General features: G+C 64.8%; 55 protein-coding genes, 1 tRNA gene, 1 pseudogene and 1 riboswitch (2 of these 58 cut by a window edge). Of the genes and pseudogenes, 13 read left to right on the top strand and 44 right to left on the bottom strand.

Annotated elements, in window-relative coordinates; all coding sequences use genetic code 11:
- The 13 genes from NLI84_RS05360 to NLI84_RS05300 form a co-directional block, all read right to left on the bottom strand.
- Positions 1–563, bottom strand: partial view of a chemotaxis protein CheB gene (locus tag NLI84_RS05360; protein ID WP_255988701.1) — the 5' portion only. It extends 28 nt beyond the left edge of the window; 563 of the gene's 591 nt are visible here — the first part of the coding sequence; its start codon is at positions 561–563; its stop codon lies beyond the left edge, outside the window.
- A complete protein-coding gene (locus NLI84_RS05355) occupies positions 560–1399 on the bottom strand; it encodes a CheR family methyltransferase (RefSeq protein ID WP_255988700.1) in 840 nt (279 codons plus the stop codon). The genes NLI84_RS05360 and NLI84_RS05355 overlap by 4 nt, the downstream gene beginning before the upstream one ends.
- A complete protein-coding gene (locus NLI84_RS05350) occupies positions 1396–4851 on the bottom strand; it encodes a response regulator (protein WP_255988698.1) in 3456 nt (1151 codons plus the stop codon). The genes NLI84_RS05355 and NLI84_RS05350 overlap by 4 nt, the downstream gene beginning before the upstream one ends.
- On the bottom strand, positions 4848–5219 hold the full coding sequence (locus NLI84_RS05345; RefSeq protein WP_255988697.1) for a response regulator: 372 nt from the start codon (positions 5217–5219) through the stop codon (positions 4848–4850). The genes NLI84_RS05350 and NLI84_RS05345 overlap by 4 nt, the downstream gene beginning before the upstream one ends.
- 104 nt (positions 5220–5323) lie before the next feature.
- Positions 5324–5683 (bottom strand): response regulator, encoded by a 360-nt coding sequence (locus NLI84_RS05340; RefSeq protein ID WP_255988695.1) that lies wholly within the window; start codon positions 5681–5683, stop codon positions 5324–5326.
- A gap of 135 nt (positions 5684–5818) precedes the next feature.
- Positions 5819–7018, bottom strand: coding sequence for a radical SAM family heme chaperone HemW (gene hemW, locus NLI84_RS05335; RefSeq protein WP_255988693.1), 1200 nt, complete (start codon positions 7016–7018; stop codon positions 5819–5821).
- A gap of 30 nt (positions 7019–7048) precedes the next feature.
- Positions 7049–7276: a hypothetical protein gene (locus NLI84_RS05330; protein WP_255988692.1), complete on the bottom strand. Its 228-nt coding sequence runs from the start codon at positions 7274–7276 to the stop codon at positions 7049–7051.
- Positions 7273–7869, bottom strand: coding sequence for an RdgB/HAM1 family non-canonical purine NTP pyrophosphatase (rdgB, locus tag NLI84_RS05325; RefSeq protein WP_255988691.1), 597 nt, complete (start codon positions 7867–7869; stop codon positions 7273–7275). The genes NLI84_RS05330 and rdgB overlap by 4 nt, the downstream gene beginning before the upstream one ends.
- Positions 7869–8507: a retropepsin-like aspartic protease family protein gene (locus NLI84_RS05320; RefSeq protein ID WP_255988689.1), complete on the bottom strand. Its 639-nt coding sequence runs from the start codon at positions 8505–8507 to the stop codon at positions 7869–7871. Before NLI84_RS05320 ends, rdgB begins: the two co-directional genes overlap by 1 nt.
- Positions 8504–9502, bottom strand: coding sequence for a tRNA dihydrouridine(20/20a) synthase DusA (dusA, locus tag NLI84_RS05315; protein ID WP_255988687.1), 999 nt, complete (start codon positions 9500–9502; stop codon positions 8504–8506). Before dusA ends, NLI84_RS05320 begins: the two co-directional genes overlap by 4 nt.
- Positions 9503–9525: 23 nt before the next feature.
- Positions 9526–10242, bottom strand: coding sequence for a ribonuclease PH (gene rph / locus NLI84_RS05310; protein ID WP_255988686.1), 717 nt, complete (start codon positions 10240–10242; stop codon positions 9526–9528).
- Positions 10243–10298: 56 nt separating this feature from the next.
- Complete coding sequence (locus NLI84_RS05305; RefSeq protein WP_255988685.1) at positions 10299–11207, bottom strand: PP2C family protein-serine/threonine phosphatase; 909 nt, start codon at positions 11205–11207, stop codon at positions 10299–10301.
- A complete protein-coding gene (locus NLI84_RS05300) occupies positions 11204–12172 on the bottom strand; it encodes a serine/threonine protein kinase (RefSeq protein WP_255988683.1) in 969 nt (322 codons plus the stop codon). The genes NLI84_RS05305 and NLI84_RS05300 overlap by 4 nt, the downstream gene beginning before the upstream one ends.
- A 117-nt stretch (positions 12173–12289) precedes the next feature.
- Between NLI84_RS05300 and NLI84_RS05295 the strand changes: the two genes are divergently transcribed.
- Complete coding sequence (locus NLI84_RS05295) at positions 12290–13156, top strand: YicC/YloC family endoribonuclease (protein ID WP_255988682.1); 867 nt, start codon at positions 12290–12292, stop codon at positions 13154–13156.
- Positions 13157–13175: 19 nt separating this feature from the next.
- Positions 13176–13658: a DUF5063 domain-containing protein gene (locus tag NLI84_RS05290; RefSeq protein WP_255988681.1), complete on the top strand. Its 483-nt coding sequence runs from the start codon at positions 13176–13178 to the stop codon at positions 13656–13658.
- A gap of 71 nt (positions 13659–13729) precedes the next feature.
- On the opposite strand, the gene NLI84_RS05285 is transcribed toward NLI84_RS05290, so the two are convergent.
- From NLI84_RS05285 to NLI84_RS05270, 4 genes are read right to left on the bottom strand one after another with little or no spacing between them, the layout of a single operon-like run.
- Positions 13730–14536, bottom strand: coding sequence for a sulfite exporter TauE/SafE family protein (locus NLI84_RS05285; RefSeq protein WP_255988679.1), 807 nt, complete (start codon positions 14534–14536; stop codon positions 13730–13732).
- A 4-nt stretch (positions 14537–14540) separates the two neighbouring features.
- Complete coding sequence (locus NLI84_RS05280) at positions 14541–14993, bottom strand: EVE domain-containing protein (protein ID WP_255988678.1); 453 nt, start codon at positions 14991–14993, stop codon at positions 14541–14543.
- A gap of 59 nt (positions 14994–15052) precedes the next feature.
- Positions 15053–15844: a sulfite exporter TauE/SafE family protein gene (locus NLI84_RS05275; RefSeq protein ID WP_255988677.1), complete on the bottom strand. Its 792-nt coding sequence runs from the start codon at positions 15842–15844 to the stop codon at positions 15053–15055.
- Positions 15845–15899: 55 nt separating this feature from the next.
- The gene (locus tag NLI84_RS05270; protein WP_255988676.1) at positions 15900–17315 is read right to left on the bottom strand and encodes an MltF family protein; all 1416 of its coding nucleotides are present in this window, start codon (positions 17313–17315) and stop codon (positions 15900–15902) included.
- A gap of 171 nt (positions 17316–17486) precedes the next feature.
- Between NLI84_RS05270 and NLI84_RS05265 the strand changes: the two genes are divergently transcribed.
- Positions 17487–17843 carry a hypothetical protein gene (locus tag NLI84_RS05265; RefSeq protein ID WP_255988674.1) on the top strand — a complete coding sequence of 119 codons (357 nt, stop codon included), beginning with the start codon at positions 17487–17489 and terminating at the stop codon, positions 17841–17843.
- 9 nt (positions 17844–17852) lie between these two features.
- Here the strand turns inward: NLI84_RS05265 and nudC are convergent, their stop codons facing one another.
- From nudC to NLI84_RS05205, 12 genes are all read right to left on the bottom strand, one after another.
- The gene (gene nudC / locus NLI84_RS05260) at positions 17853–18650 is read right to left on the bottom strand and encodes an NAD(+) diphosphatase (RefSeq protein WP_255988673.1); all 798 of its coding nucleotides are present in this window, start codon (positions 18648–18650) and stop codon (positions 17853–17855) included.
- On the bottom strand, positions 18650–19408 hold the full coding sequence (locus NLI84_RS05255) for a sulfite exporter TauE/SafE family protein (RefSeq protein ID WP_255988671.1): 759 nt from the start codon (positions 19406–19408) through the stop codon (positions 18650–18652). Before NLI84_RS05255 ends, nudC begins: the two co-directional genes overlap by 1 nt.
- 59 nt (positions 19409–19467) lie before the next feature.
- Positions 19468–21903, bottom strand: a complete 2436-nt coding sequence (locus NLI84_RS05250; RefSeq protein ID WP_255988670.1) for a PEP-utilizing enzyme — start codon at positions 21901–21903, stop codon at positions 19468–19470.
- The gene (locus tag NLI84_RS05245; RefSeq protein WP_255988669.1) at positions 21900–22334 is read right to left on the bottom strand and encodes an SRPBCC family protein; all 435 of its coding nucleotides are present in this window, start codon (positions 22332–22334) and stop codon (positions 21900–21902) included. Before NLI84_RS05245 ends, NLI84_RS05250 begins: the two co-directional genes overlap by 4 nt.
- 9 nt (positions 22335–22343) lie before the next feature.
- Positions 22344–23774: a TIGR01777 family oxidoreductase gene (locus NLI84_RS05240; protein ID WP_255988668.1), complete on the bottom strand. Its 1431-nt coding sequence runs from the start codon at positions 23772–23774 to the stop codon at positions 22344–22346.
- A 104-nt stretch (positions 23775–23878) separates the two neighbouring features.
- A complete protein-coding gene (locus NLI84_RS05235) occupies positions 23879–24484 on the bottom strand; it encodes a glutathione S-transferase (RefSeq protein ID WP_255988666.1) in 606 nt (201 codons plus the stop codon).
- Positions 24481–24846, bottom strand: a complete 366-nt coding sequence (locus NLI84_RS05230; protein ID WP_255988665.1) for a VOC family protein — start codon at positions 24844–24846, stop codon at positions 24481–24483. The genes NLI84_RS05235 and NLI84_RS05230 overlap by 4 nt, the downstream gene beginning before the upstream one ends.
- Positions 24843–25298, bottom strand: a complete 456-nt coding sequence (locus tag NLI84_RS05225; protein ID WP_255988663.1) for a GNAT family N-acetyltransferase — start codon at positions 25296–25298, stop codon at positions 24843–24845. The genes NLI84_RS05230 and NLI84_RS05225 overlap by 4 nt, the downstream gene beginning before the upstream one ends.
- Complete coding sequence (locus NLI84_RS05220; protein WP_255988662.1) at positions 25291–25674, bottom strand: hypothetical protein; 384 nt, start codon at positions 25672–25674, stop codon at positions 25291–25293. Before NLI84_RS05220 ends, NLI84_RS05225 begins: the two co-directional genes overlap by 8 nt.
- 31 nt (positions 25675–25705) lie before the next feature.
- Positions 25706–25948, bottom strand: a complete 243-nt coding sequence (locus NLI84_RS05215; RefSeq protein WP_255988661.1) for a hypothetical protein — start codon at positions 25946–25948, stop codon at positions 25706–25708.
- A gap of 18 nt (positions 25949–25966) precedes the next feature.
- Positions 25967–26482 carry a GNAT family N-acetyltransferase gene (locus NLI84_RS05210; protein WP_255988660.1) on the bottom strand — a complete coding sequence of 172 codons (516 nt, stop codon included), beginning with the start codon at positions 26480–26482 and terminating at the stop codon, positions 25967–25969.
- The gene (locus NLI84_RS05205; protein ID WP_255988659.1) at positions 26479–26895 is read right to left on the bottom strand and encodes a VOC family protein; all 417 of its coding nucleotides are present in this window, start codon (positions 26893–26895) and stop codon (positions 26479–26481) included. The genes NLI84_RS05210 and NLI84_RS05205 overlap by 4 nt, the downstream gene beginning before the upstream one ends.
- Before the next feature lie 268 nt (positions 26896–27163).
- Here NLI84_RS05205 and NLI84_RS05200 point away from each other — a divergent pair, with 268 nt between their 5' ends.
- Together NLI84_RS05200 and chrA are read left to right on the top strand one after the other, a co-directional pair.
- Entirely contained in the window at positions 27164–27874 is a 711-nt protein-coding gene (locus NLI84_RS05200) for a riboflavin synthase subunit alpha (protein WP_255988658.1), read from the top strand.
- Between the two features lie 98 nt (positions 27875–27972).
- Positions 27973–29316 (top strand): chromate efflux transporter, encoded by a 1344-nt coding sequence (chrA, locus tag NLI84_RS05195; protein ID WP_255988656.1) that lies wholly within the window; start codon positions 27973–27975, stop codon positions 29314–29316.
- A gap of 10 nt (positions 29317–29326) precedes the next feature.
- On the opposite strand, the gene alkB is transcribed toward chrA, so the two are convergent.
- The 4 genes from alkB to mutM all read right to left on the bottom strand — a co-directional run bounded on the left by alkB (position 29327) and on the right by mutM (position 34114).
- Complete coding sequence (gene alkB, locus NLI84_RS05190; protein ID WP_255988654.1) at positions 29327–29974, bottom strand: DNA oxidative demethylase AlkB; 648 nt, start codon at positions 29972–29974, stop codon at positions 29327–29329.
- On the bottom strand, positions 29971–31038 hold the full coding sequence (ada, locus tag NLI84_RS05185; protein WP_255988652.1) for a bifunctional DNA-binding transcriptional regulator/O6-methylguanine-DNA methyltransferase Ada: 1068 nt from the start codon (positions 31036–31038) through the stop codon (positions 29971–29973). Before ada ends, alkB begins: the two co-directional genes overlap by 4 nt.
- Positions 31039–31255: 217 nt before the next feature.
- Positions 31256–33256: a dynamin family protein gene (locus NLI84_RS05180; protein WP_255988651.1), complete on the bottom strand. Its 2001-nt coding sequence runs from the start codon at positions 33254–33256 to the stop codon at positions 31256–31258.
- Positions 33257–33298: 42 nt separating this feature from the next.
- A complete protein-coding gene (mutM, locus tag NLI84_RS05175) occupies positions 33299–34114 on the bottom strand; it encodes a bifunctional DNA-formamidopyrimidine glycosylase/DNA-(apurinic or apyrimidinic site) lyase (RefSeq protein ID WP_255988868.1) in 816 nt (271 codons plus the stop codon).
- 79 nt (positions 34115–34193) lie between these two features.
- On the opposite strand from mutM, the gene NLI84_RS05170 reads away from it, so the two are divergent.
- The 6 genes from NLI84_RS05170 to NLI84_RS05145 all read left to right on the top strand — a co-directional run bounded on the left by NLI84_RS05170 (position 34194) and on the right by NLI84_RS05145 (position 39125).
- Complete coding sequence (locus NLI84_RS05170) at positions 34194–35933, top strand: tetratricopeptide repeat protein (RefSeq protein WP_255988650.1); 1740 nt, start codon at positions 34194–34196, stop codon at positions 35931–35933.
- Positions 35934–35935: 2 nt separating this feature from the next.
- Positions 35936–36478, top strand: a complete 543-nt coding sequence (gene lolB, locus NLI84_RS05165) for a lipoprotein insertase outer membrane protein LolB (protein WP_255988649.1) — start codon at positions 35936–35938, stop codon at positions 36476–36478.
- Positions 36475–37329 (top strand): 4-(cytidine 5'-diphospho)-2-C-methyl-D-erythritol kinase, encoded by an 855-nt coding sequence (gene ispE, locus NLI84_RS05160; protein WP_255988648.1) that lies wholly within the window; start codon positions 36475–36477, stop codon positions 37327–37329. Before lolB ends, ispE begins: the two co-directional genes overlap by 4 nt.
- 10 nt (positions 37330–37339) lie before the next feature.
- Positions 37340–37416 (top strand) — tRNA-Gln (locus NLI84_RS05155).
- Positions 37417–37483: 67 nt separating this feature from the next.
- Entirely contained in the window at positions 37484–38434 is a 951-nt protein-coding gene (locus NLI84_RS05150; protein WP_255988646.1) for a ribose-phosphate pyrophosphokinase, read from the top strand.
- 109 nt (positions 38435–38543) lie between these two features.
- Positions 38544–39125, top strand: coding sequence for a 50S ribosomal protein L25/general stress protein Ctc (locus NLI84_RS05145; protein ID WP_255988645.1), 582 nt, complete (start codon positions 38544–38546; stop codon positions 39123–39125).
- 57 nt (positions 39126–39182) lie between these two features.
- On the opposite strand, the gene NLI84_RS05140 is transcribed toward NLI84_RS05145, so the two are convergent.
- The 4 genes and pseudogenes from NLI84_RS05140 to NLI84_RS05125 all read right to left on the bottom strand — a co-directional run bounded on the left by NLI84_RS05140 (position 39183) and on the right by NLI84_RS05125 (position 43848).
- A complete protein-coding gene (locus NLI84_RS05140) occupies positions 39183–39659 on the bottom strand; it encodes a hypothetical protein (RefSeq protein WP_255988644.1) in 477 nt (158 codons plus the stop codon).
- 153 nt (positions 39660–39812) lie between these two features.
- Positions 39813–41081 (bottom strand): annotated as a pseudogene (ccsB, locus tag NLI84_RS05135) (c-type cytochrome biogenesis protein CcsB); the annotation flags it as partial.
- Between the two features lie 16 nt (positions 41082–41097).
- Complete coding sequence (locus NLI84_RS05130; RefSeq protein WP_255988641.1) at positions 41098–43155, bottom strand: cytochrome c biogenesis protein ResB; 2058 nt, start codon at positions 43153–43155, stop codon at positions 41098–41100.
- Between the two features lie 72 nt (positions 43156–43227).
- Positions 43228–43848: a c-type cytochrome gene (locus tag NLI84_RS05125; protein ID WP_255988637.1), complete on the bottom strand. Its 621-nt coding sequence runs from the start codon at positions 43846–43848 to the stop codon at positions 43228–43230.
- Positions 43849–43946: 98 nt separating this feature from the next.
- Here NLI84_RS05125 and yihA point away from each other — a divergent pair, with 98 nt between their 5' ends.
- Complete coding sequence (gene yihA, locus NLI84_RS05120; protein ID WP_255988636.1) at positions 43947–44564, top strand: ribosome biogenesis GTP-binding protein YihA/YsxC; 618 nt, start codon at positions 43947–43949, stop codon at positions 44562–44564.
- A gap of 225 nt (positions 44565–44789) precedes the next feature.
- Here the strand turns inward: yihA and metF are convergent, their stop codons facing one another.
- Complete coding sequence (gene metF, locus NLI84_RS05115) at positions 44790–45650, bottom strand: methylenetetrahydrofolate reductase [NAD(P)H] (protein ID WP_255988632.1); 861 nt, start codon at positions 45648–45650, stop codon at positions 44790–44792.
- Positions 45651–45711: 61 nt separating this feature from the next.
- Positions 45712–47112 (bottom strand): adenosylhomocysteinase, encoded by a 1401-nt coding sequence (ahcY, locus tag NLI84_RS05110; protein WP_255988631.1) that lies wholly within the window; start codon positions 47110–47112, stop codon positions 45712–45714.
- Positions 47113–47177: 65 nt separating this feature from the next.
- Positions 47178–47249, bottom strand: a riboswitch (S-adenosyl-L-homocysteine riboswitch).
- Between the two features lie 250 nt (positions 47250–47499).
- Between ahcY and NLI84_RS05105 the strand changes: the two genes are divergently transcribed.
- Positions 47500–48129 (top strand): lipid-binding SYLF domain-containing protein, encoded by a 630-nt coding sequence (locus tag NLI84_RS05105; RefSeq protein ID WP_255988630.1) that lies wholly within the window; start codon positions 47500–47502, stop codon positions 48127–48129.
- A 53-nt stretch (positions 48130–48182) separates the two neighbouring features.
- Here NLI84_RS05105 and NLI84_RS05100 read toward each other — a convergent pair whose 3' ends face one another.
- The 5 genes in view from NLI84_RS05100 to NLI84_RS05080 are tightly spaced (at most 26 nt apart) and all read right to left on the bottom strand, a layout consistent with a single transcriptional unit that may run on beyond the window.
- Positions 48183–50294, bottom strand: a complete 2112-nt coding sequence (locus NLI84_RS05100; protein WP_255988629.1) for an efflux RND transporter periplasmic adaptor subunit — start codon at positions 50292–50294, stop codon at positions 48183–48185.
- Positions 50279–51610 carry an efflux RND transporter periplasmic adaptor subunit gene (locus tag NLI84_RS05095; RefSeq protein ID WP_255988628.1) on the bottom strand — a complete coding sequence of 444 codons (1332 nt, stop codon included), beginning with the start codon at positions 51608–51610 and terminating at the stop codon, positions 50279–50281. Before NLI84_RS05095 ends, NLI84_RS05100 begins: the two co-directional genes overlap by 16 nt.
- Positions 51607–52362 (bottom strand): efflux RND transporter periplasmic adaptor subunit, encoded by a 756-nt coding sequence (locus tag NLI84_RS05090; RefSeq protein WP_255988627.1) that lies wholly within the window; start codon positions 52360–52362, stop codon positions 51607–51609. The genes NLI84_RS05095 and NLI84_RS05090 overlap by 4 nt, the downstream gene beginning before the upstream one ends.
- Entirely contained in the window at positions 52359–53870 is a 1512-nt protein-coding gene (locus NLI84_RS05085) for a TolC family protein (RefSeq protein ID WP_255988626.1), read from the bottom strand. The genes NLI84_RS05090 and NLI84_RS05085 overlap by 4 nt, the downstream gene beginning before the upstream one ends.
- Before the next feature lie 26 nt (positions 53871–53896).
- On the bottom strand, positions 53897–54483 hold the 3' end of the coding sequence (locus NLI84_RS05080) for an Ig-like domain-containing protein (protein ID WP_255988624.1). 7318 nt of this gene lie beyond the right edge of the window; 587 of the gene's 7905 nt are visible here — the last part of the coding sequence; its start codon lies off the right edge, out of view — the gene reads right to left on this strand; it ends in the stop codon at positions 53897–53899.

Raw genomic sequence — 54483 nt, 5'->3', positions numbered from 1 at the left:
CACAGCGTGCGGGTGAGCTCGGCGAGCGTGAGGACGGCGTGCGGGGTCATCGTGTCGATCGCCGCCTGCGGCATGGTGGCAATGACCGCCTCGTCGGGCGATTGCACGAGCGCGAGGCCTCCCCGTGCGGCAATGGTGGCGAGCCCGGCGGCACCATCTTCGTTGGCACCGGTCAGCAGCACGCCGGCCAGGTGCTCGCCCCAGGCATCGGCGGCCGATTCGAACAGCACGTCGATGGACGGGCGCGAGTAGTGCTCCGGCGCATCGATGCTCAATGCGAAGTGACGGTCGCGTTCCACCAGCAGGTGGTAGCCAGCCGGAGCGAAGTGGATGGTCCCGGCACGTACCGGCTGCTTGTCGCGCGCCTCGATCACCGGCATGGCCGTGCGGGCGGCGAACAGCCGGGGCAGTACGCTGTCCTCGCGCTCGCTCAGGTGCAGCACCACGATCACCGGGTAGGGGTAGTCGATGGGCAGCCGGGGCAACAGCGCCAGCAGCGCCTCGACGCCGCCGGCGGAGGCGCCGATCACCACGGCTGAAATCGGGTGGGCAAGCAGCTTCATCGTTTGCGGAATATCCGTTCCTGGCGGGTCAGGGTCTCGAAATCGTCGGCATGCGCCGAGAACTGCACCGTTTCCTTGCTGCCCAGGCCGAGGAAGCCGCGATGGCACAGCGAATCGCGGAACAGGCCGAAGGCACGATCCTGCAGCGCGCGATTGAAATAGATCAGCACATTGCGGCAGGAGATCAGCTGGGTCTCGGTGAACACCGCGTCGGTGGCGAGGCTATGGTCGGCGAAGGTCATCTGCTTCTTGAGCTGGCGATCGAAGATCGCCGAGCCGTAGGCGGCGGTGTAGTAGTCGGAAAAGGCGCGCTTGCCACCGGCGGCCTGGTAGTTGCTGGTGAAACGCTGCACCTGCCCGACTGGGTAGATGCCATCCTCGGCGCGTTGCAGGCTGCGCGGGTTGATGTCGGTGGCGTAGATCAGGCTGCGTTCGAGCAGGCCTTCCTCGTGCAGCAGGATGGCCAGCGAATAGACCTCTTCGCCGGTACTGCAGCCGGCGATCCAGATCTTGAGCGAGGGATAGGTGGCGAGCACCGGCAGCACCTGTTCGCGCAGCGCGCGAAAATAGGCCGGATCGCGAAACATCTCGCTCACCGGCACGGTGAGGAACTGCACCAGATCGGAGAAGTGCTGTTGCGAGTGGATGACGCGATCTTGCAGCGCCGAGACGGTATCGCATTGCAACTGGACCAGCGCATGCTGCACCCGCCGCTTGAGCGAGGCGGGCGAGTAGTTGCGAAAATCATAGTTGTACTTGAGATAGATCGCCTCGATCAGCAGGCGTAGCTCGATCTCGAAATCGCGTTCCGGGTACAGGCGCGGATCGAAGCTCATCGCGTTCGTCCCGGTCGGGCGATCCAGACGCGCACCAGCGAGACCAGCGCATCCAGATCGATGGGCTTGGCCAGGTAATCATTGGCGCCGGCCGCGATGCAGCGTTCCTGATCGTCGCGCATCGCCTTGGCGGTGACGGCGATGATGGGCAGGTCGGCAAAGCGCGGCTGGCGGCGGATCTCGGCCATGGCTTGGTAGCCATCCATCTCCGGCATCATGATGTCCATCAGCACCAGATCGATCACCGGCTGCGTATCGAGCTGGTTGAGCGCCTCGATGCCGTTGCGTGCGATCACCACCTTGGCGCCCTTCGCTTCCAGCGCACTCGTCAGCGCGAACACGTTGCGCACGTCGTCGTCGACCACCAAGAGCGTTGCGCCCTCGAACGCGCGCTCGCGATTGCGCGCGATGCGCAGCATCTGCTGTCGCTCGGGCGGCAGCGCCGTTTCCACCTGGTGCAGGAACAGCGTCACCTCGTCCAGCAGCCGCTCGGGCGAGCGCGCGCCCTTGATGATGATGGAGTGCGAGTAGCGGCGCAGCATGGCTTCTTCATCGCGCGACAAGTTGCGACCGGTGTAGACGATCACCGGTGGGAAGGCGCTGAACTCGCTCGCCATGCGTTCGAGCAGCTGCAGGCCGTGCATGTCCGGCAGCGACAGATCGATCACCATGCAGTCGAACACCCGCTCGCGCAGCAGCTGCAGCGCTTCCTCGGCGTAGGCCACGCCGGTGATCACGATGTCCGGATCGGCAATCAGGTGGGTGATGCTCTCGCGCTGCATCGCGTCGTCCTCGACCAGCAGCAGGTGTTTGATCTTCTGCGACAGCCTGGCTTCCAGCCGCTCGAACACCGCCAGCAACTCGTCGTGTGCCGCCGGTTTGGCGAGATAGCCGACGGCGCCCATGTAGAGCGCGGCATCGCCGCGATCGAGGCTGGAAATCACGTGGGTGGGGATATGCCGGGTGAGCGGGTCTTCCTTCAGCTGTTCCAGCACCGCCATACCGCTCTGATCGGGCAGTTTCAGGTCGAGCAGAATGGCGTCGGGCCGATGCAGGCCGGCCAACTGCACGCCTTCCTGCGCCGTGAGCGCCACCAGGCAGGCAAAGCCGCGCTCGTGCGCGAGCTGGTAGAGGATGCTGGCAAAGCGTTCGTCGTCCTCGATCACCAGCATCACCCGGCCCTGCTCGGGCAAGGCGAGCCGGTCATCGGCGTAATGCTCGATGGGCAAGGATTCACGGGCCGGCGCTGCGGTGGCGGCCGGCGGCGGCGGGATATCGGCTTGTGGCTCATCGAGCGCGAGCGGCAAGTGCAGCGTGAAGGTGCTGCCGATGTTGGGCGCGCTGTCCACCTGGATGTTGCCACCGAGCAATCGGGCCAGATCGCGCGAGATTGACAGCCCGAGGCCCGTGCCGGCGTACTTGCGATTGGTGGTGCCGTCGGCCTGGCGGAACGCCTCGAAGATCACCTGCTGTTGTTCGGGCGCGATGCCGATGCCGGTGTCGCGTACGGCAAACGCGATGCCGTGCTCGTCGGCGCTGATGAACAGCGCCACCTCGCCCTCGTGGGTGAACTTGAAGGCGTTCGACAGCAGGTTCTTCAGCACCTGTTCCAGCCGGCGCTGATCGGTGTGCAGCGCGTGCGGCGCGTGCGGATCCAGCCGGGTGGTGAAGGCGATGCCCTTGTCGAGCGCCAGTTGCTGGAACAGTGCGTGCATATGGCGCTCGACCTGGGCCAGCGCCACGGGCTCGGCGTGCACGTCGAGCATGCCGGCCTCGACTTTACTTAGATCGAGGATGTCGTTGATCAGGTTGAGCAGATCGCTGCCGGCGTCGTGGATCATGCTGGCAAAGCGCACCTGCTCATCGCTGAGGTTGCCCTGCGGGTTGTCGGCGAGCAGCTTGGCGAAGATCAGCGCGCTGTTGAGCGGCGTGCGCAGCTCGTGCGACATGTTGGCAAGGAACTCGCTCTTGTACTGGCTGGCGCGTTGCAGCTCGCCGGCACGCTCTTCCAGCTGGTACTGCGCGTGGCGCAGCGCCTGATTGCGCTCGTTGAGGAAATCCTTCTGCTGCTGCAGGCGCTCGGATTGTTCGGACAATTGCTCGTTGTTGCGTTCGAGCTCGGCCTGCTGGTTTTCCAGCCGGCCCTGCGTTTCGCGCAGCGCATTCGATTGCTCTTCGAGCTCCTCATTCGCGGTTTTGAGTTCTTCCTGCTGGGTCTGCAGCTCCTCGTTCAGCTGCTGCGCCTCTTCCAGCGTGGCACGCAACTGCTCGCGGTAGCTGGCCGATTTCAACGCGGAGGCGAGATTGGCGGCGGCCAGCTGGGCGAATTCGAGCGCGCGTGCCGATACCGGCTCGACGAAGCCGAGCTCGGCCACGGCCAGCGCCTCGCCGCTATCGCCGATCACCGGCAGCATCAGGATCTGCCGTGGCACGCGCTCACCCAGCGCCGAACTCACCGGCAGGTAGTCGTTCGGCAGCTGCTCGAGCAGCGCTAGCCGCCCGTCACGCACCGCTTGCCCGGCCAGCGTTTCGCCTGTGGCGAACGTCGCGCGGGCGTGCTCGGGCGCCAGCGCGTAGCCGGCCGCCAGATGGAAGCGGTTGTCGTCGCGCTGGATATAGAACGCGCCGACCTGGGCCCCCAGATATTGCACCAGCTGTTGCAGTGCATTGCTGGCGAGCACGGCGATCGACTGCTGGCCGAGCAGCCGGCTGGCGAGTTCGGTCTGCCCGGTCTTGATCCAGGCCTGCTCGCCGAGGGCATCGGCCTGCTGCTGCTGCTGTTGCAAGGCGTCGCGATAGACCAGGGACAGCGCGAGCAACTGGCGCCTGCCGTTGTAGGCGAGGCCGCCGCCGACGATCAGCATCAGCAGCACGATGCAGGCCACGGACCAGGTCACCATATCGCTGCTACGCCGGCTGCGCGCATCGCGCAGCGCCTCCTCGCCGTCGATCACCGCGCCAAGCTCGGCCCGTATCGCATCCATCAGGTTCTTGCCGATCTCCGCCGAGACGTAGGTCGTGAAGTCCTGATTGCTTTGCTTGAGCGTGATGGCCCGCTCGCTGTACTCGCGCCACTGGCTGTAGAGCTGCGAAACCCGGGTCAGGCGCTCGCCGTGCTGGCGGTTGTCCGAGGTGGACTGGCGAATGGCGTCAAGCTCGAGCGGCGTGCGCGCGATCGCGTGGTTGTAAGGGTCGAGGAAATTGCGGCGCCCGGTCAGCAGGTAGCCGCGCATGCCGGTTTCCGAATCGACAACGAGCTTGCTGATTTCCTGCGCGGCGCCAATCACGCGGTTGGAATGATCGACCAGCCGCATCGTCGAGACGAGGTAGAGCAGCAGCGCCACGAACACGGCAGCGCTGGTGAGGCCCAGCAGCAACGGCAGCATCACGTTGCGCGATAGCACCTTGCGAAAGGCATCGGTTTGCGAGGGGGCGTGCGGGGTTGTGATCATGGCATACCGGGTGTAGGGGGTGGACTGGCTATGGCCTGTGCCAGCGCGTCGAACGTATAGGGTTTGCACAGCAGGGCGAAACGGCGGCGGCCCTCTTCGCTGAGTTTCTCGGCCGAATGGCCGGTGGTGACGACGACACGCAAGCCCGGATGCGCAGCCTGCGCGGCCAGTGCGAAGGCTTCGCCGCGCATTTCGCCATCGAGCTGCAGATCGGTGATCAGCACGCTGATATCGTCGTGCTTTGCCAGTTGTGCGCGGGCTTCATCGATTGTGCGGGAGCAGATCGGCCGATGACCAAGGCATTCCAGCTCCTCGGCGACGCATTCGAGCAGGTCGGCGTGATCTTCGAGTATCAGTACGGTCAGCATCGTCCCAGGTTCCGACCAGCCCGAGCCGGGCAGCGTGCCGGCGATGATCGCCGCCCGTACGCTTTGCTGCTATCAGCGGATTCTGATGCCGTGTAGGACGATGCCTACAAGATGCGCGCTTCGATGACGTTCTCGAGCGCGTCCAGATCGAAGGGTTTGGCCAGTAGCCTGATCGGGAACCCCAGTTGCGCCGCTTCGTCGACCAGATCGTGCCCGGAAGCCAGGATCAGTTGCAGCGTCGGTTGCATCTGGACCGCATCCTGTATCAGCTCCAGCCCCGAGCGGCCCGGCAGGCTGGCATCGGTGATCAGTACGTCATAACGCGATTGCGCCAGTGCGCCCAGCGCCGCCTCGGCACTGGAAACCGCCTGCACGTGATGCCCCAGCATTTCGAGATAGTCGAACACCGTGGCGCGCAACATGGCGTTGTCCTCGACGTACAGGATGTGTTGGGCGGCGCGCATTGAAGGGGGCTTGGCGGTGGCTAGAAGAGCAGCGTATGACGTCGGGCGCATTTGCGCAATTACCTAATCGTCATAGACGATCAGGGGTGGGCAATTGCGTGGCATCGCATACGCGCGCAACGCACTGCCAGGGGTTCAATCGGCAAGAAAGCGTTCGAGCAATGTGTTGAGGAAACGACGGCCCCGCTCGGTGGGCTGGACCCAGTCGCCCTCGCGTTCCAGCAATCCTTCACTACAGGCGCGTTCGATCTGCGGCAGCAGCGTGGGCAAGGGCAGGCCGGTGCGTTCGGTGTAGAGAGCGAGTGCAAAGCCGTCGGTAAGCCGCAGCAGATTCAGCATGAACTCGAACGGCAATTGCGCGCGCGTCAGCGTCTCCTCGGTCTGCACCGCCGAGCCCGCGGCCATGCGCGCGAGGTACTCGCCCGGCTGTTTGTAGCGCGCCTGGCGGGTGATGCGATCGGGAAAGCTGATCTTGGCATGCGCACCGGCGCCGATGCCGAGATAGTCGCCAAACTGCCAGTAGTTGACGTTGTGCCGCGCGCGGCGGCCGGGTAGCGCAAAGGCGCTGGTCTCATAGTGCTGGTAGCCGGCGGCGGCGAGCCGCGCCTCGATCGCATCCTGCATGTCGGCGGCGAGGTCGTCATCCGGCAGCGCAGGCGGGTAGCGGTGGAACAGCGTGTTCGGTTCCAGCGTCAGGTGATAGGCCGACAGATGGGTGGGCTTGAGCGCAATGGCCTGATCGATGTCGGCGAGCGCCTGTTCCAGCGTCTGTTCGGGCAGCGCGTACATCAGATCCAGGTTGAAGTTGTCGAAGTGGCGGTGCGCGATCTCGATTGCCGCCAGCGCCTCGTCGCGACCGTGGATGCGGCCCAGCGCCTTGAGCTTGGCGTCATCGAAGCTCTGGATGCCGATCGAGAGCCGGTTCACGCCGGCGGCGCGGTAGCCGGCGAACTTGTCGGCTTCGAACGTGCCCGGGTTGGCTTCCAGCGTGATCTCGGCATCGGGTAGCAGCTTGATGCGGGCGCGGATGCCGGCGAGCAGCGTATCGATCGCGCTGGCCGAGAACAGGCTGGGCGTGCCGCCGCCCATGAAGATGGTCGATACCGGCCGCCCCCACACCGACGGCAGACAGGATTCGAGGTCCGCCAGCAGCGCGGCGATGTACTCATCCTCCGGCAGCCCGCCCTTCTGGGTGTGCGAGTTGAAGTCGCAGTACGGACATTTCTGCACGCACCACGGGAAATGGATGTAGAGCGCCAAGGGCGGCAGCGCCGTGAGTTCCACCGCGGTGGGCGAGAGCGTGCGCTTGAGGCTGGCGAGGGATATGGTTTGCATGAGGGACTGCGGTGTTGCCGACGCTGGGAGTCAGCGGTGGTACGGGTTCTTCAGGTGATCGACCAGCCGGTGCAGCACGTCGCGCATCTGCGCTTCGGAGACTTCCATCAGCAGGCCATCCTCGAACGCGTCCTGCATCGCCTGGACCAGCTCGTCGAGGTTCTCGTTCATCACCTTCACCTTCTCGGTGCAGGAGACCACGCTACTGTCGTCACGGCGCCAGATGGCGTAGCGCGCTTCGTTGCCGCAGGCGCTCATAATCCGGTTTCCGCGAGCTTGGCGATCAGCGCACGCAGCGCGTGGCCGCGGTGCGAAATCTGTGCCTTCTCGTCCGGTGTGATCTGAGCGACGGTCTTGCCGAACTGCGGCAGCCAGAACAGCGGATCGTAGCCGAAGCCACCGTCGCCCTGCGGCGTGGTCAGCACTTCGCCCAGGCAAACACCGTCGGCGATCAGGGGCTGAGGATCGTCGGCATGACGCACCAGCACCAGCGCGGCGTAGTACCACGCGCGGCGATCGGCCTGATTGGCAAGCTCGGCCAGCAATTTCTCGTTGTTGTGAGCATCGGACTTGGGCTCGCCGGCATAGCGCGCCGAATACACACCCGGCGCGCCGCCAAGCGCGGCGACGCAGATGCCCGAATCGTCGGCGAGAGCCGGCAGTCCGGTCGCGCGCGCGGCATGGCGCGCCTTGGCGAGTGCGTTCTCGACGAAGGTGTGATGTGGCTCATCGGCTTCACTCACGCCCAGCTCGGCCTGCGGCACGATCTCGATATCGAGGGTGGCAAACAGCTTGGCGAATTCCTTGAGCTTGCCGGCGTTGTTGCTCGCCAGCACGATGCGGCGTGTCATCAGTAGGCCTTCTTGGTCAGGATCATCAGCTCCTGATCGCGCTTCATCTGGAAGCGGTTGAGGAAGCTGGTGCCGATCAACAGTGGCGTGTCATCGCCGCCTTCGCGCACGCCGGCGGGCACGTTGTACACGCTGACATTGCCGATCTTCACCTGCGGTAGCTGAACGACCCAGGCCTTGACGGTACCGTTAGCGGTGCGGCTCAGCGCCGGCTCACCCTTGGCGTAATCGATGCCCAGGCGCTGGGCCTGGGCCGTATTCATAGACAGATGCGTGGCGCCGGTATCGACCATGCCGGCCACGCTATTGCCATTGATCGTCACCTGGGAGAAAAAGTGGCCCTTGGCATCGGGGCTTAACACAATGCTGGCGCCTTCCTGATTGGCGTTGCCATTGCCTGCGATATAGCCCTCGCCTAGCAGCAGGCGGCGTTGCTTGCCATCCACCTCGAACACGGCGCTGTCGCCGTCGAGCTTCACCAGCTTGGCAACGCCCGCCTTCTGGCCGAGCGCCACCGTATGGCGTTTTCCATCGACGCTGACCACGGCCTTGCTTCCCATGGTGGCCAAGAGGGTGATCTGGTCGGCATGGACGACGCTGGCTGCGAGCAGCAGGCCTGCGATCAGGGTGCATTTCATGACAATACTTCCTCTTCGGTGGGCTGGATCTCGGCCAGCGCTTGTTCGATCAGGCGCCAGTCGGCGTCTTTGAGCAGTTTGGCGTCCGACAGCATTCTGCGCCAGTTGCGCGCACCACGCTGGCCCTGGAACAGCCCCAGGATATGGCGGGCAATGAAGCGCAGCGGCGTGCCGGCCGCGAGCTCCGCCTCGACGAAGGGGCGCAAGGTGCGGATCGCCTCTTCGCGGCTGGGCGCGGGACGGGTGTCGCCGTAGTACAGGCGATCCACCTCGGCGAGCACGTAGGGGTTGTGATAGGCGTCACGCCCGACCATCACGCCATCGACGTGTTCCAGATGCGTTTGTGCTGCCTCGTGGCTGGTGATGCCGCCGTTGACGATGATTTCCAGTTGCGGGAAATCACGCTTGAGCCGGTAGGCGTAGTCGTACTTCAGCGGTGGGATCTCGCGGTTTTCCTTGGGCGAGAGACCCTTGAGGATGGCGTTGCGCGCATGGACGATGAAGGTGGCGCAGCCTGCATCGGCTACCTGGCCGACGAAGTCGCGCACGAAGTCGTAGCGCTCCTCCGCATCGATGCCGATGCGATGCTTGACCGTGACCGGGATGTCGACGGCATCGCGCATCGCCTTGACGCAATCAGCCACCAGCAATGGCTCGCGCATCAGGCAGGCGCCGAACGCGCCCGATTGCACGCGCTCGGACGGGCAGCCCACATTAAGGTTGACCTCGTCATAGCCCCAGTTCCCGGCGATCTTCGCACAGCGCGCGAGGTCCGCCGGTTCCGAGCCACCCAGCTGCAGCGCCAGCGGATTTTCGATTTCGTCAAAGCGTAAGTGGCGCAGCGGCTCGCCATGCAGGATGGCGCCGGTGTTGATCATCTCGGTGTAGAGCCAGGCGTGGCGCGACAGCGTGCGGGCGAAGCGCCGGTAGTAGCGATCGGTCCAGTCGAGCATGGGCGCGACGCAGTAGCGGCGCGAGGGGGAAATCGGGGACATCGTGTACGTTTTCAGAGGGGGGCTCAGACGGCCAGCGCCTGTTGTTGTAGCGCGATCAGTTCGCGTATCCCGGCGTCCGCCAGATCAAGCAGCGCATTCATTTCGCTACGCGAGAACGGCACGCCTTCGGCGGTGCCCTGCACCTCGATGAAGGTGCCGCTTGCGGTCATCACCACGTTCATGTCGGTCTCGCACGCGGAATCTTCAAGGTAGTCAAGATCGAGTACCGGGGTCTCGCCATAGATGCCGACCGAAACGGCGGCCACCGCTTCGCGGATGGGGCTCTCGGCGAGCTTGCCGGCGGCGATCAGGCCGTTGATGGCGTCGGTGAGCGCGACGAAGGCACCGGTGATGCTGGCGGTGCGCGTGCCGCCATCGGCCTGGATCACGTCGCAGTCGATCACGATCTGGCGCTCGCCCAGTTTCTGCAGATCGATGATGGCGCGTAGCGAGCGGCCGATCAGGCGCTGGATTTCCTGGGTGCGCCCGCTTTGCTTGCCTTGCGCCGCTTCACGCTTCATGCGCGAGCCGGTGGAGCGCGGCAGCATGCCGTACTCGGCGGTCACCCAGCCCTGGCCCTTGCCCTTGAGGAAGGGCGGCACCGATTCCTCGACGCTGGCGGTGCAGATCACGCGGGTTTCGCCGAACTCGACCAGGACCGAACCTTCGGCGTGGCGGGTGTAGTTGCGGGTGAGGCGAACGGGGCGAAGCTGGCTGGGCTGGCGTTGCGAAGGGCGCATAAGACCTTGAATCCAAGAAAATTCAAAGGATTATACGCGTGCGCTGCTGCACAGGGCTACTTGGAATACTTGGTAATGGCAGCCTGGATTTCGGCGATGGCGCGCTCGATGTCGTCTTCGGTCACCTCACCCGTGCGTTTGACTTCGATCGGGTCGACATGGGTGGCGATGGTGTTCTGGTCGAGCTTTTGCGTCGAGACGAAGGAGTCTTCGTCCATGCCGTCTTCTTCTTCGTGCCAGTTGATGGCGAGCGCAGTCAGGTTGTCGCTGAACTTGCCGCCGCGCAATTCGGCGCGATCCATCAGTTGCGGGATGGCGAACAACACGGGGAAGGCGCCGAGGAAATGGGTGATCTCGTCGTCGGGCAGCGAGCCCCAGAACCCATCGGTGCATAGCAGCACCGTGTCGCCGTCAGCAAGCGCGATCTTGCCGCCCAGTTCGATCTCGGGCGGGTACGAGCCGCCCAGGCAAGAGTAGATCTTGTTCTTTTCGGCGTGGGTGCGCGCCTCTTCCTCGGTGATGGCGCCGGCTTCGACGAGCTTCCTTACCTTGGAATGATCGCGCGTTTGCGCCGCCACCCGGTGCTCGCGCAGCAGGTAGAGCCGCGAATCGCCGACGTGCGCCCAGTAGGCGATGCCGTCCTGCACCACACAGGCCACGCAGGTGGTGCGCGGCACTTCGATCATATGGTGGTTGGCGGCGTAGTGGTAAATGGCCTCGTGGCAGCGCTGAAAGGCATCGGCCAGGAATTGCGATGGGTTCGCGAGCGCCGGGTCGGCCTTCTTCTGGAACTGGTCGGTCAGGAGCTCGACCGCGATCTGCGCGGCCACTTCGCCATGCAGATGGCCACCCATGCCGTCGGCTACCACCAGGAGCAGCGCATCGCGGCTGTACGAGTAGCCCATGCGGTCCTGGTTGTACTTGCGCCCGCCCTGGCGGGTCTCCTGGAAAATAGTGAATTTCATTCGCTGACTCGCGAAGGTTTGGCGGTGAAGTTAAGCCAGGTACGGCGCAGCGAGCGGATCAGGCCGGGACGATGCCGCGGCACCGACGCCGGTTCCAGCAGCAGCTTTTGCAACTGATGCACGCTTTGCGGCCGCATGTCGGCATTGAGCGCCAAGCATTGCTGGATCAGCGTCAACAGCTCGGGGGAGTAGCGATCGCCCCAGCGCTGAGCGACGTCGGGCAGCTTGTCTTCCTTCTGCCGCTGATCCGCAGGCGGCGGCGCCGTGCCGGCAAGGCAGGCGTACATCGAGGCGCCCACGCCGTAGATATCGGTCCACGGGCCGTGGCTGTCCTTCTTGTTGTACTGCTCGGGCGCGGCAAAGCCTGGCGTATACATGGGGGTGAGCCGCGAATGTTCGCTGGTCAAGGTCTGGCGGGCGGAGCCGAAATCGAGCAGCACCGGCGAGCCATCGCGGCGGATGTAGATGTTGGCCGGCTTGATGTCGAGGTGCAGCAGCTTGTTCAGGTGTACTTCGCGCAGGCCGTTCAGCAGGTGATAGAACACGTGGCGGATCAGCTTCTCGTCGACGCCTTCGCGATCGTGCTTGAGCTGGATTTCCTTTTGCAGCGTGCGTCCGCGCTCGTACTCCATCACCATGTAGACGGTATCGTTGGCGCGGAAGAAGTTGATCACGCGCACGATATTGGGGTGCTGGATATGCGCCAGCGTCTTGCCTTCCTCGAAGAAGCACTTGAGGCCGTGGCGGAACAGCGCGAGGTTCTCATCGTTGCTGGCCATCACCTGCGAGCCTTCCTGGCGCAGCACCAGCGAGTTGGGCAGGTACTCCTTGATCGCAACCGGGTAGTCGTTCTCGTCGTGGGCGAGATAGACAATGGAAAAGCCGCCAGCGGACAGCAGCTTGGCGATTGTGTAGTTCTGCAGCTGGTAGCCGCGAGCAAGGGGCTGATTGCTGGGGGAGGCCATCGGGATTGTTATACTGGACCGCTTTGAAACCCATTGTGGGTTCAGCGTCGCGCAAATGTAAAGCTTGGTCCCCACCAGGTGTCGCGGATTCAAGGCGGCAAGCCGCCAGGAGAAAACATGATATTCAGCATGACCGGCTTTGCCGTCGTACAACGTGAACTGGCCGAGGGCACGCTCAGCCTGGAGCTGCGCGCGGTCAACCACCGTTATCTGGACCTCACCGTGCGCTCGCCCGAGGAAGTGCGCAGCTTCGAAGGCATGTTGCGCGAGCGCATTGCGGCGAAGATGGCGCGCGGCAAGATCGAATGCCGGATCGGCTTCAACGCGCAGGCGGCAGCGGGCGTGGAGCTCGTGCTCAATCGCGAGTTGCTGCAGCAGTTGGTGGCGGTGGCGCGCGAAGCGGGCGAGCTGGTGCCGGCCGGCGGCGAAATGCGCTTGGGCGAGCTGTTGCGCTGGCCCGGCGTGCTGACGCAGGCCACGGCCAGCAGCGATGCGCTGAACGAGGCGTTGCAGGGCCTGCTCGATGAGGCACTGGCCGAATTGGCCGCCAGCCGCGGCCGTGAGGGCGAGAAGCTCAAGGCGCATTTGCTGGAGCGCATCGCCGGCATGGAGGCCATCGTGGCCGACGTCAAGCCGCGTGTGCCGCAGCTGGTGACCGAGTACGAGGCCAGGCTCAAGGCGCGTTTCCTTGAGGCGCTCAGCGGCGGCGACGATGATCGCGTGCGGCAGGAGATCGTCGTGTTTGCGCAGAAGATCGACGTAGATGAAGAGCTGTCACGGCTGGGCGCGCATTTCTCCGAGATCCGCCGCATCCTGGAAAAGGGCGGCAGCGTGGGCAAGAAGCTCGATTTCCTGATGCAGGAACTGAACCGCGAGGCCAACACGCTGGGATCGAAATCGGTATCGGTCGAAACCAGCCGGGCGTCGATCGAGCTCAAGGTGCTGATCGAGCAGATGCGCGAGCAGATCCAGAATATCGAGTGAGGTGTGAAGCGTGGGGGGAGTGGCGATCTCGCAACTTGATGACTTTGCTCGCGTGGCGCAGGACTTCTGTGACTGGGCCGAGGCACCCGCAAGGTCAGTGGATGAAGAGGTCGGAATTGCCCTCAGGCTTGTTTCGCAGTTGTACAGTCACGCGTTGAACCTTCCTGAGCTCTTCGATGAGGAGGAAGTCCCGGACACTGCTCATCAGGACTGGTTCGCGATTTTCAAGCGATTCGGCGCGCTCCCATTCAATTACTACGGTGCTTGCTTCGAACCTACTGATGTCGCCGATTCGTTGCCTGGTGTCGGGGATGTTGCAGACGATCTTGCTGACATCTGGCGTGACCTGAGGGGCGGATTGGCGCTGCATCAGAAGGGAAATCGGCCTGCCGCCGCGTGGGCGTGGCGTAACTCGTTCCACACGCATTGGGGGCGGCACGCGACCAGTGCGCTTTATGCGCTCCATTGTTGGCAGTCGTTGCACCATCAGCGTGGTTCTTGATGGGCTTGAGTAGTGGGTTTGACGTAGCCGCTTAGGTGATGGCCTGAATAACTAGCTTCCTGTATTCCCCATCACCCACTGACCAATTGCCACGCCATGCGCGTGGCCAACACGATCAGCAAACCGGCGAACATCCGCTTGAGCATTGGCACTGGCAGCCGGTGCGCGGCGGCGGCGCCGAGCTTGGCCAGCGGAAAGCTCGCCAGCGCGATACCGACGAGGGCCGGAAGGTAAATGAAGCCGACGCTGCCTTCCGGTAGCCCCGCTACGCCCCAGCCGCTGACGATGTAGCCGATGGCGCCGGCTGCCGCGATCGGCAGGCCGATGGCGGCCGAGGTGCCGATTGCTTCTTTCACCGGCACGTTGTGCCAGGTCATGAACGGCACCGACAGCGAGCCGCCGCCGATGCCTACCCAGCTCGACAGCACGCCGATGCCGGCGCCCCAGGCGCTGGTCGTCGCGCGGCCCGGCAACTGGCGGTGGGCTGCCGGTTGCCGGCCAGCCAGCATCTGCGTGGCCACGGTATAGGCAAAGACCACGAACAGCCACTGCAGCGTAGGGCCGCTCATGATGCCGGCGAGCTGGGCACCGCCGAAGGTGCCGAGCACGATGCCCGGCGTGATTGCGCGCCAAAGCGGCCAGCGTACGGCGCCGCGCGCATGGTGGGCGCGCAGGCTGGATATCGACGTGACGACGATGGTGGCGAGCGAGGTGCCGAGCGCCAGGTGCTGCGCATGCGCGTCACCGATACCGACCAGATGGAACATTGCAAGCAAGGCCGGCACGATGACGAGTCCGCCGCCGACGCCCAAGAGGCCGGCCAGAAAGCCGGCGACGACACCAATGGCAAGGCAGGCGAGAAGGGCGGTCAAGAGCATCGGTTCAGCGCAGCAGTTGTAGCAGGAAATCCCACTCGCTCGCCGTCACCGGTGTGATCGACAGTCGGTTACCCCGCTGCAGCACGCGCATGCCGGCCAGTTGCGGGTGCTGGCGCATGGCGTCGAGCGAGAGCAGCGGCGTCTTGGCGACAAAGCGCACATCCACCTGCTGCCAGCGTGGTTGTTCGGGCGTCGACTTCGGGTCGAAATACTTGGACGCCGGATCGAACTGCGTCGGGTCGGGATAGGCCGCGCGGCAGACTTCGGTCAGGCCCGCGATGCCGGGCGCGGGGCAGCTGGAGTGGTAGAACAGCACGCCATCGCCCAGCTGCATCTCGTCGCGCATGAAGTTGCGCGCCTGGTAGTTGCGCACCCCGTACCAGCCGACGCTGCCCATGCGGGCGAGATCGTCGATGCTGACATCGTCGGGTTCGGATTTCATCAGCCAGTAGGCCATGCGGGGCTCCGGATTGGTCGATGCCACGACCATAGTCGAGGCCGCGCCGGTGGTGCAAGCTACTTGAGGAAGGTGTCCCAGCACAGCTTGGCCAGCAGTGCGCAGGCAAGGAGCAGAAACAGCTGGCGCACCCGCGCGCTGCCACCGGAGAGGGCCAACCGGCTGCCGACCTGGGCGCCGGCGATATTGGCGATCGCCATTGGAATGGCGAGTGCAAACAGCACCATGCCGGCCGGAATGAAGAACACCAGCGAGGCGGCGTTGGTGGCGAGATTGACGATCTTGGCCGACGCGGAAGCGCGCAAGAAGTCGAAGTGGAAGCAGCGTACGAACAAAAAAATCAGGAACGAGCCGGTGCCCGGGCCAAAGAAACCGTCGTAAAAGCCGATCGCGGTGCCGATGGCAAGGCCGGTGTAGAGATCGCGCCGGGTGAGCGGTCGGCCGGCATCGACGGTGCCGAATTCCGGCTTGAGCCAGGTGTAGGTCAGCATGGCCGCGAGCAGCACGATCACCAGCGGCCGGATCAGGTCGGCGGGCAGGAAGTGGATGGCACGTGCGCCGAGATAGGCGCCGACGAAGGCGGCGGCGGCGCTCGGCAGCAGGATATGCCAGTCGAGCTGCACCCGCCGCGCGTAACGCCAGGTGGCCGACGCCGTGCCCATCATCGCGGCGAACTTGTTGGTACCCATCAGCATGGCCGGCAGTTCGCGCGGCAGCGTGGCGAAGAGGCCGGGAACCAGAATCAGCCCGCCGCCGCCAACAGCGGCATCGATCAGGCCCGCGGTAAAGGCGAGCGGGATCAGAATGGCGAGTTGCGACAGCAGGTCGTGGGTGAGCAGGGCGTCGAGCATGCGGCATCATCCGCCGCAAGCCGTCCCGGCGCCACTGCCGGCTTCCCTGAGCGGATCACTTGGCGGGTGGCTTGGCGGCCTCGCGCTGCCGGCGCTGCTCCATCAGCAGCGTATAGGCGATGTAGTACTTGTAGATGTTGGCAACGTACTGCACGGTCTCGCGGCCGATGCGTTCGGCGACGATGGTTTCCACGTGGTTGAACCAGCGATTGGGATCCAGTCCGCGCGTCTTCGCTTCGGCGCGCAGCTTGCGGATCCGGGCCGGGCCGGCGTTGTACGAGGCGAAGGCGAACAGGTGCTTGTCGAGTGCCGTCATCGGCTCTTGCGCATAGTACTTGTTGACCATGAAACGGATGTACTTTACGCCGGCATGGATATTGGGCTCCAGCTGGCGGATGTCGCCGACGGCCAGTTCCTTGCCGGTGGCGGGCATCACCTGCATCACCCCCACCGCGCCGACGTGGCTCTTGGCGCGCTGATCCAGCCTGGATTCCTGATAGCCCTGCGCCGCCATCAGCAGCCAGTCGAGTTTGTACATCTCGCCGTATTTGCGAAACAGCTGCACCATCTGCTCGAATTTCTTGCGCTCGGCGTCCGAGGTCGCATCCTTCACATACTGCACGTTCTTCAGGTAGCGGTTCACCAGCGTGTTGCCAAAGGCGGTGCCGACCTTGCGCGTGGCAATGAAGTTGTCGAGATCAGCCTTGAGCTTGGGTGAGCCCTGGCGGATCGCCCAGGCGATCTTGCCGCCTTCGCGTAGCGCGAGATTCGGGTGGGGCACGATCTTGGGGAACACCTTGGTCCAGAACGCGGCCTTGTGATCGTCGACGATCACGATCTTGGCAAGGCCGGCGTTCGTCATTTCCAGCAGATCCTCGTCTTCCAGTACTTCCGGCGCGGGCTTGAGCTTGACGGGGGGCTTCTTGCTCTTGGCAAGCCGGGCGTTGAGCGCGCTCAGGCTTTCCCAATAGCTCGACGAGCGCCGCACGAACACTTCCTGGCCGGACAACGCCTCGATGCTGGTGAGCGGCGGAGCCCCCGGCCCCGTGACGACGATTTCACGGACGTTGTCGTAGACCGGCGCGGTGAAGTCGACCTTGCTATCGCGCGCCGCGGTGATGGTGATATTGGCGGCGGCAATATCGCCCCGGCCAGCGACAAGATCGGTGAGCAGGCGATCGCGCGCAACGGGCACGAACACCACGTGGACGCGCAGCAGGCCCGTCTTGTTGCGGGTGTTGTAGTCGTCCTCGAAGGCCTTGAAGGTTTCGTAGGTCACGCCGCGTTGCGTGCCCTGATCGACGAAGTAGCTGGTTTTGCTCGGCACGACCAGCACGCGGATCACCCGGCGCTTGGCGAGCTCAGGCAGGTCGCCCATGGCGCCGTTCTTGGGTAGCGGTACATTGGCCAGGGAAAACGTCGTAAGCAATACAAGCGAAATGGCAGTCAACAAGCGCGATAGCGACGACATGATGATATTCCTGACGGCGGATACTCTAAGGGTTAGCCCAAGCTGCGCGTTGATGCCAACGTCAATGCCAGGAAGTTGGCGTGTTGATGGGCAGCAATGCTTGCGGCAAGCCGGCGGTCTTTCTACTATCCGCCTCACGCGCCACGATGGTGTGTTCACCCAGGAGTTTCGATGTTCCGTATCGCTACACTCGTATTGGCCGGTTTCGCGGCCACGGCCCAGGCACAGAGCGATCTGGCCTGCTACGAGTCATCGGCCAATCAGCGTGCCTATTGCCTCGATCGCAACGAAGTTCGCGCCAGCGGCGACGTGCGGGTGGCCACGCTCTATACCTACGCCCAGAAAATGACGGTACCGGCCGGACTTTCGTTGCTGGCCAACTGCACCAGCAAGAAAACCGGGCTGCTCAACGACGCAGGCAAAGACATCACCGCCGGACGCGAGCCTTCGCCGGTGGCGGTGGCGCTGGCCAAGAGCCTGTGTGAAGTAGCACAACCCAAGAATGATCCGACGCTGCCTGTATTCTGACTTTTTGAGTCAGTCGTGATCCAGCGCTGAGCGGATCAACCGGTAAGCGATGCTGTTGGCGCCGGGCAGCCCGGGCATCGCGTCGGGCGTGAACCAGCGCGCGTCCTCTATTTCGCCCGCCTGCGGCACGATATCGCCGCCGACATAGTCGGCGACGAAGGCGAGCATCAGCGAGTGCGGGAACGACCAGCTCTGGCTGCCGAACCAGCGCAGGTTGGCGATGGTCACGCCCACTTCCTCCTGCACCTCGCGGTGCGCGCACGCTTCCAGGCTTTCACCCGGCTCGACGAAACCAGCCACCGCGCTGTAGACCCCGGGCCGGAAATGGGGCGAGCGCGCCAGCAGCAGCTCGCTGCCGCGGCGGATCAGCACCATTACCGCTGGTGATACGCGTGGCCAGACGCGATGCTCGCACGCCGGACAGACGCGTGCCGCTTCGCTGCGATCGGCGAGCGTGGGCGTGCCGCACACGCCGCAGTAGGCGTGAGTGCGATGAAAGGTGGCGATCTGGCTGGCCCGGCCGGCGATCAGCCACAGCGCTTCGTCGAGCATGCCCCAGGCGGTGCGCAGCGCGGAAGCCGAGATCCCCTCGGGCAGCTCGACCGTGGCGGGCCAGTCCGCCAGTTGTACGGGCTGCCCGCGATAATGGCCTATCAGGTGTAGTGCCTGTGGCGGGGGCAGATCGGCGAGCCCGGCGGGTTTGCCCGCTGCGAACAGCAGCGCGTCTCCGGCGAAGGCCAGCGTCAACGCCTCTGGCAGCGGTGCGTCGAGTAGGCGATAGCTGGTGATGAAGTCGTCTGGCAGCATCAGAAAAACGCCTTCCAGAACAGCGACATGCCGGTGGCGATGGTCACCATCTCGAACGCGCGCTTGATGGTGTGGTTGCCGCGCACCAGCCCCCAGTGGGCACCCAGATACCCGCCGAGTACCGAGGCGGCCAGCAGCACTGGCACCCAGGGCCAATGGATGCCGGCCTGCAGTGCCAGCGCCAGCGCGCCCGTGCCGTTCCAGAACAGCCCCACCAGCACCAGCGTGTACGCCACTGCCTGCTTGTAGTCCATGCCGAACCAGCGGATCAGCCATAGCGTGACGAAGAGCCCAGTGCCTGAGGTGAGCGAGCCGTTGAGCACGCCGATCAGGAACAGCACCGCGCCGCCTAGCCACAGGCGCCAGCCGGCGCGGTTGGTCGCCGCATCGTACTGCCCGAGTTCGGGTGACAACAGCGAATGGATGCCGAGCCCCGTGGTTAGTACCGCCAGCGCGATCAGTGCCGCGTGTTCGGGCACATGCAGGATCACGGTCGCGCCCAGCCACACGCCGGGCAGGCCGAAGCCGAGCACGACCAGGGCGAAGCGCCAGTCCAGCGTGCGCGAGCGCAGGTGCTTGAGCGTGGCGCCAACACCGAGCGCCACCGACGCCAGCTTGTGCGTCGCCAGCGCCACTGGAAAGGCGAGGCCGAGGAACAGCAGGATGGGCAGCTGCAACAGGCCGGCGCCGCCACCGGCGAGCGACGACAGCGTGTTGGCGACAAGCGAGACGACGAACAGCAGGGCGAGATCGAGCATGACGTGACCGGGGTGTGACCGGCGATGGTGCCCCAGCGCACCGGCCGGCGGCAAGCGCGTCAGGCGTCGAGCAGCGTCAGCTGGCCGTGTGCATAGCGCACTTGCTGACCGGGACTATAGTCGCCCGGTTCCGGCACCACGGCCGAGGGGATGCCCAGTTCGCGCAGCAGCGTGGCGCCGTGCGACAGCTTGCCGCCGCTCTTGGCGATCACCGCGCGGGCGTGGCGGTACGCGTCGTATTGGCCGGGGTCCAGCGTATCGACCAACAGGATGTGCTCGCCCAGCACGCCCTCGGCGCAGCCGGGAACAATGACGAAGCCGAACTGCTGCGCTGTTTCGCCACTGCCGTCCTGCCAGAAGCTGCCCGTTTGCGTGCGCGGCGACGGGTGTGGCGCAAACCAGTATTCGCGTTCAGATTCCGGCATCGCGTGGTGCAGCTTGTACAAGAGCCGCATCAAATTGTCGCGATACCACTCGCGCACCTCCGCGTACCAGCCGCGCAGACCGGGCAGGCCCATGCGGTGCGCCATCCGGACCGCGAGGGGCCATTCCGGGAAGGGGCGCAAAGGCAGTGAGGCACCGGGCTGGCGCGGCGTGGCCGGGTCGGTTTCATAGGGCAGCCGATGGGGTGCATCACCAAGCTCGGCGTAAACGGTGGCGGGGCGTCCCAGCCAGGCGCCGCCGCTGCTGGCGATGGCCGGTGCGATGCACAGATTGCCCTGCACGATCTGCACGTAGTAACGCACCAGCCAGCGCGCCAGCGCCGCGCCGCCTTCGCGTGCCGCGATCAGTTCATCGAGTTCGGCATCGAGCCGGCGCAGCCCCGCTTCCAGCCGGGGCAACGCCGCGCGGCTCTCGCGGTGCATTGCAAGCAGCAGCGGCAGGTTGCAGAGCAGCCGCCACGGCCGCAATGGCAGACGTGGCACGGCGCCACCGACCTCGTCGGCGTATTGCTGCGTAGGCAGGCCCCAGGCGACCAGCCGGGCGAGGAACAGGTCGTTGTTGATATAGCTGGCGTCGCCATGGCAGGCGGTGAATGGCTCGTTGTCGGCCAGCACGCGGCCATCCCAGCGCGCCCACACGGCCGGGATGCTGGCGGCGGCGTGGCGCTGTGCGTGTTCGATCAGCCGGCTCGGCTGCGGCGGCAGTATCTCGCCGATATTGGCTGCGGTGAGGTGGCGCCGCCACGGGTAGGTGGTCACCGGCCGCGCCTGCAAGAGGTGCAGTGCCTGGCCATCCCATGCCCATTCGATGTCAAGGTGGGCGTAGTGGAAGGCGTGGACTACGGCCTGCAGGAATTCCCACAGGGCAGCCTCGGTCAGCCCGGCGTGCTCGGCGAAGCCGCCCTGCGCCCAGTTGCTGCCCAGGCGCGACAGCACAGCGCGTTGCGGCGTGACCTCGCCATCGGCCAGCACGGCCAAGTGGCCGTCCACCCATTCGATCTCGGCGCCCAGATGACGGGCAAAGGCGATGCCGGAGAGCACCGGCTCGATAAAGCGCTGCACCACCACCTCGCCGATGCCGTCGGCCAGAAGCTCAGCGATGCGGGCAGGCACCTCGATGCTTGGCACGCGCAAAAAGGTACGGGTGAGGCCGGCGTTGGCGTGGTCGATCTGGTCCTCGTGCGCGCCGGACGAGCGCACGGCCCACAGCGCGTCCGGCGCTGCCGCGAGGAAGGGTGCGAGCTCTGGATCATCGATAGCGGCCAGGGTCAGCCTCGCGGGCACTGGCAGTCCGGCCAGTTGCGCCAATTGCAGACGCCCCGCCTTGCCGTGGGCGACAAAGCCCGCCTCGCCGCTTTCCAGCCAGCGCGCGAAGCCGGCCGGATCGTCTATCCACGGATAGTGGCCCCAGTCGGGCTGGACGGTGATGGTGAGCGTGGCGCGCGGCAGGATGGCTTCCCACGCAGCGGCCTGCGTGGCCGGGATCACGCCGTCGTGCACACCCCACACCAGCTCGATGCGGTCGGTGATCCGGTCGAACAGCGTCAGCGCGGTATCGGCGCGCACGATATCCCAGTAGCTGTTGAAAGCGCGGCAGGCGCGATAGCCGGCCCCCATGCGCGCGATCCGCTCGCGTGACCAGTCCTGCCGCGAGAACTTGCGGCGCATCAGCCCCGGCGCATGGGCCAGCAGCGCGTGCACCAGGCGCCGCAGCGGCCGCAAGCGCATCAGCCGTGGCAGGCGACGCTGCCACAGATAGGCGCCGATCGGCGACTGGATCACCACCCGGCCGAAATGTCCCGGCTGCCGGACGAGCGCGTGCAATACCACCAGCGCATTGACGCCCACCGCGTAGATGGTGGAGCCCGGCGTGGTGCTGGCGACGAGCTCAGCGGCGAGCTCATCGAGATCACGGCACAGCGGCGCGGTATTGCTGCCGAACCCTGGCAGTTCGATGACCTGCGGCGCATGCTGGCGAAAGTGCGGCAGGACGTCTTCCCACCACGCGGCGCAGCTGCCGTTGCCGCCGAGCAGATAGAGCTGCGGGTTCATGATCGTTCCATCCTGTGCTTGAGTGCGACGAGCCGCCGCCGGGTTTCGAGGCGGAAGTAGTGCTGAACGAGGCGGTCAAGCCAAGCCCAGCGCGCCGAGAGCGTATAGCGGAACCGGACTTCGGTCACGCCGTTCGGCTGCGGCAGGAAGCGCCAGCTGCCGGCGAAGCTTTGCAGCAGGCTGGGGCCGGTCACCATGCGGATGGCGGCGCACTCGCCGGGCCGAAAGGCCACGTATTCCACCACCATGCGGGCGCCCAGCCAGGAACGCACCCCCACGCGCACGCCGGGTCCGGGTTCGCTCGCGCCGTCAAGATAGACGAGCTCCCGGGTGAACGGATCCCAGCTGCGGCGGCGCGCAGGATCTTGCGCCAGCGCGAACACCGCCTGCGGCGTGGCGCGGATCTGCAAGCGATATTCGGCGATCGGCATGCGGCTACCTCAGGCTTCGGCGCGCAACGCATCGCGCAGCGTGGGATAACGGAAGCGAAAGCCAGCGGTGAGCAGCCGTTGCGGCACCACGCGCTGGCCGCCGACGAACAACTCGGCCATTTCGCCCGCCAACAGCCGGATCGGCCAGGCCGGCAGGTGCAGCCACACCGGGCGGTGTAGCACGCGGCCGGCGGCGCGGGCGAACTCGGCCTGTGGCTGCGCATCGGGTGCCACGGCGTTGTAGACGCCACGGTAGCCGGGGTCGGCCAGCGCACGGGCGATCAGTGCCAGCACGTCGTCGCGATGGATCCAGCTCATCACCTGCGCGCCGTTGCCCATGCGCCCGCCGGCAAACAGGCGGAACGGCAGCAGCAGCATCGGCAGCGCGCCGCCGGCGCCGAACACCAGGCCGAAGCGCAGCACCACGCGTCGCACTTCGAGCGCATCGACCCGCGCCGCGGCGGCTTCCCAGCGCTGACACAGCTCGCTCATGAATTCATCCTGCGGGCCGGCCGATTCGTCGATCGCGACGCCGTCGAGCCGGTTGCCGTAGTAGCCGATGGCCGAGGCGTTGATCAGCACGCCGGGGCGATGCCGGGCGCGACCCAGCCAGGCGATCAGCGTCTCGGTGGTGTCGACGCGGCTGGCAAGCAGCGTGGCCTTGCGCTTCGCGCTCCAGCGGGCGCCGGCGATTGGCGCGCCAGCCAGGTTGATCACCGCGTCGAACTCGGTGGCGGGAGAGAGTGCTTCGAACGCGGCGATGCAGCGGGCGCGTCCCTGGAACAGATAGGCGGCGCGCAGCGGATCGCGCACCAGCAACGTCACTTCGTGACCGGCATCGAGCAATTGCTGGACCAGCGCCTCGCCGATGAAACCGGTGCCGCCGGTGACGAGTACTCGGCGATGCTTGCCGATGAAGGGGTTGGGCTGCGAAGCGGCCTGTTGCCGGTTCAAGCGCAGCGCGGCGAGGCCATCGCGCACGCCCGAGGCGGCAACGCCGATCGCGAACAGCGTCAGTACGATGCTGATCCAGCCATGGCTGGCGACGACGAGGCCGGTTGGTGCGGGCCACCAGTGCGTCGCCGCATGCACGGCCAGCAGGCCGAACAGCGCGCCACCATTGATGGCGAGCACCGTGTGCAACACCCGCTCGCTGGCCGGCAGCTTGCGCGAGCCGTCCTCGACGACGAAATCCCACAGCGTCAGCGCGATTTCTATTCCGATGAGCAGCGCCAGCACCAGCAGCCAGCTGCCATGCCACTCCAGCCAGGCGAGGCCGGCGAACACCACACCATAGAGCAGCGCCCGCACCGCGTGGATGGCCAGCTCCAGCCGGGTCGACGCCTGCCGTGGCAGGGCTACGGTCAGCTCGTGGTGATAGAGCGTATCGAACGCGCCCATCAGTCCTTGCAACAACAATAGGGCCAGAACGATCTCCATGGCGGACTCCCAAGCTGAATGATGCTGGAAGTATATTCCGTAATTTCTGTTTTGACGGAAATTAATGTTGAGTCGTGCACGGTCAGAATGCTGCCACTGTCCGGTCAATCGGTTTTGGCCATCACCGTGGCAAACAGGGGTGACGCCAGCCACGCGTTCAGCCAGTGCCGCAGCGCGGGATAGGGCGCGGTGTCGAACCAGGCCGTATCGACTGCCGCGAACTGGCGCACGAAGGGAAACAGCGCCGCGTCGGCCAGCGTGGTCCGGCCGGTGACGAGGTGCCCATGCCGCGCCAGGCGCGCATCAAGGTTAGCGAGGATCACCTCTGCCTCTTGCCGGTATGACGATTGCGCGAGCTCCGGATGGCGCTCGGGGTACTTGTAGCGGTCGAGCCAGTGCTTGAATGCGCCGTCGTTGCGTGTGATCAGCGCCTCGGTGTCGGCCGCGAGCGCGGCATCCGGCAGCCATTGCAGCGGGTCGGCGAGCGCCAGCGCCCAGCGCATGATATCCAGGCTCTGCTCCAGCACCTGGCCGTTTGCCAGCTGCAGTACAGGCACGGTGCCCTTGGGTGAGATCGCCAGCATGGCGGCGGGCTTGTTGCGCAGACTCACCTCGCGTTGCTCGAGTTCGATGCCGCTGGCGGCAATGGCAAGGCGGGCACGGATGGCATAGGGGCAGCGGCGAAAGGTGTACAGCAGTGGTAGCGTCATGCGTCCAGATTCTGCCCGATGCGCCACAGCACGCCACTCGGATCGATCACCACGAAATCGCGCATGCCCCAGGGCTGGTCCTGCGGCGGCACGATGCGCAGGCCGAACTCGGTCGCGACCGGCTCGGCGTGCCGCCACCAGGCGTCCACGTCGTCGACCAGCAGATGCATCATGAAGTTGTCGGCGTGCTCGGCGACATAGAAGCGCTGCAGCAGAAAGCTGCACGCGCCGCACGCAAAGTAGGCCAGATCGTCTGACGCCCAGCGCTCCTCGAAGCCGAACGCGCTGTAGAAGCGACGCGATAGCGCGAAATCGCGCGCCGGAACGAAGGCCTTGATCTCGACGGGGGCGGCTAGGGTCATCGGGTGTACTCGCTGGGACGGGCGCGGCGGACCATCAGCGCGTAGAGCTTGCCATTGTTCAAGGCGCGATAACCGGCGAGGCGTTCGACCAGGAAGGCCGGTGCTGCGCCGGTTGCCAGCTCGACAAAGCCCAGCGCGCCGTAAAAGCCCAGTAGATGTTGATAGGGGATGCAGTAGCAGTCGCGCTCCGCCACCTGGGTGGCGAAATAGGCGAGCAGCGCACGCCCGAGGCCGCGGTCTCGCCGGTCGGCGCGAATCTGCATGCCGCGCAGCACGGCGGTGTCGTGTTCGGTGGCGAGCCGCACCACGCCGACTACTTCGTCCCCGTCGCAGGCAACAAAGGCCTTGTCGCTCGCCGCAATGGTGCCGGCGTAGCCGCCCGCGGCGTAGAGCGCGCGTATGGCGGGCCAGTCGTTCTCGCGCGCGGCGCGTAGCGTCAACGCCTCAGTCACGGCGGAACACCGTGGTCAGGCGGGTATCGGGGTCATGTACCCGCATCTGGTTGCCGTCGATGCAGTGCTTGTAGGTCCCCGGAGCGTGATCGAACTTGATGTCATAGCAATCGCCGCTTTGCGACAGCACTTGGTAGCGCCAGGTTGTCTGGTCCTTGCCGCCTATGCCCAGCACCATTTCTGAGCTAGTGACGGCGAGCTGGCCGCCCTCGTAGGTGGCGCGCAATGCATCGAGATCCGCGGGCTTCGCGTTGAGCGTACGCGCCTCGGCCAGCATGGGGTCGAGATCGATGGTCCAGTTGCCGAGCATGGACGGCGGCTGGCCCGAGCAGGCGAGCAGCAAGGCGATCAAGGGTAGGGTGAGTACGGACTTCATGGATAGGCCTGTTTGGAACGGTTCAACGGATTCATGTTTTGCATTCGCCAACTGTAGGGAACCCCGGCTCGACGATGTAAAAGACTCCCGGATGCATAGCAGAGCGGCTCTGCAGGCAATGCATATGGCAAAAGAAGGTTTGCTCCTTCTGTTGCAAGCGAGGGCGATCAATACGCGTCACTAGATTGATCGCACACGGATCATGCACACCTGGTGCAATAGGTTGGTCGCAGAAAATACAGGCGGGGTCGTCGAAGGTCTCGAACTGATCCATGGTGGTATGGTCCCCCGATTAGGAGGGGGACGGCGTCGGATGACGATAGATATGCCACGGTGCATCGCGGAATGTCACGCCTTGCTCGAGGGTGGCGCCGACCGCGAGCGCGACGCGGATCGACGGCTGGTTTTCATGATGGATGAAGCTGATTGGCGGCGCCCAGCCGGCGCTCGCCAATGCATGCTGGATCGTGCGCACTGCCTCGCTGGCGCAGCCGCGGCCCCACGCCGATCGTACTAGCGCCCATTTGATTTCGGGTTCGGGCCAGTCGTTGGGATACCAGGGGCCGACCGTGCCGAGCACGGTGTCGCTCTCACGATCGACCACGGCGTAGGGGCCATAGCCGCGCAGCGCCCAGTGCCCTTCAATGCTGGCCATGGCGCGCCAGCTCTCGCCCTCGGTCAGCACGCGGCGAAAGGTGTGACGCGTGCATTCGGCGTCGCCGTAGTGCGCGTGCAGCGCGGGCCAGTCGTCGTGAATGAAGCGCCGCAGCGTCAGTCGGGCAGTCTGTAGCGTGGCGGGCAGTGTCATGGCAGGCGATCCGGATTCCAGGCGATTTCCCACAGGTGGCCGTCGGGGTCGGCGAAATAGCCGGCGTAGCCGCCCCAGAAGGTGTCGGCGGCCGGTTTGACGATGCGGGCGCCGGCATGGCCGGCCTCAACCATTAGGCGGTCGACTTCTTCGCGGCTGACCACATTGTGCGCCAGCGTGAATTCGGTGCTGCTGCGCGGGCCCTGTGGCAAACCGGTGTCGTGCGAGAGGCTGGCGCGTGGCCACAACGCGAGCCCCAGGCCGCCGGCCAGCTCGAAGAACGCGACGGCGCCGTGCTCGAACTCGGTGCCGACGATGCCCTGGGTGGTGAGGCCCAGGCCGTCGCGATAGAAGCGCACGGCGGCATCGAGATCGTCGACGGCCAGTGTGATCAGCGTGATGCGGGCTTGCACGATGCGTGCTCCGGCTGGGTGGTGCTGGCATGCTAGCAACGGCTGACATCCGGCGTCGAGTGCCGTGTCATCGTATTGCAAACATGGCCGGGTCGGGTGCCGCCATCCCCAGCGGATGACCCGAGCAAGGCCGAGTCCGAGCCGCCTTGCACCAATTGCTCGCCGCGCGCGCTACGCGGCGTTATCCTCGCGCAGGGTTGAAGCCGGCCTGCCCCGGCCCCATACAGCCAGTGCCGTCTATCCCGACGGCGTTCCACGAGGAAATCCCATGTTCACCGGCATCGTCCAGGCCGTCGCCACGCTGACCGCCATCGAAGACCGCCCCGGTCTGCGCACGCTCACCCTGGCTTTTCCGCCGGGCTTCGCGGTTGATCTGGCCATAGGCGCCAGTGTGGCGGTCGATGGTGTCTGCCTGACCGTAACCGGGCTCCTCGGCGCCGACGCGGCCGAGTTCGACGTGATGCAGCAGACGCTGGCGTTGTCGACGCTGGCGTCCTTCGGCGTGGGCAGCAAGGTCAACGTCGAGCGCGCGGCCAAGGAGGGCGCCGAGATCGGCGGCCATCCGCTGTCCGGCCACATCGATTTCACTGCCGAACTCGTCGCGGTGCGCCAGCCCGAGAACAACCACGTGCTGCGCATCGCCATCGCGCCCGAATGGCTGCGCTATGTGTTCGCCAAGGGTTATATCGCGATCAACGGCGCCAGCCTCACGGTGGCCGAGGTCGATCGCGATGCGGGCTGGATCGAGCTATGGCTGATCCCGGAAACGCTGCGCGCCACCACCTTTGGCGATAAGGTGCCCGGCGCCAAGCTCAATATCGAGATCGAGCGCGAAACCCAGGTGCTGGTCGACAGCGTGCGCGGTGCCGTGGCCGAAACGCTGGGTCCGCTCGTACCCTTGCTGGAAGCCATCGTGCGCGAGCAGGGGGATACGCTCGATGGGCTGCTGGCTGCGATTGCCGCGCGCTCGCGCGCCTAGTCCGGGAACGCCGCAGTTACCCACGGCGGATAATGCAACTGGCATGGTGCATGGGCCCGCATGTAACATCTCGCGTTCATCATCCGGATATGGCGCCCGTGCATCCCACTTCTCCCGCAGAGCTTGCCCCGGCTGCGCCCAGTTTCTGGCAGGCGCTGCGCTTCTGGCTCAAGCTGGGCTTCATCAGCTTTGGTGGCCCGGCCGGGCAGATCGCGGTGATGCACGAGGAGCTGGTCGAGCGTCGCCGCTGGTTGTCCGAGCGCCGCTTTTTGCATGCGCTCAACTACTGCATGGTGCTGCCAGGGCCGGAAGCACAGCAGCTCGCCACCTACATCGGCTGGTTGCTGCATCGCAGCTGGGGCGGTATCGCCGCCGGCGCCTTGTTCGTGCTGCCTTCGCTTTTGATCCTGATCGGCCTGTCGTGGAGCTATCTGGCTTTTGGCCAAGTGCCGTGGATGGCGGGGCTGTTCTACGGCATCAAGCCCGCCGTGACCGCCATCGTGGCGCAGGCGGCCTGGCGCATCGGCCGGCGCACGCTGAAGAATGGAGCGTTGTGGGCCATCGCGGCTGCATCCTTCATCGCGATCTTCGCTTTGCAGCTGCCGTTTCCACTGATCGTGCTTGCGGCGGCGCTGATGGGATACTTCGGTGGGCGCCATTGGCCGCAGCGTTTCCAGTTGGGGGGCGGGCATGCCGGCAAAGCGGCCTCGTACGGCCCTGCGCTGATCGATGACACCACACCGCCGCCTGCGCATGCCCGCTTTCGCTGGTCGCGGCTGGCGCTGGTGATCGGCGCTGGCCTCGCGCTGTGGGCGTTGCCGATGGCGCTGCTGGTTGCCGCGCTGGGTTGGGCGCACGACTATACACAGATGGGCTGGTTCTTCACCAAGGCGGCGCTGCTTACCTTCGGTGGTGCCTACGCGGTGCTGCCCTACGTGTACCAGGGCGCGGTTGCGCACTACGGCTGGTTGAGCGGCACGCAGATGATGGACGGGCTGGCGCTGGGAGAAACCACGCCCGGCCCCTTGATCATGGTCGTCGCCTTCGTTGGCTTCGTCGGCGGCTACGGCCAGCAGCTGCTGGGCGCCGAGCACGCCTTCGCCGCTGGTGCGCTGGGAGCCGCGCTGGTCACCTGGTTCACCTTCCTGCCATCCTTCATTTTCATCCTGGCTGGCGCCCCGCTGGTCGAAGCCACGCATGACGAGCTGACCTTCACCGCGCCGCTGACGGCGATCACCGCGGCCGTCGTCGGCGTGATCGTCAATCTGGCGCTGTTCTTTGCCTACCACGTGCTGTGGCCGCAGGGCTGGGCAGGTAGCGTCGACTGGCTGGCCGTTGCCATCGCCGGCGCTGCGGCCGTAGCGTTGCTGCGCTACCAGCGCAACGTGATCCACGTGATCGCGGCGTGCGCCGTGGTCGGTCTGCTGGCGAGCTTCTGGTAGGACTGCGGCCCTAGCCTGCCCGGCGCAGGGTCAGGTTGTAGCGGGCCTCGCCCGTCAGCGGATGCTGTCCGGGTTTGAGCGGGGCCACGCCGTGGAAGAACAGCCTTGATGGCCCGCCCCAGACCACAACATCGCCATGCGCCAGCGGGATACGTTGCGTCCTGTCGCCGCGCTGTGCGCCGCCGAACAGGAAGGCGGTGGGCAGGCCCAGCGAGATCGAGACGATGGGCGCGGTGAAGTCGCGTTCGTTGCGATCCTGGTGCAGGCCCATACGGGCGCCGGGTTGGTAGCGGTTGATCAAACAGGTGTCGGGAATGAAATCGGGGTAGCCGGCATCCAGCGCGGCGGCGCAGCCCATCTCGCGGATCGCTGCCGGCATGGGCGGCCAGGGCAGGCCGGTGTAGGGGTCTACGCCGCTGTAGCGATAGCCGCTGCGGTCGGTGACCCAGCCCAGCGCGCCACAACTGCTGGTGGCGACCGACATGGTGCGCCCGCCCGGCGTTTCCATATGCTGTGGCGGGGCCTGGCGCTGCACGTCGGCGATGGCGGCGAGCAGCTCGGGCACGGCGTCGAGCGCGTAGCCGCGCAGCACCACGGCGCCGGGTGCCAGCGCTTCGCGCCAGTCGGGCGGTGTATCGGCGAACAGATCGGGCGTCATGGCTGGCCTTCGCGCTCCAGCAAGGCGCGCTTGCGCGCGACGCCCCAGCGATAGCCGGAGAGATCGCCATCGAGCCGCACCACGCGATGGCAGGGGATGGCAACGGCCAGCGTGTTCGCAGCGCAAGCGCCGGCTACCGCGCGCACCGCGCTCGGTGCGCCGATGCGCTCGGCAATGTCGCTGTAGCTGGCGGTCTGGCCTGGCGGAATCTCGCGCAGCGCCTGCCAGACTCGCTGCTGGAACGCGGTACCGCGTATGTCGAGTGGCAGCGCCAGGCCCAGTCGCGGCGTTTCGACGAAGCCGACTACCTGGGCGACCACTTGCTCGAATTGCGCATCGCCGCCGACGAGCTCGGCGCGGGCAAAGCGATCCTGCAGCTCGCGCACCAACGCTGCCGCGTCGTCACCGAGCGAGATCGCACACAGCCCGCGCTCGCTTTGCGCCACCAGCAGCGCGCCGAGCGAGCATTGCGCCACGGCAAAACGGATAGTGCTGCCGACACCACCCCGGCGATACGCGCTGGGTTGCATGCCCAAGACTTGGCCGGCTTCGTCGTAGAAGCGGCTGCCGGCGTTGTAGCCGGCGTCGAACACCGCATCCGTTACTGCCACACCTGTGGCCAGGCGCGCACGGACCCGTTCGGCACGCAGCGCAGTGGCGTAGTCGCGTGGGGTGACGCCAGTTACAGCCTTGAACACGCGATGCAGGTGATGTGGGCTGAGCCCGACCTGCGCAGCCAGCTCGGCTAGGGGGGGCGGCGTTTCGGCCGCTTCGATCAGCCTGCAAGCTGCGGTGACCGCTTCGGCGTGGCGCGGCTGGGATTCGTTCGGCCGGCAACGCTTGCACGCGCGATAGCCGGCGGCCTCGGCCGCGGCGCAGTTGGCGTGAAAGCTCACGTTCTCAGGCCTGGGCGTGCGCGCCTTGCACGATGGTTTACAGTAGACACCGGTACTGCGCACGGCATAGACGAAGCAGCCGTCGTATTGCGCATCGCGCGCAAGCACCGCTGCCCAGCGCGGGTCGCGCTCGATCGCGAGGTTTGCGGCTTGTTGGGGGGCGTTCATGGCGGGCTCCATCAGTCCATCATGAGCGCAGCATGCGCTGCCCGGCAATGGGATGCTTCCCGTTCCTTGCGCAGCAATCGAAAGGCGCAACGCCGTGGCTGGAGTCGATCGCCAGCAGCGAAGCGAGCCCCTCCGCACGCGGGGCGCAGGCGGGCTGGGGCTAGCCCCACAAAAAACGCCGCCTCTGGGGCGACGTTTTCCTTGGCTTGCGACGCGCTCAGGCTGCGATGCGTCGGCTGATGTCCGCATTCAGCGAGGCATAGACGTTGCGTAGCCGCGATTCCAGTTCCTGGAGCTGGTGCGTCAGCTGCTTGTCCATGTCCTCGAGTTCCTCGATGCGGTCTTCCAGCGTGTCGGTCGCCTTGTGGATGCGCTTGATACTTTCCAGCCGGCGGCGCAGCTGCAGCTGGTGTTCGCGCACCTGCGTCTCCATCGGCGCCATCACCGCCTTCAACCAGTTGTCGACATCGCGGTTGGCCACTTCGAACACGTAGACCACGCGGCTGGCGACCGTTTCGAAGAACTTGGCGGTTAGCCTGCCCTGGCTCGTGGTCAACAGGTTGCTAATGGTGTTGAAGTGCTCGCGGAACGACTTTTCCAGCCGCGCCAGTTCCTTGTGGTACTTCAGCGTGGAGAAGGGCGGTGGCGTCACCTGGCCCAGGCCATGTTCTTCGCTGAACTTCTTGTACATGGCGGCCATCATCGCCTGGATTTCGGCGACCTGTTCGGCGGACTTGCTGATATTGCCGTTCACGTCCTTGAAGAAGCGATCCATGATGGCCCGCAGGCCCCCCTCGCCGAACGAGAACAGGCTGCGTTCCATGTCGCTGCGGATGCGGGCGATCTCAGCCTTGAGTGCGTCCATGCCCAAGAGCGTCAAGAGCTGGTTGGTCTGCTGGCTGAACACGCTGCGCAGTGCCTGAAAGCGCACCAGGCCCTGCTCGAAATGCTTCTTGTCGGTCTGCACCTTGCCCATCATCTGCGCGACCACGTCCTGGTTCTTGCCGCGCAGCTTGGTCAACTCGTCGAGCTGCTCGGTGAGGCCCGAGCGACGGGTGCTGAGGATGGCGCGGGTGGAGCCGACGATGCCTTCGACTTCGGTCACCGTGCTATCGCGCACGATGTCCTGCTTGGCGGGCAACAGCTCGCTGGAAAGTGCGGTTTCCAGCTTCATCAGCTGCGCGCGATCGAGCAGTTCGTCGTTGTTCTGTACCTTGGCGATCAGCGCCTTCTGGGCGGATACCGGGTAGACCTGGCGCTCGGGAACGCCGAGCAGCTGGGCGGTGGTCGCCACCTGTTTGGTGATCTCGGCGTCGATCTCGCCCTGGGTCTTGAGATCGTCCCACATGCCGTCGATCTTGTTGAGCACCACGAGGCGGCCGCTGTTGCCGCCCTGCACCTTGCCGATGTGGTTGCGCCACACATCGATATCGCTCTTGGTCACGCCGGTATCGGCAGCCAGGATGAACAGGATGGCGTGTGCATTGGGCAGCAGGTTGAGCGTCAGTTCCGGCTCGGTACCGATGGCGTTGAGCCCCGGGGTATCGAGGATGACGAGGCCCTGCTCCAGCAGTGGGTGCGGAAAGTTGATCACCGCGTGGCGCCAGGCCGGGATCTCGATCATGCCGTCGGCGCCGACGGTCATTTTCTGATCCGGGTCTTCCTCGTTGTAAAGGCCATAGCGTTGCGCTTCCTCGATCGGCACGCGCTTGGTCTGGCCCACCTGGCGGAACGCGGCAAGCATTGCTTCGGCGTTGTCGAGGTCCAGGAGGATGGTCTGCCATTCCTCGGGGTAGCGGCGGTATTCGCTGGTGGTGACGTTCTGTGCGCGCGTCTCGATCGGCAACAGCTGGATCGCCGGGGGGCGCTTCTCGTCATACAACAGTTCGGTCGGGCACATGGTGGTGCGACCGGCCGACGACGGCAGCACGCGCTGGCCGTAGTGGGCGAAGAAGATGGCATTGATCAGTTCGGACTTACCGCGCGAGAACTCGGCGACGAAGGCGATATTGAGCTTGTCGTCCTTCAGCTTTTCGAGCAGCGTCTGCACCCGCAGCTGAGTCTGCGCATCGTCCAGGTCCTGCTCGGTGAGCCAGCGCGCCAGTTGCGACACCGACTGCGACAGCTCGCCGCGCCAGGCGCTGTAGGCCTGGAAGTCGCCAACGAGGCGGTCACTGGGGTCATTCACCGCCAGATCGTTCATGTGCAGGTAATCCATGCTCAACTCCCTGTGGGATTTCTTGTGTTGCAAGCCCGGTGCTCAATGCTGGCAGCTGGGGCAGAAAAAAGTGGCGCGCTGGCCTTGCCGGATCTGCTGAATGGTGTTGCCACACACACGGCAGGGTTCCCCGTCCCGGCCGTAGGCATAACACTGCAGCAGGAAATAGCCTGCGCGGCCATCGCTGTCGACAAAATCGCGCAGCGTGCTGCCGCCCTGTGCAATCGCATCGGCTAGTGTTTCCTTGACAGATGTCGTCAGACGATCGACTTCATCACGCTTCAGGCTACTGGCCGGCCGACGCGGATCCACGCGCGCGCGAAACAAAGATTCCGACGCGTAGATATTACCCACTCCCACCACCACATGGTTATCCATGATGACCTGTTTCACTGCGGATTGCCGACGGGCGAGCAGGGTGGCGAGATGGTCGGTGTCAAAGTGTGCCGATAGGGGCTCGGGACCGAGGGTTGCGAGCAATGGATGTGTAAGCGGATCACCGTCTTGCCACAAGATCGCGCCGAAACGACGCGGGTCGCGAAAGCGTAGCCGGCGGCCGTTGTCGAACACGATGTCGACATGATCGTGTTTCTCCGGCGGAAACGCCTCGGTGAGCGCGCGCAGCGTGCCGCTCATGCCCAGGTGCACGATCAGCGTGCCGGCAGGAAAGCGGAACAGCAGGTATTTGGCGCGCCGTTCGAGCGCCAGGAGCGGCTGGCCTTGCACGCGCTGCGGTAGATCGCCCGGTATAGGCCAGCGCAAGCGGGGCTCGCGCACGATCAGCTCGGTGACGGTGGCGGCATCGACATGCGGCGCGATGCCGCGGCGCGTGGTTTCGACTTCTGGGAGTTCTGGCATGGCTGCGCTTGGACGGGGTCCGGGGAATTCACTTAATATGGCCGTGTCCAACCACAGCCACACTTAAGCGGATTGTGCCATGCCCTTAGCTGAACGCGCGCGCCTCCCGGCCCTGTTATCCCTGCTGCTTGCCCTGGGGCTCGCCGCATGCGCGACGCCGCCCGAGCCATTGGTTGTCAGCGAAGTGGCCGAGGCGGCAGCGCCCGATGATCCGGTGATCGAACCCAATTACCCGGCCCAATCACTGTCCGAGGACATGCTGCTGCGCTTTCTCGTCGGCGATATCGCGCTGCAGCGCGGCAACACGCAGCTGGCGTCGCAAGCCTGGGCCGAGCTTGCGCAAAAGAGCAGCGACGTGCGCGTCGCCAGGCGGGCCACCGAAGTGGCGATTGCCGCAGGCCAGCTCAATCAGGCGCTCGACGCCTGCGCGCGTTGGCTCGATGCAGAGCCCAGCGCCGCCGAAGCGCGGCAAATCATGGTCAGCCTGCTGATCCGAGCCAACCGCCTGGATGACGCGCGTCCCCACTTGCAGGCGCTGCTGGCGATGCAGCCCAAGGAAGCGGCGCCGTTCCTGATGCAGTTGCACCGGCTCTGGGACAAACAGACCGACCGCAAGGCCGCGCTCAAGCTCACGCAGGAGCTGGCGGCCGGCTACGACGGCTTGCCCGAAGCGCACTTTGCACTGGCGCTTGCCTACGCCAACGCCGATCTCAAGGCCTCTGCATTGACCGAGCTCGATCGGGCCGACGCACTGCGCCCGGCGTGGGAGCCATCGCTGCTCTATCGCGCACAGTTGCTGGAAGACCAGCCTGACGCGCAGCGCGCATTCCTGGAAAAGGCCGTGCGCGCCGCGCCCAAGTCGGCCGAACTGCAGAACGCGCTGGCGCGCAGCTATGCCGAAGCCAAGCGCTACCCGGAAGCGGCCGCTGCCTACGACAAGGCACAGGCTATCACCCCGGGCGACCTGGAGTCGCTGGTTGGAGCGGGTCTCATCGCCATCGAGCTGCGCCAGTTCGACAAGGCCAATGCGCAACTGTCGGCGGCGGTGGCCAAGGCGCCGCGCCAGACCCGCAATCTGTATTACTACCTGGGGGTCGTGGCGGAGGAACAACAGCGCTGGGCCGACGCCGCGCGCTGGTACGAAGGGGCCGAAGGCGAACTCAAGACCATGGCCGATCGCCACCTGGTGCGGGTCTATGCCAAGCTGGACCGGCTGGCCGACGCGCAGGCGCTGATCGCCCGGATGCCTACCGACAGCGCCGAGGCGCGCAACGAGAAGGCGCAGACCGAGGCCCAGCTGTGGCGCGAGACCAAGGATTACGTCCGTGCCTATGCGGTGCTGAGCGATGCGCTCAAGGTCAATCCCGATAGCGCCGAGCTGCTTTACGACCGCTCGCTGATCGCCGATCTGATGAACGACCTCGGTCGTGCCGAGGCCGATCTGCGCCGCTACAACGAACTCAAGCCGGCCAGTGCCATGGGCCTGAATGCGTTGGGGTATACCTTGGCCAACCGCTCGACTCGCCTCGAGGAGGCTCAAAGGTATCTGGAGCAGGCCATTGCGCTGGAACCGGAAAACCCGGTCATCATCGACAGCCTGGGCTGGTTGCGTTACCGCCAGGGGCGCCTGGCGGAGGCGCGCGAGTTGCTGATCAAGGCGCACGCCAAGTTGCCAGATCCGGAAATAGCTGCCCACCTGGCCGAAGTGTTGTGGCAACTGGGGCGCAAGGACGAGGCACGCAAGGTGTTTGCCGAAGCGCAGCAGCTTGATCCGCGCAGCGATGCGCTGCGCGAAACATCGCAACGGCTGGGCATGTAGCCTTGATCCGCTGGCAACTCGTTCTGGCGGCCGCCGCGGCCGCCCTGCTCACGGCCTGCGCCAGCGGGCCGCAAGCGCCGTCCATGCCCGGCGATTTCGCCGCCGATGGGCGTTTGTCCGCCCGGGGCGACGTGGCGGACCGGGTGATCAACGAATCTGCCAATTTCCGCTGGCGCCGCACGGGCGAGCGCATCGACGTCGAGCTGGGTAGCCCGCTGGGCGACACCCAGGCGCGGCTGGCCGTTGTCGCGGGGCAGGCGACGCTGACGCTGGCCGATGGTCGCAGTGCGACGGCGCCGGATGCCGACGCCTTGCTGACCGAGCTGACCGGCCTCGCTTTGCCGGTTTCCCGGCTGCGGTGGTGGCTGGAAGGCGTGCCATCTCCCGACACGACGGTCGACGAACTCGAGGCCGATGGCGCGAGTCGGCGCTTTACGCAGGATGGCTGGGAAGTGGCGCTGTTTAACGCTGAACCCTATCCGAAGCGCTTGACGCTCAAGCGCGACCGTTTCGAAGTCCGTATTGCAGTTTCATCCTGGCAATGACCGTATCCGATACCTGGCAGGCCTATCCGGCGCCGGCCAAGCTCAACCTGTTCCTGCATATCGTCGGCCGGCGTGCCGACGGTTACCACCTGCTGCAATCGGTGTTCCAGCTGATCGATCTTGCCGACACCCTCCACCTGCGGGTACGAAGCGATGGCGTGGTGGCGCACCACAACCCGATTCCGGGCGTACCCGCCGATGACGATCTGACGGTGCGCGCGGCCCGGCTGTTGCAGCGCGAGACCGGTTGCACGCTGGGTGTCGACATCCGCATCGACAAGCGCTTGCCCATGGGGGGCGGCATCGGCGGCGGCAGCTCGGACGCGGCAACGGTGTTGCTTGCGCTCAACCGCCTGTGGGGCTTGAACCTGGCGCGCTCGCGACTGATGCAGCTCGGGCTGCAGCTCGGTGCCGACGTGCCTTTCTTTATTTTCGGCAAGAACGCATTTGTCGAAGGGGTGGGTGAGTTGATGACCCCTGTCGAGACGCCGCGCGGATGGTATGTGGTGCTGCATCCCGGCGTGCACGTACCCACGCCCGCGATCTTCAAGTCGGCGGCGTTGCGACGTGATTGCGTGCCGGTGGCGAGCGATGCAATCGACTATGGTCGCGTTGAAAATGTCATGGAATCAGTGGCTTGCTCGCTGTTTCCCGAAGTGGCCGCCGCGCGTGACTGGCTGGGGCTATATGCGCCAGCGCGCATGACCGGATCGGGAGCATGTGTTTTTGCATTTTTCGCTTCACAAACCGAAAGTGCTTATGTATTATCTCGGTCTCCTGACGAGTTGACCGGCTTTCAAGCCAGAACACTTGATCAGCACCCGTTGTATGAATACGCCGGCGAAGGCTAGCGGATTCATTAGGGGAGTCGCCAAGTTGGTTAAGGCATCGGATTTTGATTCCGACATTCGAGGGTTCGAATCCTTCCTCCCCTGCCAGTTTTAAGGAATAGAAAAGCGTGTAATCCCGATTGATTACACGCTTTTCGTTTTTCAGGGCTAGCAAATGGCTTACGACAGCCTCATGGTGTTCACCGGCAACGCTAACCCCAAGCTTGCCGAGAGCGTCGTCAATCATCTGGATATTTCCCTCGGTCGCGCCTCGGTAGGGCGCTTTTCCGATGGTGAAGTGACGGTGGAACTGCTGGAGAACGTGCGCGGTCGCGACGTTTTCGTATTGCAATCGACCTGTGTGCCGACCAACGACAACATCATGGAAGTGATGCTGATCGTCGATGCACTCAAGCGTGCATCCGCCGGCCGGATCACCGCGGCGATTCCGTACTTCGGCTATGCCCGCCAGGATAGGCGTCCACGCTCGGCGCGCGTGCCGATCTCGGCCAAGATCATCGCCAACATGCTGCAGGTCGCCGGTGTCGATCGCGTGCTGACCGTCGATGTGCATGCCGACCAGATCCAGGGTTTCTTCGATATTCCGGTCGACAACATCTATTCGACTCCGGTGCTGCTGGCCGACATCCGCGCGCAAAACCACGAGAACCTGATGGTGGTGAGCCCGGACGTCGGCGGTGTGCTGCGTGCCCGCGCCATGGCCAAGCAGTTGAACGTCGACATGGCCATCATCGACAAGCGTCGCCCCAAGGCCAACGTGGCCGAAGTGATGCACATCATCGGTGACGTGGCCGATCGCACCTGCGTGATCATCGACGACATGATCGATACCGCCAATACGCTGTGCAAGGCCGCTGCCGCGCTGAAGGCGCACGGTGCCAAGCGCGTGCTGGCCTATGCCACGCACCCGGTGTTCTCGGGGGCCGCAGTCGAGCGCATCCTGCAGTCCGATCTCGACGAAGTGGTGGTGACCGATACCATCCCGCTATCCGAGGCGGGCCAGGTGTCGGACCGCATCCGTGTCGTATCGATCGCGGGCCTCCTGGCCGAGACGATGCGCCGCATCAACAACGAAGAGTCGGTCTCGTCGTTGTTTGTCGATTGATTTGAAGGCCCTGCCTTGCGGCGGGGCCTGCGTTATTTGGGGGAATCGTCCCCCGGATCTGGCGCCAACCTGGTCGCGGGTGGCGTCGGTTTTTTACTGGAGCAAGACCATGACCTACGAAATTAGCGCTGAATCGCGCGATCTGCAGGGTACGGGTGCGAGCCGCCGCCTGCGCAAGGCCGGCCAACTGCCCGGCATCGTCTACGGTGGCAACAAGGAGCCGAAGGCGGTTTCGCTCGATCACAACAGCATGTACTACAAGCTGCAAGAAGAAGCGTTCCACACTGCGCTGGTGAAGCTGACCGTTGGTGCCGAGACCGAACAGGTTCTCGTGCGCAACGTGCAATACCATCCGTTCCGCCAACTGGTTCTGCATATCGACTTCCAACGCGTCGATGACAGCACCAAGGTTGAACTGAAGGTGCCGCTGCACTTCAAGAACGGCGACAACTCCGTTGGTGTGAAGCTGCAAGGCGGTACGATCAGCCACATCCTGAACGAAGTGGCCGTGCGTTGTGTGGCGACCAAGATCCCCGACTTCATCGAAGTCGACCTTGGCAACCTCGACGTTACCCACACTTCGGTTCACTTGTCCGACCTCAAGCTGCCGGAAGGCGTTGAGCTGGTGTCGCTGGTCCGCGGCGAAAACCTCGGCGTGGCCAACCTCAACGGTGCCAAGGCCGGCGAGTAATCGCGAGCCTGAATGCAAAAAAGCCGGCGCAAGCCGGCTTTTTTGTTGTGCTCGATTTCACCCGCGCAGGATATTTCCGACTTCACGCTGGCCATTATCGGCCGCGCCGCGGTGGCCGGAGCGCCGCAATGCCGTCAGCCACTCTTCGACCAGCGCCTCGAGGGCGTCGCCGTCCTTCAGTGTGGCAAAGCGTTCGGCCAGCTTGGATTCCCAGCCTTCGCCGAGAAACTCGTGGGTGATGCGGATCACTACCTGCTGCACTTGGGCCAGTCGCGTGTCGGCGGGCAGCTTGTCGTAGGGGGTGTGAACCACCGGTGCGTGCGTAGCTGCAGCGCCGGAGATTGGCATGATGAGATTGAGTTGCTGCAGCAGCCGGATCACATCGCTGGCGCCAGGCATCATCGACGCCAAGTCGTCGAAGCTGCGGCGGCCGTCGACCATGATCAACAGCTGCCGCGCCTTGAGTGGCACCTGCCCGCTGCGCTCGGTCAGTTCGCGTTGGCCTAGGTCGGTCTTCTGGTAAACGGTTGCCATGATCGCACTCTCCAAACAGTATTGCTGTTTTCTAATATATGAGGAGAGTACTGTGTTGCACAGGGTTTACTTACGTATTTTTGCGGCAATGGTTGTATTTATCCGACATTCGGCATGGTTCATATAAATTCCAGCGCTGCAATTACATAAATATTACAAAGAACCGTAAGAATGTAGGCCTGATAAAAACATGTTCACGCCAATGAAGGCAAAAGTGGTGACCAGCAGGCCAACCACCGACCACCATGCGAGTACCGTGCCACGCCAGCCTTTGACGAGGCGTACGTGCAGCCAGGCCGCGTAGTTGAGCCAGACGATCAGCGCCCAGGTTTCCTTCGGATCCCAGCTCCAGTAACCGCCCCAGGCTTCCGCCGCCCACATCGCGCCGAGGATGGTGGCAATGGTGAAGAAGAGGAAGCCGACGGCGATCGCCTTGTAGGCCACCTCATCCAGCGTTTCCGGCTTGGGCAGGAAGCTGGCGAGCAGGCCGCGATTGAGCGCCAGCAGCAGCATGCCGGCGACGGCCAGGATGAAGAGCGCGACCAAGCCGCTGCCAGCCCCCAGCTTGGGGAACCATTCTGCCCCCTTGAGCTGAAAGGTAATGCCTGCCGCGATGAGCAAGGTGGCAACGCCATATAGCGCGACCCGGTTGCCACCGGGCAGGGTGGGGGCTGGCACCGCCAGCAACCAGGCCATGCCCAGCATGGCCGACAGGGCGAAGGCCCCGTAGCCGATGAAGTTGGCCGGCACATGGATCTTCATCCACCACGATTGCAGCGCCGGGATCAGCGGCTGGATCTCGTGGGCCTGGCGATCGAAGCTGTACCACAGGATGAAGCAGACGGCGGCCGAGATCACCAGCAGCACGAAGGCACCCATGGCGCGCGCCTGGAACTTGGCCTCGTAATAGAGGTACATCAGCGCGGTGATCAGGCAGAACAGCACGAATACTTCGTACAGGTTGGAGACGGGAATGTGGCCGACGTCGCTGCCGATTAGATAGCTCTCGTACCAGCGCACCAGCTTGGAGATCAGTGCAGCACCCGCGGCGGCCCAGGCGAGTCCGGAGGCGATCGACAGCGCGGTGTTCGAGCGGCGCAGCAGGCCCAGCCAATAGAGCGCGGTGGCAAGGAAGAACAGCACGCACATCCACATCACGGCCGACTGGCTCGATAGCAAGTACTTGAGCCAGAACACCGCCTGGCCGCGGGCCAGATCGCCCTGATACAGCGCCATGGCGCCGATGGCGATGGCGGCGCACGCCGGCAGGAACACGCGCATCGGCCGCCAGAACCAGCCCAGCCAAATGATGCCTGCGGCAGAACCGATAAGAATGCCCTGTTCGTAGTAATCCATGAACTCGCGGTAGCGGCTGAAGGCGGTGAAGCCGGCAAAGATCACCAGCAGCGCAAAGGCGAAGTCGAGCGGGCTGCGTTGTTTAAGGGCTTGCATGGGGGCGCTCATCGGGGTGTTCGTTGGTATCGGGCAGCAGCGCGGCAACGTGGCGGGCAAAGCTGCGATCGAGCTCGGCATCGTGGCGGCTGGCGGTCATGGCGAGCAGGGTCTGGCCGTTCGCGGTACGCAGCCACAGTCGTTCTTCGCGCAGATAGAACATGCAATAGATGCCGATCACCAGCAACAGACAGCCCAGGTAGACAATGTTCTGCCCTGGCGCGCGCGCCAACTGGAAGCCACTGGCCTGCACTTCTTCGAAGCCGGTGGGCTGCAGGTAGACTGGGCCGCCGTAGTCGAACAGGCTGCTGGTGGCAACGAGGCTATCCATCAGGAAGCGGTATTGCTCGCCGTCCATGGGCAGCGTGGGCAGGCCGGCGCGTTGCTGCGCCACGTCCATGGCGTCGCCGACGGCACCCTGCAGGATCTTGAGGTAGGTCTGCGCCACCGTTTCGCGCTGGGCGTCGGGAACCTCAGCCTTGAGGAAGGCATCGAGCGCCGGAAAACCCCCGTTGCCGAACTGGGCGAGCAGGCTTTGCGTGACCTGCTCGAACTGTTGGCGGTTGGTGGCCGAGAAGCCACCGCCCTTGAAGGCTGTATCCGCAGTGCGGCGGGCGATTTCCGGGTAGAGCGACTTGTCGAGCAGCACCGCGCGCAGTCGCATGAACGTCGCCGGGCTGGCGTCTTTATCAAGCGGAACGCGCACGAAGGCAAACTGTTCAGCCACCTCGCGGCGCAGGCCGGTCAACAGATAGAGCGCATCATTCTCGCTGAATGGAGCGAGATAGTTCAGATACTCGACCGCCTGGCCCGCATCGTCGCGCAGCTTGAACTGAATCGACGGGCCGAGGTTGCGCAGGTTGTGTTCGGCCTTGACCGATTGCGCGTTGGCCAGCGCCTGCTCGAAACGATTGACCGCCACGGTGGAGGTGGCCTGCTCGGTGCGACCCAGGTTCTCGATGTTGAACACGCGCAGGTCGCCGAATTCGAGCTTGTAGTCGCGCTCCGCCATGCGCAGCGCCTGCGTGCTTTGCGATTGGGCAGCCAGCGCTTGCGCCGTGCCGCCAGCGAGCTGCCACAGCTGGAAGGAGAGCGGTGAGCCGCCATCACCGAAGCTCGCCTGGTAGATAGCGACGCCTTCATGGATCAACGGCTTGTTGACCTCGACGGTGGCGCTCTTCAACACCTTGCCGCTCTTGCGATCGAGGACGTCCACGTCGGAGGCGAAGCGCTTGGGCTGGCCGGTGCTGTAGTGCTCGACGTGGAAGGCCTTGAGGTGCAGTGCGAACGGCAGCTCCTGGACGAAATAGCCTTGGCCCGAATTGAGGAAGACCACGTCGCCGGTGCCGCCTTCTGGCAAGGTCACATTGCCGCGAAACGCCGGGTTGTCCCTGCCCAGGCGGCTTTGCGCCGGAACCTGGCTTTGCGGCAGATCGCGCGTTTCCGGCGCCTTGCTGCCGGTGAGTTCACGCAGCTTGAGCGGCAGGTTGCCGTCGAGCAGGCCGCCGACGCAGATCACGACGATGGCGGAGTGGGCGAAGAAGTAGCCCAAGCGCTGACCGGCGCCTTTCTTGGCAGCGATGATGCGCATGCCGTCGGCCTCGCGCTCGCGAAAACGGAATCCCTGCGCGGCGAGGTAGGGCTTGACCCGGTCCAGGTCGAGCCCGGTATCGACTTCGACGTGATGCGCCATCAGCCGCAAGGAATTGTGGCTGGCGTGTTCGCGAAAGCTCTTGATGTCGCGCAGCATGCCGGGCAGGTGGCGCCAGATGCACAGCGAGATCGAGACGACGAGAAACAGCAGCAGCAACAGAAACCAGCTGGCGTGGTAGACATCGAACAGGCCCAGCGGCTCGAAGAAGCGGAACCAGAATTCGCCGAACTCGATGCGATAGTTCACATACGGTTCGTTCTGCTTGAGTACGGTGCCGATCACGGCGGCGATGGCGAGCACGACCAAGAGGCCGATGGCGAAGCGCATCGACGAGAACAGGTCGAACAAGGCGCGACCGAAGGAGAGGTGTTTGAGGCGTTTATCGGTCATGAATGCGACAAGGGGCGTGGTACGCCCCTTGTGCCTTGGTATGGTCCCCGGCTTAGGGCCGGCGAGGCCAGATTAGTTCAGGGCCTGGATGTATTCCGCGACCGCCTTGATTTCAGCGTCCGACATCTTGGCGGCCACCTGGGTCATCACCGTGTTGTTGGCGCGCTCGCCGGAGCGGAACGCCTTCAACTGGGCTTCGGTGTAGCTGTTGTGCTGCCCGGCCACGCGCGGGAACTGGGCGGGGATGCCTGCACCGTTCGGGCTGTGACAGGCCATACAGGCCGGGATGCCCTTGGCGGAGACGCCACCACGGTAGATCTTCTTGCCGGCGTCGATCAGCGTCTTGTTCGATGCGCCGCGTGCCTTGGCGCTCTGCGAGCCGTAGTAGGCAGCCACGTTCTTCATGTCGTCTTCCGACAGCGGCGAAGCCATGCCCAGCATCACCGGGTTCTTGCGCACCTGCTTCTTGAATTCGGCCAACTGCTTGACGATGTATTCCGGATGCTGGCTGGCGAGGTTGGGATTCGCCGCGGCCACGCTGTTGCCGTCGGTGCCATGACAGGCGGCACAGACCGTGTCGACGATCTGCTTGCCCTTGACCGGATCACCCTTGCCGGCCGCAAATACGGACGGGCTCAGCAGCACCGCTGCAAGCGTTGCGACGAATACTGCGGCCTTAGGCGCACTGCGCATAACCCTGCTCCCTGTTGCTATTGTTGTCGCGGCCTTTCGGCCGGTGTGCGATCAAATCCTGTTATTCTATACGAAGACTTTTTACCCCACCACACACCATGTCCCTGTTCCGCGGCCTGCAATTCCTTACCACCGTCAACGACCTGCGCGCCTTGCCGCAGGAAGGGGTGGAGGTCGCCTTCGCCGGCCGTTCCAATGCCGGTAAATCGAGTGCGATCAATACGCTGGCCAACCACACCCGACTTGCCTTTGTTTCGAAGACGCCGGGGCGTACGCAGCATATCAATTACTTCGACTTTGGTGCCGAGCGCCGCCTGGTCGACCTGCCAGGCTACGGCTACGCCGAAGTGCCTGCCGCCGTGCGCGCGCACTGGGAAAAGCTGCTGGGTCAGTACCTGGTGGGGCGTAGCAATCTGATCGGCCTCGTGCTGATCATGGATGCGCGCCGCCCGCTCACCACGCTCGATCGTCGCATGCTCGACTGGTTTTTGCCCACTGGCAAGCCAGTACACTGCCTGCTCACCAAGGCCGACAAGCTGTCGCGCCAGGAGCAGACCAAGATTTTGCGCGAAGTGGAGAAGGAATTTTCCGGGGATGGGCAGCTCACGGTGCAGCTGTTTTCCAGCCTGAAAAAGCAGGGTGCCGAGCAGGTGGAAGAGGTCGTGGGGGCTTGGTTCGCCGCGTGCGCCACTGACAATATGACGGACGGTGCATAGTCTGGCTTGAACTTTCTTAACCGATTCCTATCTTATGAGTCAGGTGCGCCCCTGCACCTCCCGCTTTTCCTCCCTGAGCGGGTGCCTCGGCGACATGCCGGGGCCGTTAAGCCCCGGTCACTCTCCCCTTGAGACCGGGGTTTCTTTTTAGGTGTCGCAAAACGGTATCCTGATCAATAAAAACGCGCCCCAAGGCGCGTTTTTATTGGGTGCGAGCGATCCGGCTTATAGCCCCAGTCGCTGGCAGACCGTTCCCACCGCGCCTGCGGCATTGAGCGTATAGAAATGCAGACCCGGCGCTCCGCCTGCGAGCAGCTTGTCGCACAGCTCGGTGACCACATCAAGCCCGTAGGCACGGATGGCCGCAGCGTCGTCGCCGAACGACGCCAGCCGCAAGCGCAGCCAGCGCGGGATCTCGGCGCCGCACGTGTCGGAGAAACGCGCAAGCTGGCTGAAATTCTGGATCGGCATGACGCCGGGAACGATGGGTACCGTGACTCCACGGGCACGCACTTCATCGACGAAACGGAAATACGCGTCGGCGTTGAAGAAATACTGCGTGATCGCCGCGTTGGCGCCGGCATTCACCTTGTTTACGAAGTTGCGGATATCGGCTTCGGCGTTCTGCGCTTGCGGGTGGTATTCCGGGTAGCCCGCGACCTCGATACGGAACCAGTCGCCGTGCTGTTCGCGGATAAAAGCGACGAGTTCATTGGCGTAACGGAATTCGCCGACGTCGACCATGCCGGACGGGATATCGCCGCGCAGCGCGACGATGCGGCGTATGCCGTGCTCGCGATAATCGGCCAGCAAGGCGGTGATCGCATCGCGGGTCGAGCCGATGCACGACAGGTGCGGCGCGGCGTTGAAGCCTTCACCCTGGATTTCCAGCACCGCGTTGCGCGTGCCTTCCTGCGTGGTGCCGCCGGCGCCGAAGGTCACAGAGAAGAACTCGGGCTTGAATTGCGCAAGCTGATGCCGCGTATTGCGCAGCTTTTCCACGCCTTCCTGCGTCTTGGGCGGGAAGAATTCAAAACTGATATGGCGCTTCGCGTCGGTAGTGAGGTGTGAGGTGGGTGTGGTCATCACTGCATCCAGTGGCGGGGAGGGCGGGTGAGTCTTCACTCACGCCCAGCCCATCGGGTTCTTAGTAGCGATAGTGCGCCGGCTTGTACGGGCCTTCCTTGGGCACGCCGATGTAGGCGGCCTGCTCGGTGGACAGCGTGGTCAGCTTGGCGCCGATCTTCTTCAGGTGCAGGCGGGCGACCATCTCATCCAGATGCTTGGGCAGCACGTAGACGCCGACCGGATACTGGTCGAGCTTGGTGTAGAGCTCGATCTGCGCCAGCACCTGGTTGGCGAAGGAATTGGACATCACGAAGCTGGGGTGGCCGGTGGCGCAACCCAGGTTCACCAGGCGGCCTTCGGCCAGGAGGATGATGCGCTTACCGTCGGGGAAGACGATATGGTCGACCTGCGGCTTGATGTTGTCCCATTCGTACTGGCGCAGCGATGCGACTTCGATTTCGCTGTCGAAGTGGCCGATGTTGCAGACGATGGCGTTGTGGCGCATGCGCTTCATGTGCTCATGCGTGATCACGCCGACGTTGCCGGTGGTGGTGACGAAGATGTCGGCTTCGCCGGCGATCTCATCCATCAGCACCACGCGATAGCCTTCCATGGCGGCTTGCAGTGCGCAGATCGGATCGATCTCGGTGACCCACACCGTTGCGCCCAGGCCACGCAGCGATTGGGCGCAGCCCTTGCCCACGTCGCCGTAACCGAGCACCACGGCGACCTTGCCGGCGATCATCACGTCGGTGGCGCGCTTGATGCCGTCGACCAGCGATTCGCGGCAGCCGTACAGGTTGTCGAACTTGGACTTGGTGACCGAGTCGTTGACGTTGATCGCCGGGAACGCCAGCTTGCCCTGCTCGTGCATCTGGTAGAGGCGATGTACGCCGGTGGTGGTTTCCTCGGTCACGCCCTTGATGGCGGCGAGCCGCGTGGAATACCACTTCGCATCCTTGGCGATCTGCGCTTTGATCGCGGCGTAGAGCACGGTTTCTTCTTCGTTGGTCGGGTTGGCAACCAGCGACAGATCGGATTCAGCACGCGCACCCAGATGCAGCAGCAGCGTGGCATCGCCGCCGTCGTCGAGGATCATGTTGGCGTATTGGCCGTTGCCGAAATCGAAGATGCGATGGGTGAATTCCCAGTATTCCTCCAGCGATTCGCCCTTGTAGGCGAACACGGGGGTGCCGGCGGCGGCGATGGCGGCGGCGGCGTGATCCTGCGTCGAGAAGATGTTGCACGATACCCAGCGCACGTCGGCGCCCAGCGCCTGCAGCGCCTCGATCAGCACGCCGGTCTGGATGGTCATGTGCAGCGAGCCGGCGATACGTGCGCCCTTGAGTGGCTGCTGCGCGCCGTATTGCTCGCGCACAGCCATCAGGCCCGGCATTTCGGTTTCGGCGATGTTCAGTTCCTTGCGGCCCCAGGCGGCAAGGGAGATATCGGCAACGTGGTAATCGGTGAATTCGGCCACGGTGGTGCTCCTGTGTGGCCGGGGGGATGCGGCCCACCCGTCATCCCAAGCCCGGCAGGGGTTGGAAGGGGTGAGCGCCGTTGTGATGAATCCGAGCCTGGCCCGCTAGGGTGCGGATCGCAGCGCTCCTCGGAATGCCGGCATGATAACGAATCGGTTGCCACTTGCCGAGCCCGTCGCGACTTGCGGCTGGCGCATCACGCCCATCCGGCCGGTGTGCATGCGATCCATGTCGAGCGCGCGTAGCGGTCGCTGGCGATTTCTGCGGCTGCAGCCGTGTGTGCCGTACTCACAAGGGGCTTGGTCCGCGATTGTGAATTTTGCTATGCGGGTACTCTGAATCGAGGGGTAAGGTGAAGTGGCCTCTAACGCACAAGGAGCAATCCGATGCTGAAAACGACACTTTCCCTGCTTGCCAGCTCCGTATTGCTGGTGGGCATACAGGCTTATGCCGACAACGTCGCGCCGGAAACGGCGACCGGCGCGTCCAAGGAGCCACAGGCTCAATCTCAATCGAAAAAGTCGCCTGCCGAGCGCCGCGCCGGCATCCGCAAGATGGCCCAGGAATCGCTGAACGAGATCTACGCCAAGCATCCGAAGGCCAAGGACGACATTGCCAAGGCGGCGGGTTATGCGGTGTTCAATACCGGCAGCGTGCAGGTGGTGTTTCTCGGCGCAGGCGGTGGCGAAGGCGTGGCCGTCAGCGGTGGCAAGGAAACCTTTATGAGCGTGGTGCAGGCCAAGGCAGGGCTGGGGCTGGGCGCCAAGAATACGCGTCTGGTACTGGTGTTCACCGACGCCGCGGCCTACAAGAAGTTCATCACCAAGGGCTGGACACTGGAAGGCCAGGGCACGGCGGCCGCGAAGGCGGGCGATAGCGGTGGCGATGTGTCAGGCGCTGCGCTCGTTTCCAAGGGGGTCTATGCCTACCAGTTCACCGAGAACGGTCTGACCGCGGAAGTGACAGTCGCAGGTGGCAAGTATTCGGTCAACAAGGAACTCAACAGCGGCAATTAGGCTGCCACGCGATAAAGCGGCTCCGCTTCGGCGGGGCCGCTTTTATTGCGCAATCACAGGCCGCGTTCGCTTTGCCAGAGCGCGGCGAGCCAGGACCACGCCTGGCCAGCCAGGCTGCGGTGCTCGCGCTCCAGGGTGACTTTGCCGGGCAGCTCGACCCGAATCGAGCGATGGTCGCATTGAGTCAGGCGCACGCGAAAGGTGGCTTCCAGCGGCAGGAGTCCTTCGGCTTTGCGCACGGTGCTGATCGCGCCGCCGTGCACGCTGGCGAGATAAGGCTGGGGCAAGGCGCGCAGGTTGACCGTTTCGGCCTGTGCCTCGCGACAGCGGATACGGCCAAATTCGGGCAGATCGGCGATGAAGACACCGCCGCCAGTCGCACGCAGCGCATCGTGATCGGACTCGCCCACGTAGGCCTCGGCCTTGAGCGCGTTGTCGTTGCCGATGATCTGGTAGAGCTTTTCACCGCGCGCGAGCCAGGCGCCGTCGGCGATGAAGGAATTGGCTTCGGCCACGCGTCCGGCGAACGGCGCGCGGATTTCCAGCCGGCTGCGCTGCATGGCAAGGCCCGTGACCTCCTCATGCGCGGCTATCCAGCGGCGGCGCAAAACGTCGCCTTCCTCCTGCAGCTTTGCGTCAAACGGCTGCTGTTCGACTTGCCAGCGCAAGGTGATCTCCTGCTGGCGAGCCGCCTGCCATCGGAAATCGAGTTCTGGCGAGACGATGCGTGCCAGCACCTGGCCCGCGTGTACTGCGTCGCCTTCGCGGACGAACTCGCCGGTGATGCGGCCCGTTTCGGCGGCGTAGAGCGCCAGGCTCTGGCTCGCGCCCAGCACCGCCGGCGCGCGCACGCTGCCGCGCCAGGGGACGAAGGCGAGCAGCAGCAAGGCACCAATGATGACGAGCGTACGGCGCGTGACGCCATTCCAGCCCAGGTCGGTGCGGCGTCGCCACCAGGCCTTGAGCTCGCGCCACACCGGCAGCACGATGAACCAGCCCAGTTCGACCGCCAGCATCGCCAGGCCCAGGGCCTTGAAGAACAGGTGGTAGACCATGAGCGCGATGCCGATGAACAGCACCAGCCGGTACAGCCAGGTGGCGAAGGCAAAACCGATCAGGAAGCGCTGGCGGGCGGGCGAGAACGGCTCCGGCGGCGTATCGCCCAGTCCGAACAGTACTTCGCGCAGCCACCAGCGCCCGAGCGCAAAGGCGCGCTCGTGCAGATTGGGCAGATTCAGCGCATCGGCCAGCAGGAAATAGCCGTCGAAGCGCATGAAGGGGCTGGCGTTGATCGCCAGCGTGATCAGCCAGGTGCTGGTGGCGAGCAGGAACACACCGGCGCGCAAAGGGCCGTCGGGCATGAAGTTCCACGCCAGCGTGGCGCAGGCGGCCAGCGCCAGTTCGGCCAGCATGCCGGCGGCGCCGATCTTGAGCCGATCCTCGCGCCGCGTCAGCTTCCACGCTTCGTTGGTGTCGGTGTAGAGCACGGGCCACAGCACCATAAAGGCCACGCCCATGGTCGGCACGCGACAGCCGTAGCGGTACGCGGTGAGCGCGTGGCCGAACTCGTGCAGGACCTTGGCCAAAGTGAGCGCAATGCCGATGCCGAAGAGGCCCCGGACGCCGGTATACGACGAGAACGTATGCATGAATTCGTCCCAGCGACGCGATGCCAGGAATAGCCCCACGAGCGCGATTCCGGCGATCGCCCACCAGAACCCGGGGTGGAAGATCCAGCGGGTGCGTGGCGCCAGCTGCTTGAGGATGGGCATGGGCCGCAGCAGCGGCAAGCGGAAAAACAGGTAGTGCTTGAGCAGCCACATGGCGTGGCTTGTGCGCTGCGCCGCGGCCGTCTGCCGCAGTCGGGCGCTGTCCTCGGCGCGCCAGGACAGCAGCAGATTGTGCTGCGACAGCAGTTGGAACAGTGCCTCGCAGTCATCCAGGCCAACGGTGAGCGTGGTTTCGTGATTGACCGCGGCGGTGATGGCGGCCGGCTCGCCCAGCGACCAGCGCGACAACAGCTCGAACGCAGACCAGCTCAGCTCATAGAAGCGGTTGGCGGCCGGGTCGTGCAGCGTCCAGGTGGGCGCGCCCGATAGATCGACGGGGCCCGGATGCAGCGTCAGGTCCTGGCGCAGTGGCGGCAGCATCACCAGCCCAGCCATTGCCGCAACGTGGCAATGGGGCGTCGCAGCGCGTAGTAGATGAAGGGCACCCAGCTGCCGGACAGGCGCGCCGTGCCACGAAGCCCCAATCGCGGGGTGTCCTGCACAAAGGCGGCGCGCACCCGGTAGGCCAGTACGCCCTGCTCGGTTTCCTCGGCGCCGTACGAGACGCCGATGATGCGCGCATCGAACGATACGGTCGGGCTGGCGTTGGGGTAGAGCGTGATGGTGTCGCCCGGTGCCAGTTCGATCTGCTCGGCGACCGGCATGTGCGCCACCAGTTCGACCTTGGCCGGATCGGCCAGCAGCAGCACCTTCTCGCCGATGCTCACCGTCTTGCCCTGCCAGTCGTTCACATCGCCGAACACGGCGACGCCGGCGCGCTCGGCCTTGACCTGTACCCGTTCGAGCTGTTCGGACATGTATTGCAGTTCCAGCGACTTCTGCTCCAGCTCGCCCTGCGCCAGTGCCATCTTCACGCGCTCGTTGTCGTCGGTGACGGCAAGCTGCGCTGCCTGGCGATATTCCTCCTCTGCGGTATCGTAAGCCCGTTGGGCCACCGCGCGCCGGGTCTGCAACGCGGCGGTGTCGAGATTGAACAGCGGAGCACCGGCTGCGACGGCTTGGTTGGGTTCGACGTAGAAGCGATCGATCACGCCGTCGAGCGGTGCGCGCACCAGAAAAGGCTGTCGTGGCATCACTTCGGCTGGCGCCAGTACGGTGAGCCTGACCGGGATCAGGCAGGCGAGCGCGATGCCGGCCAGGATGCGCCGTTGCAGCTTGCCGGGGCGCAGCGCGGCCTTGAGCCGGGCGCCGAGCCGCTCGCGCGGCTGGAATGCGGCGAACGCGTGGCCGTAGGCGTGGATGAGCTCTCCGAGCACGGCCTGTTCGTGCTCGGAGAAGCGCGTTTCACGTGCTAGCAGCAGACCGCCTTCGCGCAGGCCGGACGTGCTGTGCAGCGGCAGCCACAGCACATGCTGCGGCAGCCAATCGGCCCAGTCCTCGCCCAGCCCGTCCGGTACGCTGCCCGCATCGAGCGGGGTAGCCACGCTGTATAACTTCGCCAGCTTGCGGCACAGCGGGGCCAGCCATTGCAGATAGGGCGCGTTGGGATCGGTGAGCGGCAGGCCCGACACCGCCGCAACACTGCCAAGACCGGCCTCGGTCCACAGTGCCGCCTGGCGATAGGGAACGAGGTTCAGCGTCTCGTTCACCATCACGAAGCCCAACTCCGCCACGCTGGCCGCCTCGCGGGCGCGGCGCGAGAGCTGGACCAGCGTCAAGAGCGCCTGGTTGGCTGGGGCGTGCTCGATCATGGTGTGGGAAAGCTGGCCCAGCCGCTCATGCCGGGTAACAGGTCTGGATGGTTGCCGGTGATCTGTCCGGTGATGGAGATCGACTGGCTGACCGGGTCGATGCGCGCGCCGGTGCGGATCACCTTGGCCGGGTAGGACAGGCCGAGCTCATCGACGCTGACGGTGAAGGCGGTACCGGGCTTGACGCGGGCCAGCCACTTGGATGGCACGATCATCTGCAATTCGAGCTGACTGACGTCGACGATTTCCAGCAACGGCTTGCCGGGCGTGACGAACTCCGCGCTCGAGGCCATGCGCTTGGCGACACGGCCGGAGAATGGTGCGCCGATGGCGCATTTGCTGACGGTAGTGCGCATATAGGCGGCTTCGGCGGCCGATTCCTTTACCTTGGCTTCGGCCTGCTCCACTTCGAGCTTGCCCACTGAATTGAGCTCGGCCAGGCGCTGGTTCACGCTGAGCAGCTTGCGCGCCGCCTCGTTGGTCGCTTCGGCCTTGCGCAGCTGCGCCTGGAACAGCGTGCAGTCGAACGAGACCAGCGCCTGGCCCTGCTTGAAGCTGTCGCCTTCCTTGAGCGGCAGCCGGGCGATCTTGGCGTTGAGCTCGCTGGAAATCACCACCGATTCACGCGCGGCCAACTGGGTGCGGATGCGGCCGTCCTTGTCGCCCCCCGTAAAGGCCGTGGGCGCCGCCTTGGGAGCCGCGCCCACGGTTGCCGCCAGCGCCAGGCCGGCGAGCACAACGGCCCACTTCATTGCTTCGCCTCCGCGGCCGGGGGTTCCACCAGCAGCTGTTCGCGTTCGGCGATCGCCGTGCGCAGGGTGGCGAGGTCATGCGACTTGACGGTATCGGGCAGCGGATCGACACCCAGTGTTGCCAGCATTTGGCCATACGAGTTCTGCAGCGCACCGTAGCTCTGGTACAGCCGCAGCTCGGACATCATGGCGCTGGCTTGGGCGCGGATCTCGACCAGTTTGCCCTGGGCGTCGGCCTTGGCGGCATTCTTGGTGTGCGTCAGGATGCGCTGATCGACCTCATTCATCTCGTCGGACAGCTCGAACTGGCGCTTGCGGCCGATATATTCGCGATACGCGACATGCACCTGCGTTAGCACGGCCATGTTCAGCGCCAGCCGTTGCTGGCGGGCCACGTCGTATTGCGCTTGCGCGGCACCGCGGATGTTCTGGTAGTTGAGCAGATTCATCAGGTTCCAGCTCACGCGCAGCCCCAGGTCACGCCAGCTCGAATTCACCAGATAGCTGTCGCTGTCGTAATTGGCGCCCAGCTCGATATTGACACCCGGCAGCACCTTGGCCAGCGCCTTCTTGGTTTCCAGCAGCCCGATGCGCTCGTTGTAGCCGGCTTCGACCAGTTCTGGCCGGTTGATGAGCGCGGTTTCCTCCATCGCCTCGGCGGAGACCGGCAGCTTGGGCGAGGAAAAGCCGCTCGGCAGCGCCAGCGCGTACTGTTCGCCGGGCGGAATGTTCATGATGGAAGCCAGCCTTGGCTTGGCCTGGGCCAACTCGTCGCGTACCGATTCGAGCTGGCGCAGGATGTCGAGCAACTGGCGCTGGTAGTTCAGCGTGTCGAGCGGGCCTTGCAGCTTTTCCTTCTCGATCTTGCGCGAGTCGGCGAGCGCGCTGCGCGTCAGCGCGAGCAGCGGTTCGACCTTGGTTTCCAGCTGTTGTGCCCCGACCGCCTGCCAGTACGCCTGGCGCACCTGTTGCATCATCAAATGGACCACCTTGCGCCGGCGCTCGCGCATCACCAGCACCCGATCGGACTGTTGTTGCGCGGTGTAGTAGCTGACGCCGAAATCGAGCACGTTCCACGACATGGTCAGATCGCCCGTGTAGTGCTCGCGATCGGACGAGGTCGACGGGACCAGCGATTGTTCGCCGGTCACGTAGTCCTTGGACGACGAGGCCAGTTCATTGTTGCGCGAAAAGTAGCCGGCCTCGGCCGTTAGCCTCGGCAAGAGGTCGAAGCGCGCCAGGTCGAGCTGGCGCTGCGACAGCGCTTCTTCCATCAGTTTGAGGCGGTGGTCGAGGTTGTACTTGACGGCGCGGGCCATCGCTTCATCGAGCGTGACCGGCCCGGTCAGGGCTTCCTGGTCTGCGAACATGGCCGCGCGCTGCTGCGCGATCCCGGCCTGGCGCTCGTCCTGCGTGATCGGCGTGGGCTGGATGGCGCAACCTGCGAGCAGCGTGCTGGCGATGAGGGCAGCCAGCGGCCTGGGGCGGAAGTGGTAGGAGGGTTTCAAACTGCGATCCTTGTCTTGTGGGCGAATCAGGCGAGCACGCGTTCGCCGCTCTTTTCCAGGTGATGCAATAGCGTGGCACCGGCGGCTTGCCGGGCCGCCCGACCGAACTGGTCAAACTGAAGTGCCAAGGCCGGCTTGCCGCCGGCGGGCGGTTCTGCGCCGTCAAGCTCCAATGCCGCTGCGAGCGCGGTACGGGCAAGTTCGGCGGGGGCTGTTTCACCCGCATCCGATTGTTTGTTTGCGGCCTTCACGGTCAGATCCAGCTGGCTGCTGGCACGGTTGCCCTTGTTGTCGTGCGCGATCACCTCGATCACCAGCTTCTGGTTCAGACCCTGCGGCGGTTGGCCGCTGAGCGTGCCGGTCACCGGGTCGAATTTCAGCCATTTCGGCAGCGGGCGACCGTCGGCGAGGCGGACTTCCACGGTGATGTCGGCGTTCCTGTCGCTGTGGCTGAAGGTCGAGACCGGCAGTGCGATATTCACCGCATGCCCGGCTTCGACCGAATAGCTGCCGATCTCGGGCATGGCCTGCAGGCCAGTGCCAGTGGACGCACCGATTTCGACAAAGCTGCCACGACTTTCCGGTGCGGCGAAGGTGTTGCCGACGTTGGAGA

The organism is Chitinolyticbacter albus, from assembly GCF_024437655.1.
Classification (GTDB): domain Bacteria; phylum Pseudomonadota; class Gammaproteobacteria; order Burkholderiales; family Chitinibacteraceae; genus Chitinolyticbacter; species Chitinolyticbacter albus.
The sequence above is the reverse complement of the archived record's forward strand: the minus strand, read 5'-3'. Positions and strand labels throughout refer to the sequence as shown.

What these genes read in the sequence shown, in the direction of transcription:
- NLI84_RS05355 (WP_255988700.1), bottom strand. Translation starts at nt 1,399, where the DNA reads ATGAGCTTCGATCCGCGCCTGTACCCGGAACGCGATTTCGAGATCGAG.
- NLI84_RS05350 (WP_255988698.1), bottom strand. Translation starts at nt 4,851, where the DNA reads ATGATCACAACCCCGCACGCCCCCTCGCAAACCGATGCCTTTCGCAAG.
- NLI84_RS05345 (WP_255988697.1), bottom strand. Translation starts at nt 5,219, where the DNA reads ATGCTGACCGTACTGATACTCGAAGATCACGCCGACCTGCTCGAATGC.
- NLI84_RS05340 (WP_255988695.1), bottom strand. Translation starts at nt 5,683, where the DNA reads ATGCGCGCCGCCCAACACATCCTGTACGTCGAGGACAACGCCATGTTG.
- hemW (WP_255988693.1), bottom strand. Translation starts at nt 7,018, where the DNA reads ATGCAAACCATATCCCTCGCCAGCCTCAAGCGCACGCTCTCGCCCACC.
- NLI84_RS05330 (WP_255988692.1), bottom strand. Translation starts at nt 7,276, where the DNA reads ATGAGCGCCTGCGGCAACGAAGCGCGCTACGCCATCTGGCGCCGTGAC.
- rdgB (WP_255988691.1), bottom strand. Translation starts at nt 7,869, where the DNA reads ATGACACGCCGCATCGTGCTGGCGAGCAACAACGCCGGCAAGCTCAAG.
- NLI84_RS05320 (WP_255988689.1), bottom strand. Translation starts at nt 8,507, where the DNA reads ATGAAATGCACCCTGATCGCAGGCCTGCTGCTCGCAGCCAGCGTCGTC.
- dusA (WP_255988687.1), bottom strand. Translation starts at nt 9,502, where the DNA reads ATGTCCCCGATTTCCCCCTCGCGCCGCTACTGCGTCGCGCCCATGCTC.
- rph (WP_255988686.1), bottom strand. Translation starts at nt 10,242, where the DNA reads ATGCGCCCTTCGCAACGCCAGCCCAGCCAGCTTCGCCCCGTTCGCCTC.
- NLI84_RS05305 (WP_255988685.1), bottom strand. Translation starts at nt 11,207, where the DNA reads ATGAAATTCACTATTTTCCAGGAGACCCGCCAGGGCGGGCGCAAGTAC.
- NLI84_RS05300 (WP_255988683.1), bottom strand. Translation starts at nt 12,172, where the DNA reads ATGGCCTCCCCCAGCAATCAGCCCCTTGCTCGCGGCTACCAGCTGCAG.
- NLI84_RS05295 (WP_255988682.1), top strand. Translation starts at nt 12,290, where the DNA reads ATGATATTCAGCATGACCGGCTTTGCCGTCGTACAACGTGAACTGGCC.
- NLI84_RS05285 (WP_255988679.1), bottom strand. Translation starts at nt 14,536, where the DNA reads ATGCTCTTGACCGCCCTTCTCGCCTGCCTTGCCATTGGTGTCGTCGCC.
- NLI84_RS05280 (WP_255988678.1), bottom strand. Translation starts at nt 14,993, where the DNA reads ATGGCCTACTGGCTGATGAAATCCGAACCCGACGATGTCAGCATCGAC.
- NLI84_RS05275 (WP_255988677.1), bottom strand. Translation starts at nt 15,844, where the DNA reads ATGCTCGACGCCCTGCTCACCCACGACCTGCTGTCGCAACTCGCCATT.
- NLI84_RS05270 (WP_255988676.1), bottom strand. Translation starts at nt 17,315, where the DNA reads ATGTCGTCGCTATCGCGCTTGTTGACTGCCATTTCGCTTGTATTGCTT.
- NLI84_RS05265 (WP_255988674.1), top strand. Translation starts at nt 17,487, where the DNA reads ATGTTCCGTATCGCTACACTCGTATTGGCCGGTTTCGCGGCCACGGCC.
- nudC (WP_255988673.1), bottom strand. Translation starts at nt 18,650, where the DNA reads ATGCTGCCAGACGACTTCATCACCAGCTATCGCCTACTCGACGCACCG.
- NLI84_RS05255 (WP_255988671.1), bottom strand. Translation starts at nt 19,408, where the DNA reads ATGCTCGATCTCGCCCTGCTGTTCGTCGTCTCGCTTGTCGCCAACACG.
- NLI84_RS05250 (WP_255988670.1), bottom strand. Translation starts at nt 21,903, where the DNA reads ATGAACCCGCAGCTCTATCTGCTCGGCGGCAACGGCAGCTGCGCCGCG.
- NLI84_RS05245 (WP_255988669.1), bottom strand. Translation starts at nt 22,334, where the DNA reads ATGCCGATCGCCGAATATCGCTTGCAGATCCGCGCCACGCCGCAGGCG.
- NLI84_RS05240 (WP_255988668.1), bottom strand. Translation starts at nt 23,774, where the DNA reads ATGGAGATCGTTCTGGCCCTATTGTTGTTGCAAGGACTGATGGGCGCG.
- NLI84_RS05235 (WP_255988666.1), bottom strand. Translation starts at nt 24,484, where the DNA reads ATGACGCTACCACTGCTGTACACCTTTCGCCGCTGCCCCTATGCCATC.
- NLI84_RS05230 (WP_255988665.1), bottom strand. Translation starts at nt 24,846, where the DNA reads ATGACCCTAGCCGCCCCCGTCGAGATCAAGGCCTTCGTTCCGGCGCGC.
- NLI84_RS05220 (WP_255988662.1), bottom strand. Translation starts at nt 25,674, where the DNA reads ATGAAGTCCGTACTCACCCTACCCTTGATCGCCTTGCTGCTCGCCTGC.
- NLI84_RS05215 (WP_255988661.1), bottom strand. Translation starts at nt 25,948, where the DNA reads ATGGATCAGTTCGAGACCTTCGACGACCCCGCCTGTATTTTCTGCGAC.
- NLI84_RS05210 (WP_255988660.1), bottom strand. Translation starts at nt 26,482, where the DNA reads ATGACACTGCCCGCCACGCTACAGACTGCCCGACTGACGCTGCGGCGC.
- NLI84_RS05200 (WP_255988658.1), top strand. Translation starts at nt 27,164, where the DNA reads ATGTTCACCGGCATCGTCCAGGCCGTCGCCACGCTGACCGCCATCGAA.
- alkB (WP_255988654.1), bottom strand. Translation starts at nt 29,974, where the DNA reads ATGACGCCCGATCTGTTCGCCGATACACCGCCCGACTGGCGCGAAGCG.
- ada (WP_255988652.1), bottom strand. Translation starts at nt 31,038, where the DNA reads ATGAACGCCCCCCAACAAGCCGCAAACCTCGCGATCGAGCGCGACCCG.
- NLI84_RS05180 (WP_255988651.1), bottom strand. Translation starts at nt 33,256, where the DNA reads ATGGATTACCTGCACATGAACGATCTGGCGGTGAATGACCCCAGTGAC.
- mutM (WP_255988868.1), bottom strand. Translation starts at nt 34,114, where the DNA reads ATGCCAGAACTCCCAGAAGTCGAAACCACGCGCCGCGGCATCGCGCCG.
- NLI84_RS05170 (WP_255988650.1), top strand. Translation starts at nt 34,194, where the DNA reads ATGCCCTTAGCTGAACGCGCGCGCCTCCCGGCCCTGTTATCCCTGCTG.
- ispE (WP_255988648.1), top strand. Translation starts at nt 36,475, where the DNA reads ATGACCGTATCCGATACCTGGCAGGCCTATCCGGCGCCGGCCAAGCTC.
- NLI84_RS05150 (WP_255988646.1), top strand. Translation starts at nt 37,484, where the DNA reads ATGGCTTACGACAGCCTCATGGTGTTCACCGGCAACGCTAACCCCAAG.
- NLI84_RS05145 (WP_255988645.1), top strand. Translation starts at nt 38,544, where the DNA reads ATGACCTACGAAATTAGCGCTGAATCGCGCGATCTGCAGGGTACGGGT.
- NLI84_RS05140 (WP_255988644.1), bottom strand. Translation starts at nt 39,659, where the DNA reads ATGGCAACCGTTTACCAGAAGACCGACCTAGGCCAACGCGAACTGACC.
- NLI84_RS05130 (WP_255988641.1), bottom strand. Translation starts at nt 43,155, where the DNA reads ATGACCGATAAACGCCTCAAACACCTCTCCTTCGGTCGCGCCTTGTTC.
- NLI84_RS05125 (WP_255988637.1), bottom strand. Translation starts at nt 43,848, where the DNA reads ATGCGCAGTGCGCCTAAGGCCGCAGTATTCGTCGCAACGCTTGCAGCG.
- yihA (WP_255988636.1), top strand. Translation starts at nt 43,947, where the DNA reads ATGTCCCTGTTCCGCGGCCTGCAATTCCTTACCACCGTCAACGACCTG.
- metF (WP_255988632.1), bottom strand. Translation starts at nt 45,650, where the DNA reads ATGACCACACCCACCTCACACCTCACTACCGACGCGAAGCGCCATATC.
- NLI84_RS05105 (WP_255988630.1), top strand. Translation starts at nt 47,500, where the DNA reads ATGCTGAAAACGACACTTTCCCTGCTTGCCAGCTCCGTATTGCTGGTG.
- NLI84_RS05100 (WP_255988629.1), bottom strand. Translation starts at nt 50,294, where the DNA reads ATGGCTGGGCTGGTGATGCTGCCGCCACTGCGCCAGGACCTGACGCTG.
- NLI84_RS05095 (WP_255988628.1), bottom strand. Translation starts at nt 51,610, where the DNA reads ATGATCGAGCACGCCCCAGCCAACCAGGCGCTCTTGACGCTGGTCCAG.
- NLI84_RS05090 (WP_255988627.1), bottom strand. Translation starts at nt 52,362, where the DNA reads ATGAAGTGGGCCGTTGTGCTCGCCGGCCTGGCGCTGGCGGCAACCGTG.